40 protein-coding genes are annotated in these 44,932 nt (G+C 29.9%); 17 read left to right on the forward strand and 23 right to left on the reverse strand.

The window, feature by feature from the left end; translation table 11 throughout:
* Positions 1-293 precede the first annotated feature (293 nt).
* The 4 genes from EGM88_RS10380 (at position 294) to EGM88_RS10395 (ending at position 6,036) form a co-directional block, all read left to right on the forward strand.
* Positions 294-1,865, forward strand: coding sequence for an alginate lyase family protein (locus EGM88_RS10380; RefSeq protein ID WP_123898223.1), 1,572 nt, complete (start codon positions 294-296; stop codon positions 1,863-1,865).
* Complete coding sequence (locus EGM88_RS10385; protein WP_123898224.1) at positions 1,865-3,061, forward strand: glycosyltransferase family 4 protein; 1,197 nt, start codon at positions 1,865-1,867, stop codon at positions 3,059-3,061. Before EGM88_RS10380 ends, EGM88_RS10385 begins: the two co-directional genes overlap by 1 nt.
* On the forward strand, positions 3,039-4,028 hold the full coding sequence (locus tag EGM88_RS10390; RefSeq protein WP_123898225.1) for an MraY family glycosyltransferase: 990 nt from the start codon (positions 3,039-3,041) through the stop codon (positions 4,026-4,028). The genes EGM88_RS10385 and EGM88_RS10390 overlap by 23 nt, the downstream gene beginning before the upstream one ends.
* 118 nt (positions 4,029-4,146) lie before the next feature.
* The gene (locus EGM88_RS10395; RefSeq protein ID WP_123898226.1) at positions 4,147-6,036 is read left to right on the forward strand and encodes a nucleoside-diphosphate sugar epimerase/dehydratase; all 1,890 of its coding nucleotides are present in this window, start codon (positions 4,147-4,149) and stop codon (positions 6,034-6,036) included.
* 8 nt (positions 6,037-6,044) lie between these two features.
* Here EGM88_RS10395 and EGM88_RS10400 read toward each other — a convergent pair whose 3' ends face one another.
* From EGM88_RS10400 to EGM88_RS10410, 3 genes are all read right to left on the reverse strand, one after another.
* Positions 6,045-7,223: a lipoprotein N-acyltransferase Lnb domain-containing protein gene (locus tag EGM88_RS10400; protein WP_123898227.1), complete on the reverse strand. Its 1,179-nt coding sequence runs from the start codon at positions 7,221-7,223 to the stop codon at positions 6,045-6,047.
* Positions 7,224-7,271: 48 nt separating this feature from the next.
* Positions 7,272-8,387: a putative type IX sorting system protein PorV2 gene (locus tag EGM88_RS10405; protein WP_123898228.1), complete on the reverse strand. Its 1,116-nt coding sequence runs from the start codon at positions 8,385-8,387 to the stop codon at positions 7,272-7,274.
* Between the two features lie 123 nt (positions 8,388-8,510).
* Positions 8,511-9,200 carry an ABC transporter ATP-binding protein gene (locus EGM88_RS10410; RefSeq protein ID WP_123898229.1) on the reverse strand — a complete coding sequence of 230 codons (690 nt, stop codon included), beginning with the start codon at positions 9,198-9,200 and terminating at the stop codon, positions 8,511-8,513.
* 390 nt (positions 9,201-9,590) lie between these two features.
* Here EGM88_RS10410 and sucC point away from each other — a divergent pair, with 390 nt between their 5' ends.
* Positions 9,591-10,787 carry an ADP-forming succinate--CoA ligase subunit beta gene (gene sucC / locus EGM88_RS10415; protein ID WP_123898230.1) on the forward strand — a complete coding sequence of 399 codons (1,197 nt, stop codon included), beginning with the start codon at positions 9,591-9,593 and terminating at the stop codon, positions 10,785-10,787.
* 141 nt (positions 10,788-10,928) lie between these two features.
* Positions 10,929-12,203, forward strand: a complete 1,275-nt coding sequence (locus EGM88_RS10420; protein WP_238988423.1) for a serine hydrolase domain-containing protein — start codon at positions 10,929-10,931, stop codon at positions 12,201-12,203.
* 17 nt (positions 12,204-12,220) lie between these two features.
* On the opposite strand, the gene EGM88_RS10425 is transcribed toward EGM88_RS10420, so the two are convergent.
* The 7 genes from EGM88_RS10425 to EGM88_RS10455 form a co-directional block, all read right to left on the reverse strand.
* Complete coding sequence (locus tag EGM88_RS10425; RefSeq protein ID WP_123898232.1) at positions 12,221-15,034, reverse strand: TonB-dependent receptor; 2,814 nt, start codon at positions 15,032-15,034, stop codon at positions 12,221-12,223.
* A gap of 23 nt (positions 15,035-15,057) precedes the next feature.
* Entirely contained in the window at positions 15,058-15,432 is a 375-nt protein-coding gene (locus EGM88_RS10430) for a DUF4258 domain-containing protein (RefSeq protein ID WP_123898233.1), read from the reverse strand.
* A 14-nt stretch (positions 15,433-15,446) separates the two neighbouring features.
* Complete coding sequence (locus tag EGM88_RS10435) at positions 15,447-16,646, reverse strand: alanine dehydrogenase (RefSeq protein ID WP_123898234.1); 1,200 nt, start codon at positions 16,644-16,646, stop codon at positions 15,447-15,449.
* A 16-nt stretch (positions 16,647-16,662) separates the two neighbouring features.
* Positions 16,663-17,073 (reverse strand): tRNA (adenosine(37)-N6)-threonylcarbamoyltransferase complex ATPase subunit type 1 TsaE, encoded by a 411-nt coding sequence (gene tsaE / locus EGM88_RS10440; RefSeq protein ID WP_123898235.1) that lies wholly within the window; start codon positions 17,071-17,073, stop codon positions 16,663-16,665.
* Positions 17,074-17,832, reverse strand: coding sequence for a hypothetical protein (locus tag EGM88_RS10445; RefSeq protein ID WP_123898236.1), 759 nt, complete (start codon positions 17,830-17,832; stop codon positions 17,074-17,076).
* A 102-nt stretch (positions 17,833-17,934) separates the two neighbouring features.
* Positions 17,935-18,651 carry a YebC/PmpR family DNA-binding transcriptional regulator gene (locus tag EGM88_RS10450; protein WP_123898237.1) on the reverse strand — a complete coding sequence of 239 codons (717 nt, stop codon included), beginning with the start codon at positions 18,649-18,651 and terminating at the stop codon, positions 17,935-17,937.
* Between the two features lie 156 nt (positions 18,652-18,807).
* Positions 18,808-20,436 (reverse strand): acyl-CoA carboxylase subunit beta, encoded by a 1,629-nt coding sequence (locus EGM88_RS10455; RefSeq protein ID WP_123898238.1) that lies wholly within the window; start codon positions 20,434-20,436, stop codon positions 18,808-18,810.
* A gap of 167 nt (positions 20,437-20,603) precedes the next feature.
* On the opposite strand from EGM88_RS10455, the gene EGM88_RS10460 reads away from it, so the two are divergent.
* The 4 genes from EGM88_RS10460 to ettA all read left to right on the forward strand — a co-directional run bounded on the left by EGM88_RS10460 (position 20,604) and on the right by ettA (position 23,564).
* On the forward strand, positions 20,604-21,149 hold the full coding sequence (locus EGM88_RS10460) for an NADPH-dependent FMN reductase (RefSeq protein WP_123898239.1): 546 nt from the start codon (positions 20,604-20,606) through the stop codon (positions 21,147-21,149).
* 74 nt (positions 21,150-21,223) lie between these two features.
* Positions 21,224-21,472 (forward strand): thioredoxin domain-containing protein, encoded by a 249-nt coding sequence (locus EGM88_RS10465; RefSeq protein ID WP_123898240.1) that lies wholly within the window; start codon positions 21,224-21,226, stop codon positions 21,470-21,472.
* A 93-nt stretch (positions 21,473-21,565) separates the two neighbouring features.
* Positions 21,566-21,748: a CAL67264 family membrane protein gene (locus EGM88_RS10470; RefSeq protein ID WP_123898241.1), complete on the forward strand. Its 183-nt coding sequence runs from the start codon at positions 21,566-21,568 to the stop codon at positions 21,746-21,748.
* Between the two features lie 124 nt (positions 21,749-21,872).
* Complete coding sequence (gene ettA, locus EGM88_RS10475) at positions 21,873-23,564, forward strand: energy-dependent translational throttle protein EttA (protein ID WP_123898242.1); 1,692 nt, start codon at positions 21,873-21,875, stop codon at positions 23,562-23,564.
* A gap of 74 nt (positions 23,565-23,638) precedes the next feature.
* On the opposite strand, the gene EGM88_RS10480 is transcribed toward ettA, so the two are convergent.
* The 3 genes from EGM88_RS10480 to EGM88_RS10490 all read right to left on the reverse strand — a co-directional run bounded on the left by EGM88_RS10480 (position 23,639) and on the right by EGM88_RS10490 (position 25,902).
* On the reverse strand, positions 23,639-24,337 hold the full coding sequence (locus tag EGM88_RS10480) for a VIT1/CCC1 transporter family protein (RefSeq protein WP_123898243.1): 699 nt from the start codon (positions 24,335-24,337) through the stop codon (positions 23,639-23,641).
* A 282-nt stretch (positions 24,338-24,619) separates the two neighbouring features.
* Entirely contained in the window at positions 24,620-25,381 is a 762-nt protein-coding gene (locus tag EGM88_RS10485) for an MBL fold metallo-hydrolase (protein ID WP_123898244.1), read from the reverse strand.
* Positions 25,381-25,902, reverse strand: coding sequence for a DUF7935 family protein (locus EGM88_RS10490; protein WP_123898245.1), 522 nt, complete (start codon positions 25,900-25,902; stop codon positions 25,381-25,383). The genes EGM88_RS10485 and EGM88_RS10490 overlap by 1 nt, the downstream gene beginning before the upstream one ends.
* A gap of 210 nt (positions 25,903-26,112) precedes the next feature.
* Here EGM88_RS10490 and EGM88_RS10495 point away from each other — a divergent pair, with 210 nt between their 5' ends.
* Both EGM88_RS10495 and EGM88_RS10500 read left to right on the forward strand, forming a co-directional pair.
* Positions 26,113-27,726, forward strand: coding sequence for a hypothetical protein (locus EGM88_RS10495; RefSeq protein WP_123898246.1), 1,614 nt, complete (start codon positions 26,113-26,115; stop codon positions 27,724-27,726).
* 28 nt (positions 27,727-27,754) lie between these two features.
* Positions 27,755-28,579, forward strand: coding sequence for a T9SS type A sorting domain-containing protein (locus tag EGM88_RS10500; RefSeq protein ID WP_162497570.1), 825 nt, complete (start codon positions 27,755-27,757; stop codon positions 28,577-28,579).
* Between the two features lie 69 nt (positions 28,580-28,648).
* Here EGM88_RS10500 and EGM88_RS10505 read toward each other — a convergent pair whose 3' ends face one another.
* The 5 genes from EGM88_RS10505 to EGM88_RS10525 form a co-directional block, all read right to left on the reverse strand.
* Positions 28,649-30,235, reverse strand: a complete 1,587-nt coding sequence (locus tag EGM88_RS10505; protein ID WP_123898248.1) for a peptide chain release factor 3 — start codon at positions 30,233-30,235, stop codon at positions 28,649-28,651.
* Positions 30,236-30,555: 320 nt separating this feature from the next.
* Positions 30,556-31,569, reverse strand: coding sequence for a cytochrome-c peroxidase (locus EGM88_RS10510; protein WP_123898249.1), 1,014 nt, complete (start codon positions 31,567-31,569; stop codon positions 30,556-30,558).
* A gap of 130 nt (positions 31,570-31,699) precedes the next feature.
* The gene (locus tag EGM88_RS10515; protein ID WP_123898250.1) at positions 31,700-32,323 is read right to left on the reverse strand and encodes a hypothetical protein; all 624 of its coding nucleotides are present in this window, start codon (positions 32,321-32,323) and stop codon (positions 31,700-31,702) included.
* 216 nt (positions 32,324-32,539) lie between these two features.
* Positions 32,540-33,742, reverse strand: coding sequence for an Lcl C-terminal domain-containing protein (locus EGM88_RS10520; protein ID WP_123898251.1), 1,203 nt, complete (start codon positions 33,740-33,742; stop codon positions 32,540-32,542).
* A gap of 171 nt (positions 33,743-33,913) precedes the next feature.
* Positions 33,914-34,429, reverse strand: coding sequence for a GNAT family N-acetyltransferase (locus tag EGM88_RS10525; protein ID WP_238988424.1), 516 nt, complete (start codon positions 34,427-34,429; stop codon positions 33,914-33,916).
* A gap of 610 nt (positions 34,430-35,039) precedes the next feature.
* Here EGM88_RS10525 and EGM88_RS10530 point away from each other — a divergent pair.
* From EGM88_RS10530 to EGM88_RS10540, 3 genes are read left to right on the forward strand one after another with little or no spacing between them, the layout of a single operon-like run.
* On the forward strand, positions 35,040-36,011 hold the full coding sequence (locus tag EGM88_RS10530; RefSeq protein ID WP_123898252.1) for a fatty acid desaturase family protein: 972 nt from the start codon (positions 35,040-35,042) through the stop codon (positions 36,009-36,011).
* 9 nt (positions 36,012-36,020) lie between these two features.
* On the forward strand, positions 36,021-37,175 hold the full coding sequence (locus tag EGM88_RS10535; RefSeq protein WP_123898253.1) for a DEAD/DEAH box helicase: 1,155 nt from the start codon (positions 36,021-36,023) through the stop codon (positions 37,173-37,175).
* Positions 37,176-37,208: 33 nt separating this feature from the next.
* Positions 37,209-37,403 (forward strand): cold-shock protein, encoded by a 195-nt coding sequence (locus EGM88_RS10540; protein ID WP_123898254.1) that lies wholly within the window; start codon positions 37,209-37,211, stop codon positions 37,401-37,403.
* 476 nt (positions 37,404-37,879) lie between these two features.
* On the opposite strand, the gene EGM88_RS10545 is transcribed toward EGM88_RS10540, so the two are convergent.
* Positions 37,880-38,692, reverse strand: coding sequence for an alpha/beta hydrolase (locus EGM88_RS10545; protein WP_123898255.1), 813 nt, complete (start codon positions 38,690-38,692; stop codon positions 37,880-37,882).
* A gap of 337 nt (positions 38,693-39,029) precedes the next feature.
* Here EGM88_RS10545 and EGM88_RS10550 point away from each other — a divergent pair, with 337 nt between their 5' ends.
* Both EGM88_RS10550 and EGM88_RS10555 read left to right on the forward strand, forming a co-directional pair.
* The gene (locus tag EGM88_RS10550) at positions 39,030-39,512 is read left to right on the forward strand and encodes a hypothetical protein (RefSeq protein ID WP_123898256.1); all 483 of its coding nucleotides are present in this window, start codon (positions 39,030-39,032) and stop codon (positions 39,510-39,512) included.
* Positions 39,502-39,708 carry a helix-turn-helix transcriptional regulator gene (locus EGM88_RS10555; protein WP_123898257.1) on the forward strand — a complete coding sequence of 69 codons (207 nt, stop codon included), beginning with the start codon at positions 39,502-39,504 and terminating at the stop codon, positions 39,706-39,708. The genes EGM88_RS10550 and EGM88_RS10555 overlap by 11 nt, the downstream gene beginning before the upstream one ends.
* 194 nt (positions 39,709-39,902) lie before the next feature.
* Here EGM88_RS10555 and EGM88_RS10560 read toward each other — a convergent pair whose 3' ends face one another.
* From EGM88_RS10560 to EGM88_RS10575, 4 genes are all read right to left on the reverse strand, one after another.
* Positions 39,903-40,616 (reverse strand): hypothetical protein, encoded by a 714-nt coding sequence (locus EGM88_RS10560; RefSeq protein WP_123898258.1) that lies wholly within the window; start codon positions 40,614-40,616, stop codon positions 39,903-39,905.
* 203 nt (positions 40,617-40,819) lie between these two features.
* A complete protein-coding gene (locus EGM88_RS10565) occupies positions 40,820-42,550 on the reverse strand; it encodes a hypothetical protein (protein ID WP_123898259.1) in 1,731 nt (576 codons plus the stop codon).
* Positions 42,547-43,635, reverse strand: a complete 1,089-nt coding sequence (locus EGM88_RS10570; RefSeq protein ID WP_123898260.1) for a dsDNA nuclease domain-containing protein — start codon at positions 43,633-43,635, stop codon at positions 42,547-42,549. The genes EGM88_RS10565 and EGM88_RS10570 overlap by 4 nt, the downstream gene beginning before the upstream one ends.
* A 168-nt stretch (positions 43,636-43,803) precedes the next feature.
* Positions 43,804-44,577 carry a hypothetical protein gene (locus EGM88_RS10575; RefSeq protein WP_123898261.1) on the reverse strand — a complete coding sequence of 258 codons (774 nt, stop codon included), beginning with the start codon at positions 44,575-44,577 and terminating at the stop codon, positions 43,804-43,806.
* Positions 44,578-44,932: the final 355 nt, after the last annotated feature.

Genomic DNA, 44,932 nt, shown 5'->3' on the forward strand with positions numbered 1-44,932 from the left:
GTTCACTAGGAATATGGTAATAATATTTCTCTATGCTCGTTGTGAAAAGCTTAGTGCTCCTTGTGGTGAAAACCTAACCACTAAGAACACAACGGCTCGCACGGAGTTCACTAGGAATATGAAAGTAAACATTTCCCTGTGCTCGTTGTGGACTACCTTAGTGCCCTTTGTGGTAAAAAAACAGCCTCCTCTTTTATACCTTATTCCTTTAACTAATTTTATACAAGACTATCATCTAACTACTATAAACTGCAAACTTTTCCTTAATTTTGCAGCTAAATCGAAATTGCTAAGTGAACTTCTCCAAACTCAAATTAATATATCATACAGTTAAACACCTACGTTTTAAACAGGTTTATTATCGAATCTATTATACACTTAGAAATAAGTTTTTTAAAAAAGAATATTCTAAGATTTTAAATAAAGAAATTCAGCCCTTAGTATGGGAAAATACAATTGAATATAATACCTCGTATTTGGGAGATAATAGGTTTAAATTTCTAAATATTGAGCATGATTTTAAATCTCAAATTGATTGGAATTATAATGCCTATGGTAAACTTTGGACCTATAATCTAAATTATTTTGATTTTTTAAATCAAGAATCATTTTCAGTAGAAAATGGTCTAAAACTAATTAAAAATTATAGTAAACAAGATGTTCAATTAAAAGATGGTAAAGAGCCTTATCCTATATCATTACGTGTAATAAATTGGATTAAATTTTTATCGAAAAATCAAATTTTAGATTCGGATATAAATCAAACAATATACAATCATTTTCAAGTTTTACTTCATAATTTAGAATATCATTTATTAGGCAATCATTTATTAGAAAATGCATTTGCTTTATTTTTTGGTGGTATATATTTTAATGATAAAATTTTAGCGGATAAGGCAGAAAAACTTTTGTATTCAGAATTAGAAGAACAACTTTTTGAAGATGGAGCACATTTTGAATTATCACCAATGTACCATCAAATTTTATTACATCGCTTGTTAGATTGTATCAGTTTAGCACAACAAAACTCAGGAAAAGTAAATGCAAATCTTGAACGTTTTTTACAAGAAAAAGCGGTAAAAATGTTGTCTTGGTTGCAAACTATAGTCTTTACAAATGGAGATATTCCTATGGTAAATGACAGTGCATACGGCATTTCACTTCATGCCACACAACTTTTTGAGTATGCAAATAAATTACAACTAATATGGAATAAAGTAAGATTAAAATCTTCAGGATATCGTAAGTATAGTGATGAGAATTTAGAGGCATTTGTGGATGTTGGTCCGTTAGCCATCGATTATCAACCAGGTCATGCCCATGCAGATACGTTTAACTTTATTCTTTATGCAAATGGAAAACCAGTACTAGTAGATCCTGCCGTTTCAACGTATGAAATTAATGATACGCGTAAAAGAGAAAGAGCTACAAGTTCACATAATACTGTAACCATTGATGATAAAAACTCATCACAAGTTTGGTCAGGTTTTAGAGTTGCTAAAAGAGCGGAAGTAACTATTTTACAAGATGAATTAACAAAAGTAGTAGCAGCTCACAACGGATTTAGAGATTGTAAACACAAAAGGTTATTTAGTCTAGAGAATAACACTTTTATAATAGAAGATGAAGTGGCAGGAGGTAATGAATTAAAAGCTCATTTTCATTTTGCTCCCAATTGCGAAATAGAAGTAATAGACAATAAAAAATTATTAGTTGATGCTGTTGAAATTCAGTTTTTTGAACATCAAAAGCTAGAGATACAAGAGTATTATTTTGCAAAAGGATATAATACTACCATTATTGCAAAAAAAGTTGTTGTTTTGTTTACTGAAAAATTAAGAACTGAAATTAAAGTAATTGCATAATGCGAATCGTTTATTTTTATCAATATTTTACTACACCAAAAGGCTCTTACGGAACACGTGTATATGAGTTTACCAAACAATGGGTAGAGCAGGGGCATGAGGTTATCGTAGTGACTAGTGTCTATGCAAAATCTGATTTAAAAGCAACGAAGTTTATTGAAAATCAGACTATTGATGGAATTAAATTAAAAATTATTAATGTAAAAATTGACAATAAACAATCTTTTTTAAAGCGGATTTATACATTTTTAATATATAGCTTTTTCTCCATTTATTATGCCTTTGCTTTAAAATGTGATATTGTAATTGCAAGTTCAGGACCTATAACCGTTGGTGTTCCAGGATTAATTGCTAATATTTTTAGAAGAAAAAAGTTTGTTTTTGAAGTTCGTGATTTATGGCCAGAAGGTCCTATTGAATTAGGAGTTTTAAAAAATAAGTTGATTCAAAAGTTATCCTATGCTTTTGAAAAATGGTGTTATAAAAGGTCTAGCTTAGTTGTAGCATTATCTCCAGGAATGAAACAAAATATTTTAGATAGATTTCCAGATACTAATGTTATTTCTGTTACCAATTCAGCAAATATAGACTTGTTTTCTTCACCTAAGCAAGAAATTACGCATCCTGATTTAAAGGATAAAAAATATGCCATTTATACAGGTAATATTGGTATGGTAAATAATTCAGAATTATTGTATAGAGCAGCTCTAAGATTAATTGATTTAGGTAGACCTGATATACATATTGTATTGATTGGTGATGGTCAATTAAAAGAGGCTTTACAAGAAAAATCTAAAGACATTTCTAACATTCATTTTTTAGATTTAATGCCTAAAAAGGATTTGGTAAATTTTGTGAAAAATGCTTTTGTTTCATTAATTCCTTTAAATGATACTCCGATGTTAGCGACGTCATCGCCAAATAAACTTTTTGAAAGTATGGCGGCTTCAGTTCCTGTTATTCAATCCACTTTTGGGTGGATTAAAGAAATGTTAGAAGATACAGCCTCTGGATTTACAGTAAGTGCTACTGATGAAGATGAGCTTGTAAGAAAATTAATTTTATTGGCAGATGATGAAAAACTGGTGTCAGAAATGGGACAAAGAGCTCACAACTATGCCAAAGCTAATTTTGATAAAAACATTTTGGCTCAAAGAATGTTAGATGGGATAGTTGAAGTTTATAATAGAAAGTAGTCAAATTATGGTTTATACAGTGGTTTTTTGTTCGCTTATAGCACTAGCTTTTATTTATTTAAAGGTAGCAGACCATTTTAATATTATTGATAAACCAAATCAAAGAAGTTCGCATGTAGAACCTACAATTAGAGGAGGCGGAATTATTTTTTACTTAGCTATTGTATTGTTTTATATACTTTCTGATTTTAAATACACTCCTTTTTTCTTAGCGGTTACACTTATTGCTTTGGTAAGTTTTATTGACGATTTAATTATGTTAAGTCCTAAAGTGAGATTGATTGCTCATTTTACAACAGCTTTTCTATTAATTTGGCAACTCGGATTATTGGAAAGTCCCATTTGGTTGTTACTGTTAATTCCTATTATAATTGTTGGTTTTTTTAACCTTTACAATTTTATGGATGGATTAAATGCAATGACAGGTTTATATTCTATCGTTGTATTATCTGGATTCTTATGGATAAATACTATAGAGCATGTGATGGATAGTAATTTGATAATATATGTATTACTTTCTCTAGTAGTTTTTGGATATTTTAATTTTAGAAAGAAAGCGAAGTGTTTTGCCGGAGATATAGGCAGTATGACATTAGCAACATTACTGTTTTTTTTAGGAGCCAAATTTATAATTACATTACAAGCCCCCATATTCATACTAATAATTGTAGTTTATGGAATTGATGCCTGTTTAACTATATTTTTAAGAATGTCTAGAAAGGAAAAAATTTCTGAAGCTCATAGACATCATCTTTATCAAAAGCTTGTTGATGTTAGCAAATGGAGTCATTTAAAGGTTTCAGGGGTTTATGCTTTTATCCAATTGTTAATTGTAATTTTAATTTACTACTTTTATAAGGAAAATTGGACCATACAATTTTCACTAATATTTTCTGTAATTGCCCTACTTGCAGTTGTTTATTTTTATGCAATAAGATATTATAAAAGAATAGAAAGTAAAATTTAAGAATTTTCATAAAGTTTTACGACCTTTGCATAAAAGAAAAAGTATTATCAGGTTGGTGGTGTTGAAGCAATTGTATTTTTAATATTGCTATGCACGCTACTGATTTAATTAGTTCAAAATGTTAAAGTCATTTTTTTTAAAAGGTGCTAATGCCCGAGTGTCTAGATGGGTAGTATTATTAATAGATGTTTCCTTTGTATTACAAACTTTTTTTCTTGCCTATTTAATTCGATTTAATTTTGTTTTAAGTTTTCAAAGCTATGGGTTTTTATCTCAAATGGCTTTGGTTTCTGTACTTGCAATTCTTAGCTTTTTGCTTGTAGGTTCTCATAAAGGAACCGTTAGATATACAGGAATAAAAGATGCTGTAAATGTTTTTTATGGTGCTTTTATATTGTTTATAGCAATGGTATTTATTGTATTGGTGCACAGAGAATTTGGGTTGTTAGATCGGTTTGCAGCACCGTTATCAGTAATTATTATTCATTTTTTACTGAATGTTATAGTATTAATTGCAAGTCGTTTTATATTTAAACAACTTATTCAACGTATAATTACAGAATATAAACCACCTAAAAATACCTTAATTTACGGTGCTGGTGATTCAGGCATGTTAACTTATGCAGCTATTAGCAACGATTTAAATAACAATGCCAATATTGTTGGTTTTATTGATGATGACAAAAAGAAAAAGGGAAAAAAATACAACAGAATAAAAGTTTATCCTTCAGAAAAAATTACCAATGAGTTTATAAAAGAGAATAATATTAAAGAGATTATTGTTTCTATTCATAATATTAAGCCTTTTGAACTTTTTGAAATTGTTGACAAACTAGTTCCTCTTCCAGCTAAAGTAAAAGTGGTTCCTCCTGTTGATCAATGGATAGATGGTGATTTGAATGTGGGTCAATTGGCAGAAGTTAAAATTGAAGATTTATTAAATCGTACTCCAATAAAAATTAACAATCCAATTTTACAAAAGGAGTTAAATGATAAAGTAATTTTAATTACTGGTGCTGCCGGTTCTATTGGTAGTGAAATTGCTCATCAAATAGGAGGTTACAGTTATAAGCATTTAGTTTTATTAGATCAGGCAGAATCAGATCTTTATAATGTTCAACAAAGCTTTTCTAGAAAAAAATATAAAAACTTTTCTGTTGAAGTTGCAGATATAAGTAATCAAAAAAGAATGCAATCCATTTTCGAAAAATACAATATCGAAATGGTATTTCATGCGGCTGCCTACAAACATGTGCCTTTAATGGAAGACAATCCTTATGAAGCCGTTCGGGTTAATGTTTTTGGTACACGTACCGTAATGGATTTAGCATTAAAACATAATGTAGATAAATTTGTAATGGTTTCTACAGATAAAGCTGTTAATCCTACAAATGTAATGGGGGCTACAAAACGTGTTGCTGAAGTGTATGCGAACTGTTTAAACAATGAAGGTAAAACCAAATTTATAACTACACGTTTTGGAAATGTATTAGGGTCAAATGGCTCTGTTATTCCTTTATTCAAAAAGCAAATTGCAGAAGGTGGACCTATTCAAGTAACCCATAAAGAAATTACAAGATATTTTATGACCATTAGTGAAGCATGTAGTTTGGTATTAGAAGCTGGTGTAATGGGCAAAGGAGGTGAGATTTATGTGTTTGATATGGGGGAATCTGTTAAAATATTTGATTTAGCTAAAAAAATGATTCATCTGTCAGGATTAAGATATCCAGAAGATATTGATATTAAAATTATAGGATTACGTCCTGGTGAAAAACTATATGAAGAGTTACTAACTAATGAAGAAAATACTATACCTACGTACAATGATAAAATTATGATTGCTAAAGTAGATCCTGTAGATTATGACGTAGTAAAGAAGAAGATTATTGAATTGTCTAATTTAGAGAATATGGATAAATTTGAAATTGTTTCTAAAATGAAAGACATTGTTTCTGAATATATTTCAAATAATTCTGAGTATGAGACTTTAGATAAAAGAAATTAATGTAAAATTTAGTCAGTTTTCAAATCAATTGTTTTTAATAAAAACAAATACCTCACGCCTAATACAATTAACAACGGAATTATTCCTACAGCAAACACTTGAATTTTGAATATCCATAAAATTATGGTTACTATTAATAAAATTAGAACTAAAAACAAGTAATTTTTAATCCAAAGTGGTAGATTGTTTTTCACTACTATAAAAGCCACAATTAGGTTTGGCATAAAAGCCCATAATGCATTGTAATTGTCTTTTGTTGCTGTATGATCTGTAGCAAACCATAATAATAGTACAACAACACCAATTAATCCCGTACATAAAAATAATATAAAATCAACCCATTTGCTGCGTTTTTGTTTTTTATAATCACGATAAGTAATCCATAAAAAAAGCAACGCGAATAATGAGAATATAATAGTTGGTGAAAAAAGAGCTACAGGTATTTTTTGCTCTTTTGGGGTAAATAAAGTATTTGTTTTTTTTACAATGGGCTTGCCATTGATAGTACTTTCTGCATAAGCATTAAAGATGTTATCGGGTAAAAATAGATAATCTTTTGTAGTAGCTTTTTTGTCAATAATAGCACCCAAAGCTAAGTCAATACCAAAAGTACCCCAAGGGTGTTTTTGTTTTGAATATTGATGAATTAAACTTCGTAATGTTTCATTTTTACCTTCAATAAAAGAAGTATTAAATTCAACATTTTGTTCTAAAACATTTTCAGCAACTTCTTTTAGTTTTGTAGCACAATTATCATAAAAGAAATCATATAAATAAGATTTATTCTCAGGCTTAGCATTGTTTTGAAGAAAATTAAAGAAAGCTTGTTTTTCTTCTTGAGTTAAATCTAATACTTGTTCTCTAATACGTCTATTTTCTTGAGCATAACTTCTATAAAATGCAGAAAAAGGATATGCTGCCAATTCGTATAAAAGTTTTCCTTGTGCAAATTTTGTATAAAAATTGGGAGTATTAAAATCAAAGATACCGTAATTGTATGCCAAATCCATACGCAGAATGTCATCTTTAACTCTAAAAGCACTATGCCCAAAAGTGTCATAAAGTTGCTCAGTGCCCGGATCAACAGTAATTACACTAATTTCAGCACGATTTGACAAGGTTATTTGTTGAGAAAACCCATTACTTATAAATAATAGCAATAAAATTAAAACGAATTTTTTTTTCACGTTATTTGTTTTTTTATTGATTGTAAAAGTTATACTTTTTTACGAATTTCATCTAAAATAACTGATGTCTACCTTTAATGAAAATACATTAGAAAACAGGGTACCGCTTGCTCCTCCAATATTAGTTAAAGCATAATCAATTGAAATGCCTTTATAGTTAAAACCAACTCCAAAATTAGGTTCTAAAGTTAATGAGTTATTATTTTCAAAATCGACCTGATTTTGAAAATTATTAATACCACCTCTTACATATACTCTATTAATATAATCTACCTGAAATCCAAAAGCGGGACTTATACTTACAACTGAACTAGAAATAACATCATTAGTTTTTGCAAAACGCATATTCAAATCTAGAGCTGTTAAGAGGTTAAAGTCTCTTGAAATATTAAATTTTCTAGCAATACCTAATTGAGCTTTGGGTTTTGTGAGTTCTATTTTATCTGGAGTAACTGTAGGTATAATTTCATCATCATTATCGGGATTGTCATCGTTTAAAATACTTTCATTCAAATTGTCATAAATAGCGATAATATTGTCAAGTTCATCATCATTAAAAGACCAAGCATTAAAAGTAGTAGTTATATCACGTAACATTAGTCCAAACTCCCATTGATTGCGTTTAAATTGAAGTCCAGCATCCAATCCAAAACCAATAGACGAAGCAAAATCACCAATTTTTCTTCTTACAATTTTAGCATTGACACCAATATTTAAATCTTTTAAAATTAATTTTTTAGCATAGGCTACATTCACCGCCCAATCTGCAGCAGAAAATAGGCTTACGCGATCATAATTTATTTGTCCATCTTGAATAAGCTGTGTAGTATTTAAAATGTCATCAACGCCAAATCGCATAACTGCAACTGCCACTGTACTTTCATTATTAATAGGTTTAGCAAAACCAACATAATCATAATTGGCAATACCTTGAAAATATTCAGCATGCATTAAAGAACCTTGGTAATCTTTTAATCCTACCAACCCTGCTGGATTCCAATAAATAGAATTTACATCATTACTAAAAGCGGTAACTGCTTTTCCCATTCCAAAAGAAGCGGCGTCAACACCAATATTTAAAAACTCATTAGAAAAATTTCTAATTGTTTGCCCACTTGATATTTGTGCTGTGGTAAATAGTACTATTAATAATAATTGTTTCAAATTAAAAATTTCAGATTCATAGTTAGGTTTTGAAAGTAGCCGTATTCTTTTAAACAAGCATTATAAATTAAAATTACATTACTAATTTTATTAATAAATAGAATGCTAATTATACGTTAGGCATTATTGCAAAGAATTACTGTTTTTAATTACTATTTTACCATCTAACATTTCTAATTTACGATCGGCCATTTCAGCCAATTCTGTATTGTGAGTTACAATGACAAAAGTTTGGTTAAATTCATCACGTAAACTAAAAAATAATTCATGTAAATTTTTTGCAGAAGCAGTATCTAAATTTCCACTAGGCTCATCAGCAAAAATAACTTTAGGATGGTTAATTAGAGATCTGGCAACAGCAACACGTTGCTGCTCACCACCAGAAAGTTCATTTGGCTTATGCTCAATCCGATCTGCTAAACCCAAAAAGTTCAATATTTTTTTAGCTTCTATTTCTACTTGTTTTTTAGGTTTATTAGCTATAAATCCAGGAATACAAACATTTTCTAATGCTGTAAATTCTGGTAATAATTGGTGGAATTGAAAAATAAAACCAATATGTTCATTTCTGAATTTAGACAATCCTTTATCATTTAAATTTAATACATCTTGTCCATTTATAGAAAGTTCAGTTGTAGTATTTTCTACTAAAGTAGGCTTATCTAAGGTGCCTAAAATCTGTAATAATGTGGTTTTACCAGCACCAGAAGGACCTACAATTGCTACTATTTCACCTTCTTTTATATGAAGGTCAACACCTTTAAGAACTTCTAATTCTCCGTAATATTTATGAATGTTTTTTGCAATTATCATAGTCAAAAATTCTAAGCGTAAAACTACATAAATATTATTTATTTCTAATTGTTATTAATTATGAATAGAGAGAATTGAATTATAACCATAAAGCCTATTTTATTTTAGCAATTAGAATTGAGCATATAAAAATTACTTTAATTGTAGAGTTGTTTAAAAATCAACGGAATACAACACGGTTTAATTTTATAAAAGTATAGGTTTTTATATTTAATGTCAAGTGTTTTTTATTGGTAATACATAAATGAACAGTTCTTAAATAAAAAATGAACAGAGATAACGTTCTTAAAAATGTATGTGTTTATAGTGAATTTGCAATTTTTTATAAAAGTTAAGTTTATTCCCAAATGGTTTGTTATTTTTGTGGTACTTATTTACAAATTACATAAAATGAACTTACACGAATATCAAGGAAAAGAAATTTTAAATAGTTTTGGAGTTAGAATCCAAAGAGGCATTGTTGCTCACAATCATAAAGAAGCTGTAGATGTTGCAAAACAATTAGCAACAGAAACTGGTACTGGTTGGTGGGTAATTAAAGCCCAAATACATGCAGGTGGTAGAGGTAAAGGCGGTGGTGTAAAATTGGCCAAGAGCCTTGCTGAAGTTGAGTCAATATCTCAAGATATAATTGGAATGATGCTTAAAACCCCTCAAACTCCAGCTGAGGGTAAAAAAGTAAATCAAGTATTGATTGCTGAAGATGTTTATTATCCTGGAGATAGTGAGCCAGAAGAATATTACATGTCTGTTTTACTAAATAGAGAAAGTGGTAGAAACATGATTATGTACTCTACTGAAGGAGGTATGGATATTGAAACTGTTGCAGAAGAAACTCCACACTTAATTTTTACAGAAGAAATTGATCCTGCAGTAGGTTTATTACCTTTTCAAGCTCGTAAAATTGCTTTTAATTTAGGGTTGTCAGGTGCAGCATTAAAAGAAATGGTAAAATTCGTTTCTTCATTATATACTGCTTATGTAAAATCTGACTCTTCATTGTTTGAAATAAACCCTGTGTTAAAAACTTCTGATGACAAAATTTTAGCTGTAGATGCTAAAGTATCTTTAGATGATAATGCTTTATACAGACATAAAGATTATGCTGAAATGCGTGATTTACGTGAAGAAAATGCTATTGAAGTAGAAGCAAGAGCTGCAGGCTTAAACTATGTAGATCTTGATGGAAACGTTGGATGTATGGTTAACGGAGCAGGATTGGCAATGGGTACTATGGATTTAATTAAACAAGCAGGAGGAGAGCCAGCCAACTTTTTAGATGTGGGAGGTACAGCAGATGCAAAACGTGTAGAAACTGCATTTAGAATTATTTTAAAAGACCCTAATGTAAAAGCAATCTTAGTAAATATTTTTGGTGGTATTGTACGTTGTGATAGAGTAGCACAAGGTGTTGTTGATGCTTATACTAATATGGGAGATGCTATTAATGTTCCAATTATTGTACGTTTACAAGGAACAAATGCCAAAGAAGCTAAAGAACTTATAGACAATAGCGGAATGGAAATTATTTCGGCTACTGAGTTTAAAGAAGCTGCTGATAAAGTTCAGGAAGTTTTAGCTAAATAATAATCTAATATATCTCTTTTAGAATTGAATTTTATTCTTTTCTAAAAGAGATTAACAAATTTATATTAATCGTGGTCACACGTTATGATGACAAAACCTTTTCTAAAACCGATATATCATTTAAAAACAATTGTTTTTTTTATGTTTTTATCGGTTTTTTTAGTTCAAGCACAAGATAGTAAACTTACTTATGCCAACCCTTCTGATGTGGGTCTAGATTCTTTATATATCCATAAAAATGTAGATTCAATAATGACATTGGCAATTCAAAATGAGGCTTTTCCTGGTGCTCAGGTATTGGTAGCAAAAGACAGTAAAATTATTTTTCATAAGGCTTATGGATTCCATACTTATGATTCTATTCAACCCGTAGGATTGAATGATATTTATGATTTAGCATCCGTTTCAAAAATTACTTCAGCATTACCTGCGTTAATGAAATTAGTAGATGAAGGAAAAATTGATTTAGACAAACCTTTTAGTTCTTATTGGAAACAATGGAGACATGTAAAAGATAAAAAAGACTTAACCTTACGTGAAATTTTAGCTCATCAAGCAGGATTACAACCTTACATCGTTTATTTAAATCAAGTTTTTAAGAAAAACGGAAAAATTAAAAAACGTTATATAAAAAATAAACCTTCTAAAAGATTTAATAAACAGGTATATAAAGGTATATATATAAAGAATAGGTTTAATAAAAAAATGTATCGTATTGCAAAACGATCAAAGGTTTCAGCAACTAAGAAATACAAATATTCAGGATTATCATTTTTGATATTTCCAGAGCTTATTAGTCAAATGACAGGTCAACCTTACGAAAAATATCTTCAGGATAATTTTTATACACCTTTAGGTGCAACAACAATGGGTTTTACTCCTAAAACCAAAAATTATGCAAATAAAATTGTTCCTACTGAATACGATTCAATTTTTAGAAAAGACTTGACTCAAGGTTGGGTTCATGATGAAAATGCATCATTATTAGGAGGAATATCTGGTAATGCAGGACTTTTTGCGACCGCAACTGATTTGGCAAAAATAATGCAGATGTATCAAAATTATGGTATTTACAATGGTAAACGTTACTTTTCAGAAGATACAGTAAAAGAATTTATAAAAATTCAATATCCAGAAAATGATAATAGACGTGGACTTGGTTTTGATAAACCATCTATTGGTAACGATACACTTTCTTTAAAAAACTCTTATCCTGCACCAGAAGTGAGTACAGAAAGTTTTGGACACTCTGGTTTTACAGGTACTTTTGTATGGGCTGACCCTAAAGAAAAGTTAGTTTATATCTTTTTGTCAAATAGAGTTTATCCGAATAGAAATCATAGAAATATTTATCGTTTAAACGTTAGACCAGCCATTCAGCAAGTATTTTATAAGGCAAAATTAGAAGATAATTAATTCTTAAATTAATTTGCTTAAAAGTTGTAAATTAATTTTAATAAAGCTTTACGTTGTAATACTGGAAACACGATAAAACTATCATCGGGGTTTGCTTCAATATATGTACGTGTAGCACCATTTGCATTGGCTCCAAAACTATTAGCTCCATAAAAATTTGCCAAACCTTTAGAATTGAATAAGTTTGTTACTATAAAGTTGGCAGACAAATGTTTATTTATCAAATACTTTGTACCTAAGCTAAAAGTACTGTATGACGGCAATTTAAATCCGTTAGCTACATTAGCATCACGTTTGCCCATATAATGCCAATTAAAAAATATTGAAATTTTATTTTTATGATATTCATTACCTAAATTGAACATTAAATTAGGGGTAAACGGTAATGTATTACCAGAGTAATCCATGACCTGATCATCATCCGTAATAGCTGTACCTCCAGCATCGTAGATTCTCCATTTTGTAGCTTTAGCGTTTTGTACAACACCATTAAAACGAAACGTAAAGTGTTGAATGGGTGTATATGTACTTTCCCATTCTAATCCAACTGTAGTTGATGTGTTCAATTGAATAGGAGTGTAGAAAATAGTATTGGACTCTTGCTCAAATTCAAAATTAGCGATTCCTATATCTTTCAACTGACTCCAAAAAGCTGTACTTGTGAATGAAAAGTTATTTCCACTGTATTTTATACCTAATTCGGCTTGTTTTATTTTTTGAATGGCCCCCTTTTTTAGAATAGGAACATTAGAAAAGTTATTAAAATAATAATTCAATTCAGGAGCCTTATTTCCATGAGAAAATCGTGCAAATAATGCGGAACTATTATTTAATTTATAAGTACTTCCGGCAGAATAAGAAATATAATTATAAGTAAAATTAAACATATCTTTTTCTCCTGTAGGAGTTAACATACCATTGTCATAAGCTGTATTTGTATTTCCATCCAGACCTCCATCTTGTTGAAAAGGAGCATAACGATCTTTGTTTCCTTTATGATGAATGCTTTCGTATCGGAGTCCTAAATCTACAGTTAATCTATCCGTAATTTTAAAATGGTCATTTATAAACGTAGCAATTTGACTCACTTTAGCATTTGCATTTGTATAAAAAAGGCCTCCATAATTACTAATTCCATGGGTATCAGATAGCATTATTATTGGAGCATCAGGGTTTTTTAATGTTACTTGAAGCATTCTTGGATTAGGCTCGTAGGTGGCATAGCCATAACTGCCTTGAGTAAATAATGAAGAATCAGAAAAACCCATTGACATACCTGTTGTAATGGAATGATTGTTTATGTCTTTTTCTAAAATAAACTGATTTATTAATTCATTAGCTTCATTATCTATATACCAAGCAGAAGTGCCCATAATAGCATCATTAGGCAAGCTATCGCCACTCAAGTATTGAAAGGATTCTCCAACTAAAATTCCACTATTGTTAATTCGGGCAAGTTCTAATCCTGATTTAGCATCTTTAAAAACTACTTGCCCAATGGGAAAATCGGCTCCACTTATAAAATAAGCAAGTGGATTGTTTAAAGAAACAAAAGCATTACTTATTGAAGTTTGCCAATTGGCAATTTTTTTAGAAAATTTAAAATTATTCCTAAGTAACCAATGATTACCTAAATGTTGAGAAATGGCAACTCCCAAAGTAAAATCTTTGGCATGTACACCTTTACTAGGATTAAAACTGTTGAAATTGTTTTGGTTTAAGTTTCTACGATCAGGAATGGAAGCATTAAAACCAGGCATTAATAATGAGGTAGAACTAAAACTTTGTCCAAAGGCCGGCGTTGGATTGTCCCAATTTACTGCCGCAACCCCAGTATATCTGTTTGTATAATCATTAAGGTATTTAGCATAAAATTTTAAATGTCCTTGATTGTGATATTTAATAACATTGAATTTAAATTGACCACCTTTACTAAATGTAAAATCTGTATCTCTAGAACCATCATCAATTCGATAATGTCCTCCTGCATTTATAAACCAGTTTTTACCGATTGGGCTTCCAATAGCAAAATCAATTTTATGAAGAAAGTTGTTATTTCCTTGAAAGCCATTTGTTAAATGAACTTCTCCATTTAGTTCATTTTCAGTAATTTTAGATCTAAAATTATAAATTCCGCCAGGAGCATTCATTGCTGTAATTGCTGCACTCCCACCTTTTATAGCTTCAACTTTTTCTGTCATTAAATCGATTCGATGAAAAAGATCAGGACTATAATAAGCATATTGCGATAGCGTAACAGGAAGACCATCTTCTTGAAGAGAAACATAATACCAGCCCATATCATCTTCAGCAGAGGCAGAAATGCCACGTGTATACACTTTATTAAAAACTTCACCAGCAGAGGCATCTACAAAAGTTCCAGGAATGTTTTGAAGCAAATCTGCAGTACCTTGTGGATATACTTGTTGAAGCATATTCGTTTTAAGTACACTTACAGAAGTACTAGACATTAATTGAATTCTAGGTTCAAAAGTTCCAGTTACAACAACATCTTGTAAGTTCATTAAATCATCTTCAAGTACAAAAGATAAGGACAATTTTTTTTGAGAAACCACAATTTCTTGTGTTATCATTTTATAACCGATGTGTGATAGCGTAATTTTATAAGTTCCTTTAGTTACATTTTGAAATTTAAATTTACCATAGCCATCAGTAGTAGTACCAAAATTTATTGGCTGAATTGTAATGTTAACACCTTCTAATACATTTCCTTCAACATCTTTTACTTCACCATTAATAAGTTGTTGAGCAGTACTAAAATTGTAAAAGAATATAACGATTACATATAGTAATGCTTTGTTAACACTCATTATTTAAACTGTTTTATAAAATTTTATTCGTGAAGGGTTAGTTTTTGTATGGTTACTAGGGTATCGCAATTTTCTACATAAATGGTAGTTTCTTTTTCTTTGATATATCCATCAATCCAATAATAACGACAAGGTTCTTGGCGGACTTTACTTTTAGAAAAATCGATATCTCCATAAAGTAATAGATTTGCTACTTCGCTAGAATCAATGTTTTTTTCAGTCATTAATTGTATAACATCAGCATCATAAACTCTTTGTTTACTTCTTAAAATTTCTAGCATTCTAGCATTAGGAAAGTAATTACAAGAAGCATTTTTTCCATTTAAAAAGAAAAGTAATATAATAATGCCCATAGAAAAACCGAATCCAAAAAATACAAATCGACGTTTAATATCCATTTATGGTGTTGGTATTAAAAAATAAGTAAGTTAATATCATTATAAGGCAAACTAAACCAATCTGCTACAGCTTTATTAGTTAAAATGCCATGATAAAAATACATGCCTCTTTGCAGACTTTTATCAAAACGAGCAGCATTTTCAATTCCTCCTTCATCGCCAATTTCTAAAAGGTAAGGTGTAAAAATATTACTAATAGATAAAGATGCTGTTCTGGAGTAGCGAGAAGGAATATTGGGAACAGCATAGTGGATGACACCATATTTTATAAATGTAGGATTATCATGAGTGGTGACCTCAGAAGTTTCAAAACATCCACCGCTATCAATACTTACATCTACAACTATAGCTCCATCTTTCATGGTCTGAACCATTTCTTCAGTTACTAAAATAGGAGTTCGTGTTCTACCTCTAACAGCACCAATAGCAACATCGCAACGCATTAATGCCTTTTGCAAGGTTTTAGGTTGAATAGTAGAAGTGTAGATAGGAATACCTAAATTATGTTGTAACCGTCTTAACTTGGTAACAGAATTATCAAAAACTTTTACTTGAGCACCTAAACCAATAGCAGATCTTGCTGCAAATTCGCCAACGGTGCCTGCTCCTAAAATAACAACATCTGGCGGAGAAACACCACCAATATTTCCTAGGAGCAATCCATTTCCAACACTACTATTGTTCATTAATTCTGCAGCAATTAAAATAGAAGAGACTCCCGCAATTTCACTTAATGATTTTACAACAGGAAAAATACCATGCTCATCAGAAATAAAATCAAAAGCAATAGCTGTAATTCGCTTTTTAGCTAAAGCTTCGAAATATTTTTTATGCTGTGTTTTTAATTGTAATGCAGAAAATATTACACTTTGTGGATTAATATATTCAATTTCTTTAAGCGAAGGAGGTTCAACTTTTAAAATAAGATTACATCCAAAAACTTCTTCAACATCATAGGAAATTTTTGCACCCGCCTCAGAATATTCTGTATCTGAATAATTAGCACCTTCACCAGCGGTAGATTCAATAATAATACGATGTCCTTGGCTAGTTAATGCAGCAACAGCATCAGGTGTCAAACAGATTCGTTTTTCTTGTAAATGTGTTTCTTTAGGAATTCCTATAAATAATTCGCCTTTTTGCTTTTTAATTTCAAGCATTTCAGGTTTTGGCAATAATTGTTCCTTACTAAATGGCGAAAATTGTTTACCCATTTTTTGAGTTCTAAAATTAGTAGTTAAGTATTAAGTTTCTTTCGCCATTCTCATTTCTAGTTATAGAAATTTTAACAGCATTTAAAGGTAATAAATTTTTAATATTCTCTGGCCATTCTATCAAACACCAATTATTACTATCAAAATATTCATCTACTCCCATATCTAGAGCTTCTTCTTCATCATTAATTCTATAAAAATCAAAATGATAAATAGGTTCACCTTGATTAGATTGATATTCATTTACCAAAGAAAATGTAGGTGAACTTACTACATCATCAACATCTAATTGTTTTACTATTTCTTTAATTAAGGTAGTTTTACCCACGCCCATTTCCCCGTAAAACAAAAGTACTTTTGCTGATGCATTATTAATAATTTGATGAGCAATTTCTTGTAAATTTTCCAAAGTGTATTGTTTTTCCATCTAATCAACTTCTTTATATTCATATTCGGTGGTATTCTCAACATCTCCATCTACATATTCAATCATTTTTATCGGGTAGCCTTTGTCGTTGTATTCGTATTCGAACGTAATAATACTTTTATTATTAGTTGGATAAGATGAAACTCTAGTTTTTTTTATTACATTATTTTCTGAAATAGGTTCAATTGTTATTAAACCTAAAGGGTAACTTAGATAATGCGGATTTTTTTTATTATCGTATTCGAAATCTTCTTGAAAAGTGTAACCATCATTATATTCAAATATTTCTTGAGCTAAATTTCCATTTGAATAGTATTTAAATTTTCTTTCATTGCTAAGTTTTCCTTCATTAAAAGCTAACTTGTTAATTATTTGATTGTTATCATTATATGTAAATTTGTAAACTAAGTTGTCTCCATCTAAATTTGAAGTATATGAAGAAATTATATTATTTTCATAAATAAAGTCTATACGTTGATTTCCAGTATAGACAATTGATGATATTTTGTTATCAATATAATTTAAGTTCGAAACCAAAATATCATTCCCACTTTGTTCGACTGCTTTAATTAAATATCCATTCTCATTATAGGAATAAGTTAAGATATCCTCTATTGTGCCATCTGAATTATATTCTGTTTCCTTTACTAATCTATAATACTTTTTAGGAGTTTTATCATTAATATCAGAATCAGAACTTGTGCAATTTGTGAGAATGAGAACAGAAATAATAATTGTTAGAATGTAATATTTTTTCATGCTTTTTAACTTCATAATTTATCTAGATATAAATTATAATCAATTTGTTATCGAATCTTGATTGAGGTGTATGTACTTCCTAATGCCACTGCATACTAATTTTCATTCCCCCATCGAATGATAAACATTTTGCACATCATCTTCTTCTTCTAACTTTTCTAATAACTTTTCAACGTCTGCTCTTTCTTCTTCAGACAATTTTTTAGTAGTTGTAGGAATACGTTCAAAGTCTGATGATAAAATTTCTATGTTATTTTCATCTAAATAGGCTTGAATGGCTCCAAATTTTTCAAAAGGAGCATAAATCATTAAACCATCTTCATCTTCAAAAATTTCTTCAACTTCAAAATCGATTAATTCAAGTTCTAGTTCTTCTAAATCCATTTTTAAGTCTTCGGTAGATATTCTGAAATTACAAGTGTGGTCAAACATAAATGCTACAGAACCTGAAGTTCCTAAACTGCCGTTATATTTGGTAAATACGGCACGTACATTGGCTACTGTTCTATTATTATTATCGGTTGCAGTTTCTACTAAAACAGCAATTCCATGCGGAGCATAACCTTCAAAAAGTACCTCTTTATAATTGGCTGTATTTTTATCAGAAGCTTTTTTTATGGCACGTTCAATATTATCTTTGGGCATGTTGGCAGCCTTTGCATTCTGAATAACTACACGTAAGCGTGAGTTAGATTCAGGGTTAGGACCACCTTCTTTTACTGCCATTACGATGTCTTTACCAATACGTGTAAAAGTTTTGGCCATGGCTGACCAACGTTTAAGTTTTCTTGCTTTTCTAAATTCAAATGCTCTTCCCATTTCTTTCTAAAATGTTTAATCGTTTTATAGTAATCTGTTTATTTGTTATTATTCCTAAAAATGCAGGAATCTAATTTTTTTATTTCTTCATAATTAATGTCGTCTTTTTTTAGCCATTGGTGAAAATAAAAAATGGCTAGAAATTCATTAACTGCATTATACTTGTATCACTCCTAAATTAAACTTCTTTTCAATAGGAGCATGGTTGGCTGCTTCAATACCCATACTAATCCATGTTCTTGTATCTAGCGGGTCAATAACCGCATCTGTCCAAATTCTAGAAGCTGCATAATATGGAGAAACCTGATTATCATACCTACTTTTTATGTTATTAAATAGTTTTTCCTCTTTTTCTTTAGTAATCTTTTCTCCTTTTTTTTCTAACGATGCTTTTTCAATTTGTAACAATACTTTTGCAGCGGAGTTACCACTCATAACAGCTAATTCTGCACTTGGCCATGCAAAAATAAGTCGTGGATCATAAGCTTTTCCACACATTGCATAGTTACCAGCACCATAGCTGTTTCCTATAATTACTGTAAATTTTGGCACTACAGAATTACTAACTGCATTTACCATTTTAGCTCCATCTTTAATAATACCCCCGTGTTCTGATTTACTACCTACCATAAATCCAGTAACATCCTGTAAAAAAACTAACGGTATTTTCTTTTGATTGCAATTGGCAATAAAACGAGTGGCTTTATCAGCACTGTCAGAATAAATTACGCCGCCGAATTGCATTTCTCCTTTAGTTGTTTTTACTACTTTACGTTGGTTGGCAACAATACCAACAGCCCATCCATCAATACGTGCATAAGCAGTAATTAATGTTTTACCGTAACCCGCTTTGTATTCATCAAATACAGAATTATCAACGATACGTTTTATAATCTCATACATATCATATTGCTCAGTCCTTGATTTTGGTATTAACCCATATATATCTTCAGGATTTTTAGCAGGTGGATGAGCCTTTATACGGTTAAAACCAGCTTTATCAAAGTCACCTATTTTATCAACTATATTTTTAATAGTATCCAACGCATCTTTATCATCTTTAGCTTTGTAATCTGTTACACCAGATATTTCGCAATGTGTAGTGGCACCACCTAAGGTTTCATTATCAATACGTTCTCCTATAGCCGCTTTTACTAAATAACTCCCAGCCAAAAATATACTTCCTGTTTTATCAACAATTAGGGCTTCATCACTCATAATTGGTAAATAAGCTCCACCAGCGACACAACTCCCCATAACAGCCGCTATTTGGGTAATACCCATACTACTCATTATGGCATTGTTTCTAAAAATACGACCAAAATGTTCTTTGTCAGGAAAAATTTCATCTTGCATAGGTAAATAAACACCAGCAGAGTCTACCAAATAAATAATAGGAAGCCTATTTTCGATAGCAATTTCTTGGGCCCTTAAATTCTTTTTACCTGTAATAGGAAACCAAGCACCAGCTTTTACGGTAGCATCATTAGCCACCACAATACATTGTTTTCCTTTTACGTAACCTATTTTAACAACTACACCGCCAGAAGGGCATCCACCATGTTCTTTATACATACCTTCACCAGCAAAAGCAGCAATTTCTATACGTTCAGTATTGTCATCTAATAAGTAATCAATCCGTTCTCTCGCAGTTAATTTTCCTTTAGCATGAAGTTTTTCAATTCGTTTTTTTCCACCACCATTATAAACATTTCGTAATTTATCTTTTAAATTGACAACTTGAAGTTTATTGAAGTCTTCGTTTATATTGAAATTTATATCCATAGAACTAATTTCGGTTATAATGGTTAAAATACAAAAGTAGACAATTTTTCTCCATAGAAAAATCAAAAAATAAGGAGATTAAAAATCAATATAAAAAGTGATTCTTAACAATAGAATGTGCATTCGTATTTACTCTTAATTTGTTGTATCTTTGATAAAATTTATGTATGAAAGTGACTAAAAAAATTATTGCTTTTGCAGGAAGTAATAGCAAAAATTCTATTAATAAAAAATTAGTTGTTTTAGCCACCAAACAATTAAAAAATGTAGAAATAGAACTGTTAGATTTAAATGATTTTAACTTGCCTATTTATGGGATTGACGAAGAAAATAAAAATGGATTTCCTAGAGATGCAAAGAAATTTAATGAATTGTTAAATACAACTAATGGTGTTATTGTTTCTTTGGCAGAACATAATGGAGCTTACACTGTAGCCTTTAAAAATATATTGGATTGGGTATCTAGAATTGATAAAATGGTATGGAAAAATAAGCCAATGTTATTAATGTCTACCTCTCCAGGATCTAGAGGTGGTGCTTCTGTTATGGAAATTGCCTTAGGTAAATTTCCAAGAATGGGAGCTCAAATAAGTGCGAATTTTTCGTTGCCATTTTTTACTAATAATTTTAGTGAAACTAGAATTGTAGACGAAAAATTACATACTCAATTTTTAAAATGTATAAGTGATTTTAAAAAAGATTTAGAAGTCTAGTAAACCGTAATTATCAATAAAATTTAAAATTGTTTTTATCCTCTGCTATAGAAAATGTCATTAAAAATAAAATTATGAAAATAACTATTTATGGTAAAACTGGTGATGCTCATACGGTTGCCTTTAAAAATTTTTTAAGAATGGCTGATATAGCTTTTACTTATAAAAATTTAGCAATAGATGAAGAAGCAAAAACACACACAAAACAATTATATGATGGTGCAATTAAATACCCAACATTAATAGTTGATGGTGAAGTTCATTTAACTCCAACTTCAGATACTTTTAATAAAATTATGAAAGAGCTAAAATTAAGAGGTTAAAATTGTACTTTTTATAATTCTAAATTCTAAATTATTTGGAATTTTAGATTATTTGTAACGATATTTGCTCTTCTAACTAAAACTTCGAAAATTATGTCAATGAACAAGAATACCGTATTAGGTTATGCCACGTTAATAATGATAATTGTAGGATTAGTGTTAATAGCATTAGGTGCTTTTAGATATGACGATGTTGCTGGATGGGGATTTGCTTCTGTAGGAATTGGTTTTTTTGCCAATGCATGGGTGTTTAATGCATTAAAAGGAAGGGTGTAGTAAAACCATCAACAATATTGTTTTTAGAGAAGATGATTTATAACTTATAAAGTTGAATATAGTATAGTCTTCTACTTGGAATTGTTATTTCAACCATTAATACTTAATAACTAATAAATATATAATGAGTGACGATAAAAAAGTCATCTTTTCGATGAATAAGGTTTCTAAAACCTATCAAAGTACAAACAAACAAGTTTTAAAGGACATTTATTTAAGCTTCTTTTATGGAGCTAAAATTGGAATCTTGGGTCTTAATGGATCTGGTAAATCTACTTTACTTAAAATAATTGCTGGTGTTGAAAAAAATTACCAAGGTGATGTGGTATTTTCTCCTGGTTATAAAGTTGGGTATTTAGAACAAGAACCTAAATTAGATGAAAGCAAAACTGTAATTGATGTGGTTAAAGAAGGTGTAGCAGAGACAGTTGCTATTTTAGATGAATACAATAAGATAAACGATATGTTTGGTCTTGAAGAAGTGTATTCTGATGCTGATAAAATGGAAAAATTGATGGCACAGCAAGCCGAACTTCAAGATAAAATAGATGCTTCTAATGCTTGGGAACTAGATACAAAATTGGAAATAGCAATGGATGCCTTGCGTACTCCAGAAGGAGATACTCCAATAAAGAATTTATCTGGTGGAGAAAGACGTAGAGTTGCATTGTGTCGTTTATTACTTCAAGAACCTGAAATATTATTATTGGATGAGCCTACCAACCATTTAGATGCTGAATCTGTACACTGGTTAGAGCATCATTTAGCTCAATACAAAGGCACAGTAATAGCAGTAACGCATGATAGATACTTTTTGGATAATGTAGCTGGATGGATTTTGGAGCTTGATAGAGGAGAGGGTATCCCTTGGAAGGGAAATTATTCTTCTTGGTTAGATCAAAAATCAAAACGATTACAGCAAGAAAGTAAAGCAGCTTCAAAACGTCAAAAAACTTTAGAACGTGAATTAGAATGGGTAAGACAAGGAGCTAAAGGTAGACAAACCAAGCAAAAAGCCAGATTAAAAAATTACGACAAACTATTAAGTCAAGATCAAAAACAGCTTGATGAAAAATTAGAAATTTACATTCCTAATGGACCTCGTTTGGGCACCAATGTTATTGAGGCTAAGGGAGTTAGTAAAGCTTTCGGAGATAAGCTATTATATGAAAATTTAAACTTTAAATTGCCTCAAGCCGGTATTGTTGGAGTTATTGGTCCTAATGGTGCTGGTAAAACTACCATTTTTAAAATGATAATGGGTGAAGAAAAGCCAGATAAAGGAGAGTTTATTGTAGGTGATACTGCAAAAATTGCCTATGTAGATCAAACACATTCAAACATAGATTCCAATAAAACCATTTGGCAGAATTTTTCTGATGAGCAAGAATTGGTGTTAATGGGTGGTAAGCAAGTAAATTCTAGAGCTTATTTAAGTCGTTTTAATTTTTCAGGAAGTGAGCAGAATAAAAAAGTTAGTACGCTTTCTGGAGGTGAACGAAATCGCTTGCATTTAGCAATGACACTAAAAGAAGAAGGTAATGTATTACTTTTAGATGAGCCTACTAATGATTTGGATGTTAATACATTACGTGCTTTGGAAGAAGGGCTAGAAAATTTTGCAGGTTGTGCTGTAGTTATTAGTCACGACAGATGGTTTTTAGATAGAATCTGTACGCATATTTTAGCTTTTGAAGGCAATAGTGAAGTTTATTTTTTTGAAGGTGGTTTTAGTGATTATGAAGAAAACAAAAAGAAACGCTTAGGCGGTGATTTAATGCCAAAACGTATTAAATATAAAAAGTTAATTCGTTAAATAGTTATTATTAAAAATAAAAAAAGTTGTGTAATCCTGTTTGGGATTATATAACTTTTTTTTTTGATAGAAATTTAATTGACATTTACGTTAAACATATAACCGACTAGTGCGGTTAAACCCATTGCAATTGTACCCCAAAAGGTAATTCGCATTACGGCTTTAACTACATTTGAACCTCCTGTTTTGGCTGCGATTATTCCTAAAATAATTAAAAAAACAATCGCGAATAAATACTGCCATAGTACCATTTGTTTTAAGGGGATAAACAAAGAAACTAATACTGGGAGCAATGCCCCAAAAATAAAAGAAGCTCCTGAAGCTAAAGCTGCTTCTAAAGGTTTTGCCTGAGTTATATCGTTAATGCCCAATTCATCTCTAGCATGGGCTCCTAAGGCATCATGTGCTGTTAGTTGTTTAGCCACCTCTATTGCAGTTTTTTCATCTAAACCACGCTCAATATAAATTTTTGAAAGTTCATGTAATTCCATTTCTGGCATAGTAATCAATTCTTGCTTTTCTCTTTCTAAATCAGCCTTTTCAATATCCGATTGAGAACTTACAGAAACATACTCTCCAGCTGCCATTGAAAGTGCTCCTGCAACCAAACCTGCAACTGATGCTAATACTATCGGTTCTCTATTAATGCTTGCAGCCGCAACACCAATGGCAATACTAGCGGTAGATAAAATACCATCGTTAGCTCCTAGAACTGCTGCTCTAAGCCAATTACTTCTATTTATATAGTGGTTCTCCATTTTTATTCTTAGCATAAAGCTAATCAAAAATAATCAACTTCTAATACTTTTTAGAAATTGAAATTAAATCGATAAATTTCAAATAGGTATTTTTTGTGTATGCTAATAATACAAATAGTGGAGAGGTGAAAATCTATTTTATGTAGCTAAATACTTTAAGTTATTTATAAATTAAAGTTATATTGTTAGCTGATAATAAAGTGAAATAATGGTTTATTTTAAATTGTTTTGATTAGCTAAAGTATTCTTAAACTTTGAATGCTAATGTAAAGTGATTATTCTAATAAACAAGTTGATTTACTTTTTATACCAATCTCTTAGTCTAACTTCAATCTTTTTATTTTTGTTATTTACTAACTTTTTAAAGGCCTTAGTATCACTAACATCAGGGTTTCCTCTATAATGATAAGGGTATACTATTTTTGGTTCAAAATCCAAAACAGCATCTGCAGCTTGATTAATATCCATAGTGTAAGGTAAATTCATACAAACAAAAGCGATATCAATGTTGTTTAAAGCACGCATTTCTTTAATACCTTCCGTATCTCCACTAATGTAAATAGTTTTTCCGTCAATAGATAAAAGATAGCCATTTCCACGACCTTTAGGATGTCTCGTTTCTTTATCTTCAGGCAAATTATACATCGGAATTGCAGTAATTTTAATTCCACTAAAATCGGTTACTTCATCATTTTTAATTACTTTTAATTGATTAGCGTAATCTGTTTGCAGAATTTTAGCTACTGCAGTAGGTACGATAAAGGTTGCATTTTTTGTAGACAATCCTTTTAAGGTCTTTAAACTGGTATGGTCACCGTGAATATCTGTAATTAAAATAAGGTCAGGAGGTGTAATTCCTGTAAAAAGTTCTGCACCACCGTAAGGATCTACATAAATGGTAGTTTTATTCCATGAAAGTACCAACGTACCATGTGTCATTGGCTGAATAATAATTTCATGTTCAATTCCTTTAATGGTGTCAGCCTTTACACGTTGTGCATAGACTGAACTAAATATAAATAAAGAAACTACCAGAAATATAGAAAAATATTTAATCATTAAAATATCTTTTTGACTTCCATTTTTAAATAATCGATAGCTACTTTAGTTGGAGCTTCTTGATCCATTAATTTTTGTAAAATAGCTTCTCTCATAGCATTAGCAGTTTTTACTTCGCCTTCTAACATAGTTTCCTTTAAAATATTTAAAGTACTATTTTTTGCCGTAACAATAGCATTCCAACAGTCGCTACTCATATAAATTTGTTGAGCTAGATTATGCTCAAATTCTTGTTCTACATTACTAAGTAATTTTTTAAAATAAGCAGGTTTATCATCCCCTGTAGGTTCAACTCTAACAAGAAGACTGTTAGGAGAAATCCTTTCTAAAAAAAGTATCATTCGTTCATAAGCTTGTAAACGTAAAGGCAAAGCTGTTTTTTGATTTTCTTTTAAAATGTGATAAGTTCTTCTATTTGACTCATTTTTACTCACTTGTTTAAAGAAAAATAAAGCAACTAAACCTGTAATAATTGCGGGTAATGTATAACTTAATAATTCAATAATTTTTGTTGTATCCATTATAACGATTAAAATTGAGTTTCAAATTTATATAAATTTTATCTTATACGTGTAAAAATATGCATTTATAGAATTGAAAAAATTTATTTAATAAAAAAATTAAAAAAAATTTAACAATTGGGGTAGGAATATTAGGTCATGAGTTGTTTAATAATAAAATAGGAGTATAAAAAAGCGATTTTTTCGCTATTCTAATTAAAGCTAAACATCATGAAAAACAATTATTTAACAAAAGGTTTTGTGTTAGTATTTTTACTTTCACAACTTGTGGCTTATTCGGGGGAACAGCCAAAACCAACTTTAAAAAAGATTCCAATTGAATCCAATTCTTTTACTAGTAATACAGATCCAGGATGGTCATATACCTGTGATGATGGAATTGAAGTTGAATTATTAAGTCTAGGATTAAAAAATAATGTACCAACTACATTAACAATTGGAGATACAAAAAACGTACAACGTGTTGTTGTTGAAATTGTCTATAAAGGCAATAATCCAGGAAGTACTATTGAAGTTAGTGACGATTCTGGAAATACCTATACGGCAACAAGAGTTGTACCAACAGGAGGAAGTTCAAATGTATGGTATTACAGAACTGAATTGCCAGCAACTTCAACTGTTAGTTACAACAATTCATCAAAATCAAGTTATGCTCAATCTATATTAGCATATGTGTTTAGAAAGAAAAATAACGGAACTGCTAGTTCTGGAGTATTTACTGCATTAAGTGGATATAATAATATTGAAACAACTACCATTCCTATCCAAACAGATTCAGGACCAAGAACGGTTACTGTAGAATTACCGATTTCAGAATTAACACCAGATGGTAGATACATTCATATTGAAGTTTCTGCTGCTGACGGAAGTTTTGCTGAATTAACGGAAACTATTGATAGCTTTCCTACTGGGCAATGTTGTATTAAAGTTTTTGAATTAACAATGAAAGATGTTGCAGGTTCAGTAGATGAAATTGAAATAAAAATTGATACCAGAGCCAAAAAAAATGGACAATCAGTATTTGGCCAATCATGGGTAATGGGGGGAGCTATTAAAACTAATGTAAGATGTAGTTGTGTTGAATCTGACACTGAATTGCCTACTGCTGATAATTTTGTCGATTATATTTTATTAGAAGATATTTCGCAAATGCCAAATGTTACTTTTTCTGATAATTGTTCTGAAGTAACAATAGAGTATAGAGAATATTTAAGTAGAGAATCTTGTGATATAGACTTTAACACTAACGCAACCGATTCTAATGTGATATTTAACGGAATTACTTCTAATAATGAGTATTCTTGGAAAAAAGGACATTATGTTCAAGTAGATGATGGTACGGCTAAAATTTTTGGTCAATTAACTAATAATGCAGACCCAAATTCAGGATACAGTACCAATTTATACTTTGAAAAAGTAATGGGATATGCTTTATGGATAAAAGCTGGGAATGAAGTAGGAACGGCTGCTGATGCTGATAGACATAAATATGCAAATGTAGATTTTACAAAAGAAAATAGTTTTAAAGGTTTTGGTGTAGATAAAGAAAATAATATTGCTTTAGCGAATACAAATTCACATTATTTAGATATTGGACCTAGAGATCAATTTGGTTATCCTAATGTTGCTTTTAAATTAGCATATACTGGTACCGTTGGTGGACAAGCCATACCAAGTGGACAACACATTGAAATGGATGCAGCCTTTACAAGATGTGTAAGAGCTCGAGATGGTGCAGAATTATGGGTAAGAGAATGGACTGTAACTGATGCAGCTGGAAATACTGCTGTATTTGTGCAACGTGCAGAAGTAGAGATATACTAAGTCAATGTTAATTCAAAAAGTTAAAAAAATGAAAAAATTAAGTTTTATATATATGTTAGTTTGTGTTGGTTTTATGGCGAATGCCCAATTACAACATGAAGACTTTAATGCAGCAAGTATTCCTGAAGGATGGTCAACCACTAATTCAGCTAGTGGACATTCATGGACTTTTGGTTATAAAAACGATTTGAGAGGTAGTGGAATTAATAACCCAGCATCGTTTCAATCCGGTGGAGTAGTGTTTAACGACTATTCTTCAGGTTATTTTAATCACAATGTACTTACCTTAACCAGCCCTTCTATCAATTTAGAAGAAAAAAATATTGTAGAAGCATTTGTAGAAGTAACTTATAATTTAAGATCTTTTGCTAGCGATGGTGTTTTCAAAATTAATGTTTGGGATGGTACTGCTTGGCAAAATGTTTTAACTACTTCAGAAAATTCAGGAGCTAAAGATAGTGGAGAACATACAGATGCAGTTTTTGATGTTACTGAATTTATTAATAGTGATTTTAAAGTACAATTTGTTTATGATGATGAAAACTCTTTAACTTGGGGTGTTGGTATTGATAATTACAAATTAACTGGTGTAGAAGGTTCAAAAGTTGCAGGTTTAGAAAATATTGGTTTTAAATATTATCCAAATCCTGTTGTTGATGGAGAATTAACATTACAATCTAGTGAAGAAATTTCTTCAGTAAATGTGTATAATAGTATAGGACAACGAATTATGTATAAAGAATCTTTGAATTTAGAATCAAAATTAAACATGTCTCATTTAGCTTCAGGAGCTTACGTAGTAAAGGTAAATATTGGAGACAATGTTGGGGTTTTTAAAGTAATAAAACAGTAAATAAAAATAGGTTATTAAAAAAAAGGCTCTGTAATGGAGCCTTTTTTTGTTTATATATATAAGAATTTTTTAAAACTCACTAGTAAAATGTAACTTCACACTAGGATATTTACTTTGCGTCATTTGAATGGTAAAAGCAGAATCTGCCAAAAAAACCAATTGACCTTGTTTATCTTTTGCTAAATAACGTTGTTTAACACGTTTAAAATCTGCAAATTCCTCATTTTTAGGATCCGATGGTTCTACCCAACAAGCTTTGTGCACGTTAAGATTTTCATACGTACATTTGGCCCCATACTCATGTTCTAAACGGTATTGAATTACTTCGTATTGTAAGGCTCCAACAGTTCCTATAACTTTTCTACCATTAATTTCTAAGGTAAATAATTGAGCAACACCTTCATCCATTAATTGATCTAAACCTTTGTGTAATTGTTTAGATTTCATTGGATCAGCATTATTTACATAACGGAAATGTTCAGGTGAAAAACTTGGTATACCTTTAAAATTTAACAATTCACCTTCGGTTAGCGTATCTCCAATTTTAAAATTTCCAGTATCGTGTAATCCTACAATATCACCAGGAAAAGATTCTTCTACAATTTCCTTTTTTTCTGCAAAAAAAGCATTAGGACTAGAAAATTTTAGTTTTTTATTATGTCTTACATGTAAATATGGCTGGTTCCGTTTAAATACTCCAGAAACAATTTTTACAAAGGCCAACCGATCTCTGTGTTTAGGATCCATATTTGCATGAATTTTAAAAACAAAACCTGTCAATTGCTTCTCATCAGCATTTACAAGACGTTCTTCAGCTTTTTTAGGTTGTGGTGAAGGAGCAATTTCAATAAAACAGTCTAATAGTTCTTTTACTCCAAAATTATTTAATGCCGAACCAAAAAATACAGGTTGTTGCTTTCCATTTTTATAGGCTTGTAAATCAAATTCTGGATAAACTTCTAAAGCTAACTCTAACTCTTCACGCAATTGATTGGCTGAGTTCTCGCCAATCATTTTATCCAAATCAGGATTATTAACATCAGTAAACTCAACACCTTCAGAAATTACTTGTTTTTTATCTCCAGAAAAAAGATTTATTTTTTTCTCCCATATATTATAAATGCCTTTAAAATCATATCCCATTCCTATAGGAAAACTCATTGGAGTTACAGTTAATCCTAATTTTTGTTCAACTTCATCTAATAAATCAAATGCATCTTTCCCTTCACGGTCTAATTTATTAATAAATACAATCATTGGAATGTTACGCATTCTACAAACTTCTACTAACTTTTCCGTTTGCTCCTCTACACCTTTTGCAACATCAATAACTACAATTACACTATCAACTGCAGTTAATGTTCTAAATGTATCCTCTGCAAAATCTTTATGGCCAGGTGTATCTAAAATATTGATTTTCTTATCTTTATAAATAAAAGCCAGCACAGAAGTTGCTACAGAAATACCACGTTGACGTTCAATTTCCATAAAGTCAGACGTAGCTCCTTTTTTAATTTTGTTATTTTTTACAGCTCCTGCCTCTTGTATAGCTCCACCAAAGAGTAATAATTTTTCTGTTAATGTTGTTTTACCAGCATCGGGATGCGATATAATTCCGAAAGTTCTTCTACGTTGTATTTCTTTTAAAAAGGACATTAATTAATTTTTATGGGTGGCAAAGATAAAACAATTCGAAGATTAAACGATTTAGTAATAAAAAGATTCAAAAATTATAACTTAAATTGTAGTGAGGCACTATTTTACAATGGTCTAATTTAAGATATTTGTCATATAGATTGGAAGAATTAATATATAAAAACCCCAAAAAACATTTTAATGCATTTGTAAAATAGGACATATTACAGTTAATGCCTTTACGTTTTTTGGGGCGGAAGCTAGATAAAATGAATAAATGTCAATTCTTAATATCTGATTAGTTATAGTTTATTTTATACTGTTTAGTTATTAAAATTATATTATAAATTCTTTTGAATGTCTTCTGGCAATTCGCCAGTTAAAGAGTTTAAAAAAGCAACCATTGCATCTAGTTCTTCTGATGTAAATTTTTTATTCAATTGAACTTTACCCATAATAGAAACTGCTTCGTCTAATTTATGAACACTACCATCATGAAAATAAGGATAGGTTTTTGCTATATTTCTTAAGGATGGTGATTTAAACATATATTTATCACTTTCTTTATGAGTTATTTCAAATTTACCTTTATCAATATTTTTACTTTTTGTGTGTTTCCAATATTCATCAAACAAACCAAATTTTTGATGAACATTTCCGCCTAAAGCGTTTCCTGAATGACAAGCAGTACAGCCATTGTCTATAAAAAGTTGCAAGCCTTTTAATTCTTTTTCATTTAAACTTTCTAAATCTCCAGCAATAAAATCATCAAATCTTGATGGCGTTATTAGTTTACGTTCAAAAGCACCAATTGCTTTTTGAATATTTTTATAAGTAATAGGCTTTTCGTCATTAGGGAAAGCAGCTTCAAACATTTCTAAATAATTATCATCTTCTAAAAGTCGTTTTACAACAACTTCTTCACTTGGCATAGCCATTTCAACAGGATTTAGAATAGGACCACCCGCTTGTGCTTCCACATCAGGTTCTCTACCATCCCAAAATTGATCTTTATGCAATGCAGCATTTAAAACAGTAGGGGAGTTTCTAGTTCCTAACGTTCCATCATTACCAGGAGAAGTACTTAAATTATCTACACCGTAGTTATTTAAATCATGGCAGGTATTACAGCTTTGTGTATTATCTTTAGACAACCTTTTATCAAAATACAATTTTTGTCCAAGGATGACCTTTTCTTCAGTGATTACATTTTTAGGATTTTCTACTTGTGTTGGAAGTGTACCAAAAATTGTTGATGCTTTTTTTTGTAATTCTACGTATTCAGAATTTTTTGTTGATTTGTTACAACTCAACATAAAAATAAACAAGGCTACAACGTATATATATTTGTTCATAATTAATAAGTTTAGTTGAACCAAACTTAATAATTGAACACTTTAAAAAAAATGACTTTTATCATCTTTTCTTGTATTTATATAGGTTTTTGAAGGATTTTATATAAAAAAGTAAACTATTTATTTAGTTTTATGGGTTGCGTGTTAAAGTATTGTCTTTTAGTTTTAAAATTGTTTTATCTAAATTGTCTTTTAAAACTTTTTCAGTCATTAATACATCATTGGTTAGAAGTTCTAAAATACCTACAATATCTAAAATTTTAGTATCAGAGTTTATTCCAATAAACTTAGTTGTTAGGCTTCTTCCTAATTCAGTATTTGTGTGTAATTTTTTATAAGCATTCGATATCAACTTTATTTCTTCAATATCTAATTCTTGAAAAATGCCACCAATTTTAGCACTTTCAAAGGCAATATCTTCAACAACAGGAATCCCTAGTCCGTTCCAATTAGGAATAGAATTATGTTTAAATACCTTATTTGAAAAATAGGGTAAATAGGCATTATCTATTGATATAGTATTTATAATACTATCAAATCCTTTTTTAATAGTTTCGTGATAACGAATAGATTTTTCTAATGTTAATAAATTAGATTCTAATTCTTTTGTTATTAACTCTAAAGATTCACTAACGTTCTCTCTCATGTTTTTATCAGCTCTGTATTCACTGACTTCAATTCCTAAAAAAACGCCAAAAGCTATCATTAACAACTCTAAAATATATTTTAGGATAGACTTTTTTGTTACTTTCATTTTACTTTTTTTAATACCGCAATACAATTTTGATGTACAAGATATTAATTTTTACCCATATTGCTAAAAAGTATCTGTATAACTATTGCTAATTTATTGTTACCAATACACTTAACCTATTCTATAAGTGAAAATTATTATATTAAAGTAAGACAAAATATTCTAGAGATAGAGCTAATGAATTAAATTATTACTTAAAAGACGATTTTTAGTCAATTAATCAATTGTTCTAACAGCTCTAACATAATTATAAACATAACGAATATCTCCTTGAGGACCAAAATATTGAGGATAATCACTACTATTACCACTCTTAGGATCACTTCTCTGACAACCAGCTCCATGTACATCTAATAGAACACCATTCATTTCTCCCAATCCTTCACCAAATGCTATATAAACAGCTCCACTGTAGGGATTTACACCATCTAAATGCGTAGTGCTGGTCCAAAAGAAAGGGTAATGTCCAGAACTACCATCTGGATAATTTATTTCAGTAATTTCAAAAATAGGATCTATAGCAGCTGAATTTGTAGTCTGTGGCGATCTAGTATAATCTACAATACTTTGCAATTCTTTAGCATTGGGTAATCTCCAATCAGAATAGGAAGCTAACGTTAGATTTTCTGCATAACTTAAAGCTTCCTCCCAATCTTTACCAATACCATCATCAGCTTTTTGCCACATTAATCCTGTAGCTAAGTCACTAATTGTACCATCTCCATTATCAATAAAATTATTTTTGCCATAATCAGTATTGCCTCGTACCATTCTAAAATACATTTTATTTTCTATTTGAGTTCCAGGATTGTATTTTGGATATCCTTTTATTCTACCATCTACAAAGTTTACTCCAAAAACAGTTTGATCTCCTCCCATTGTTAGTCCAACATATTCTGTACTAGACCATGTTTGGGCATCAATTTCTCTTTCACCAATGCTTGTGTCTCCTAAGGGTTGATTAAAATACTCGGTATCTATAAACATATCTATTGAAGTTTCTCCCATGACTCTACCTGTAAAATTTATCAGTGAATAAAGCTCTTTTAATGTAGGCACTCTCCAATCTGTATATCCACCAAGAGTTGAATTTTCTGCTTTACTAAAAGCTTCTTCAAAAGTTATTTTTGTTCCCATATCTTGTTCCCACATTAACCCCGTTATATTATCTGTAATAGTACCATCTCCATTATCTGTGTAAGATGGTGCATTACCTTTATAGGTAGCATCTTGACCATAAAAAGCTTCGCCTTCAGTTGGTGAAGACATAATTGTTGAATTATTGTAAAAATTTTCTACACCAGTATCAACTATATTAAACGTAGTAGTGGGAGTAGGAAGGTTTTCAATAAGTTGTGAATCACTATTACTACATCCATAAACTATAATGATTAATAACAATAGATTTAAGAAGGTCATTTTCATATTTTATAAGAATTTTAATACTTTGACATTACTGGATAATAAAGGTTTAATTTATATCCCTATTCTTTTTAGAATAAAACACAAGTCTAGTAAAATTACTACAGTAATAAGCAAGCCAAATGTTTTAGTACTTGTATCGTAAGAACTTTTATTTGCCAAATGGTATTAGTATTTAAAAAACATAATATGGTTTGGATTTGAATGCGTTTCAGATATTTTAAAATTATAGTTACCTACAATCTTAAATCCTATTTTAGTATAAAAATTTAGAGCTCTTTTATTTTCTACCCAAACGGCTAACCAAATACCTTTTTGATTTTGTTTTTTTGATAATTTAATATTAAAATCGAATAGTTGAGAACCTAAACCTTGTCCATAAAATTCTTTTAGAAGATAGAGCCTGTCAAGTTTTGTTATATTTAATGCATTTATGTATTTATTAGAAGTATTTAATTCAATTTTTGAAAATCCAGCGGCTTTATCATTAAAATAGATAATATGATATTGAATTTTTGTATTTTCAAACTCTTTAGAGATACTCTTTTGGTTGTAAGTTTTCGAAATAAAACTATTAATATCCTCGACAGACGCACTGTTTCCGTGAGATTCTAAAAAAGATTTTTTTCCTATTTCAGCTATTACATCAGAATGTTCAATGCTTGCTTTTATTATTTTAATCATTCATTTACTCTTTCAGTAGTTTTAACGGTAAAATTAATATTTTTACTCGGCTTATATAATATTAAGTAGTAGTAATAAGAAATTATAGTGGTGATATATCAAGTTCTTTTCGGTTAGCCAATAGTCAGTATTAGAATTTGAGTTTGTCGTATTTTATGGTGTGTATATCAGCAACAGGTGCAATACTCACTTTTTTTATCTATGCAAAACAATAAAAACAATCAACAAAAAATTATTCGCTAAATTTCTAATAAGTGTTCATTCACTAGAATCATTTAGATAAATTAAGTAGTAAAGATTAGGTGGACTAGGATATTTCAACTACATTTGCAACGTTCTTTAAATAGAGAACAATCAAAATAGTAATAATTCTACTGCTTGTTAGCAGTTCTTCGTTAAGCAATTCAATAAGATTTCACTTCACGTTTTTTTTACCCATTTTGAAGTAAATATTGTTTAACTAAATTCTTTTCTCATTAAAAAATTATCTTTTTCAAAATCAGTAGGCTCTGATTTTTCTGCTACACTTAAGTTTCGTGTTTCAGAATATTTCAAAAGCAATCAATTAAGTAGATATGGCAATGGAAGAATGGTTTTTAAAACCATTTTTATGCTTCTATTATTTTTCACGCCTTTAGGCATAATTATTTTCTCTCCCATTACTAGTATTCCATTATTTTTTGCACTCTATATTCTTAGTGGATTAGGTATGGCAGGAATAGGTATGGGCATTATGCATGATGCTATTCACGGTTCATATTCAAAGAATAAGACCATTAACAAGTTAATGGGTTATACTATTAATTTAATTGGTGCAAATGATAAAGTTTGGAGGTTACAACATAATGTACTTCATCATAGTTTTACCAATATAGACGAGCATGATGATGATATTAATGCTCCTTTTTTCCTGAGATTTTCACCTCATGCTAAAAAGAATAAACTCCATAAGTATCAACATTATTATGCTTGGTTCTTTTATGGACTGTCTACAATTTCTTGGGTAACTTCTAAAGACTTTGTGAGATATACCAGATACTATAAAATGGGACTTGTTAAAAATAGAAAGACATATAGAAAAGGAATATTGAAAATAATTGGATGGAAAGCACTTTATTATTCTTTCGCCTTAGTATTACCCATTCTTTTAACACCTTTTTCACCATGGTTAGTGGTAGTAGCCTTTTTAGCTATGCATTTTGTAACAGGATTAAGTATCTCTTTGGTTTTTCAAACAGCACATGTAACACCAGATGCGTCTTTTCCATTGCCTGATAAAGATGGAAATTTAGATTCTGCACGATTGGTACATCAGTTACAAACCACAAGTAATTTTGCCTCTAAAAGTCCTGTATTATCATGGATGGTAGGAGGGTTAACAAATCAAATAGAACATCATCTGTTTCCTAATATTTCACATGTGCATTATCGAAAAATTGCACCAATTGTAAAGCAAACAGCAGAAGAGTTTGGTTTGCCTTACTACACAAATGGTTCATTTATAACAGCCATTTTTAAACACTTTAAAATGCTCCGCGATTTGGGGCGAATGGAATTGGAACCAATTCCTATAAATCAATAATAAAACAACATGAATAAACATAAAAATAACAGGGCGAAACCGTCCAAAAGAAGACCTGTGTCTCAGCTAAACCCTGAGTTGCTTGTCAAAAAATCAAAATCTATTACCACAGCACCTTATGTATCAACAAGAACATTCGAACAATTAAATTTACATAAAGATTTACTGAGCAATATCGCGAATAAAGGTTATTTATCGCCTTCAGAAATTCAGGATAAATGTATCGATAAACTTATAGCAAGAGAAAACCTAGTAGGTATTGCAGCAACAGGAACTGGTAAAACAGGAGCATTTTTAATACCCATCATTCAGCAAATGCTTACAGCAGCTAATGTTATTAGCTTAGTGGTAGTTCCAACACGTGAATTAGCACAACAAGTACAAGCCGAGTTTAAATCCTTAACCCAAAATACCAAGCTTAACTCCGCTTGTTTTATTGGCGGAACAAGTGTGGGCAAAGACCTGTCTTTAGCAAAAAGAAAAACAAATTTAATTGTGGGTACGCCAGGAAGATTAAATGACCTTATAGACCGAAAAGCTTTAAGAATAGAAAACATATCGGTTTTGGTTTTAGATGAATTTGACAGGATGCTTGATATGGGATTTGTAAAACCTATCCAAAAGATTGTTTCTGGAATGCATAACCGACAACAAACCTTGTTGTTTTCTGCAACCCTAGATTCGTCTCAGGAAAAGCTAATTACACAAATAGCAGGTAATGCCACTAGGGTAAATGTAACCAATGGATTAAAATCGAGTGATAATGTAGATCAAAACATTATTAGGGTGAAAAACCGCGAAAATAAGTTTGATGTCTTGGTCAATTTGGTAAAAGAATCCTCATTTGAAAAAGTGTTACTATTTTCAGAAACCAAAAGAGGCGTTGACAAGCTAAGTAAACAGTTAAAAAATTCTGGAATGAAATCTGACGTAATACACGGAAATAAATCTCAAAATTACCGAACAAAAGCCATTGCCTTATTTAAAGCTGGAAAAATAAAAATATTGGTAGCTACAGATGTTGCTGCCAGAGGAATTGATATAAAAGGGGTTACCCATGTAATTAACTACCAATTACCTCAAACCATGGATAGTTATATCCACCGAATAGGTAGAACCGGAAGGGCAGAAGCCACCGGTGTAGCTTACACATTCGTTAATTAATAAATAAAACAAATAATTTAAAACAAAACAATTATGCAACAAGGAACAGTAAAGTTTTTTAACACACAAAAAGGATTCGGATTTATTAAACCTAGTAACTCCAACGAAGATATATTCGTTCACGTTAATGGATTAATTGACGAAATCAGAGAAAACGATGAAGTACAATTTGAAACCGAGCAAGGACGTAAAGGTCTTAATGCTATTAATGTAAAGGTTTTTAGCTAAACATAAAACTTCTATATTATTAAAAAAAGACCGTTATAATAACGGTCTTTTTTTTACATTTTTAGAAGTGACCAGCTTAAGTCTTTTTATGGTCTAGTTCATTTTTTAACAATAAAAAACAATGTATTTTTTTATCACTTCGGAAAGAGTATTAAAAAGCATGTCAAAATCTATAATTTCAAATTCTTGAGGAAATCTTCTTTAAAATAATTTTTTCGAATTTTACCTGTAATTATTTAATAGTTTTATATTACAATAACTTAGGTTAGTTTTATTTTACTTCATTATTACGTCCTTTTGTTACTCTTTTCAAAGTTTAAAAATATGTTTGTCAATGGTACAAATTCATTTTTTTATTATCCTTTAAATTTTCTAGATATTGAACATTTTGTTTTCTAAGTGTTTTGTCCTGAAATATGGCCACAAGTTAAAATTAGGTTACTAATTTTTATAGGAACTATTGTTGGTACAATTTTTTATTCAGTCAAAGTCCAGATCAGAGCATTTTCTTTAGTTGCTCTGAAAATTGTATTGTGTTTTTCATTTGGTTTATCAGAATATTTCCAAGTCAATTTTGGTGGAGCACTGGTTTTTAAAGTTTTTTCAACGCTTTTGGTAAATTTTGAAATATCTTCTGCACTTGAACCTGTAAACCATAGCTTTAAATTTTTGTCAGGAAATTTAGACAATAACGAATCTGCATTTTTAGCCAAATAGTGATTATTCCACCAGAGCGAAGGATCCATTGCAATATAGAAATCAAATGTATTAGGCTTTGTAAAAAATGTTTCCATAACAAAAAGCCCTGCTAGTGATTCTCCAATAATTCCTTTTCTACTATTTGTTCGGTATTTTCTATTAATTTCAGGAATTAATTCTTCCGAAATAAATGCTCTAAAGTTTTTAGCACCATCTGTTACTGGACAAAATTGCTTATCATATTCAGCTTCTGAAAATCCTGTTAAATCACGTCCTCTTTCGGTATTTTCAATTCCAACTAATACCATTGGAGGAATTTTACTTTCAGATAATAATTTATTCAATGTATTGGCGATGTGAGGAAAATCTTCCTTTATTCCACCGTCTGGCATGTAAAGTACAGGGAAACTGTCAGTCGAATTATTATAGTTTGGTGGTGTCCAAATGTTAATTACTCGTTCTTCGTTTACAAATTTTGATAAAATTGTTAAACTATCGTGCTGTGGAATAGGGTCATTATATACCACTCCTTTGACTTTACAACTAATTATCAAAATTACAATTAGTAGAAAAAATAATATTTTTTTCATATTTGATTGTTTTTAAATGAATGCCAACGGCATTACAAATAACCATCAATTACAAGTACTATCCCTTAGTTTTTAGTGTAACACAAACGCTAACAATTACAAGTAGATTCTGATGTAACCGAATCCACTGCCCCAAACGAAGCTACTTACGGTTATAAACTTAAGTTAGTAAGATAATAAAAAAATTAGATTTAATAAAAATAAACAAAATAGAGGTGTTACTTGATTTTTTACTCAATTTCTATTTTTTTAGTAGTATTTGTTTTACTAAATGTAAAGTTTATTTGTCTATTAGTTATATTTATTTTACATTTGCTTAAAATTAAATCAGAATACTATGAAAATAAACTATTTATTTCCGTATAAGTTCAAGAAAATCGGTTGGTTTATACTTATTCCCTCGGCAATTTTGGGTTTTGTTACTCTTATTTTTGATTATGAACCAAGTTTTTTAGATTTTAATCTTCCAGCAATTTTTATTAATGACCTTAATCTTTTTAGTGATAAACGATTATTTGGAATGGTCAACAATAACATTTTTAATGAAATTCTTGGAATTTTTATTATTATCAGTTCATTATTTGTTGCCTTTTCTAAAGAAAAATCAGAGGACGAATATATTTCTAAAATCAGATTAGAATCTTTGGTTTGGGCAGTTTATATTAATTATGCAATTCTGTTATTTTCCTTTATGTTCATTTTTGACTTTTCCTTTTTATATGTTATGATATTCAATATGTTTACGGTCTTATTGTTTTTCATAATCAGATTTAATTGGCAAATTTCCAAACTTAAAAAAACAGCTAATTATGAAGAATAGTATAAAAGTTGAAAGAGCAAAAAAAAATATTACTCAAGCTGAATTAGCTAAATTGGCAAAAGTTAGTAGACAAACAATTAATGCAATGGAATTAGGTAAATATGTACCATCTACAGTTTTGGCTTTGAGATTAGCTCAAATTTTTGAAGTTGAAGTTAGTGAAATTTTTACGTTGGAAGATTCTGATTGGGTTTAAGCCTATAATACAGGAAACGTTTATGTGTAAGTTTTCGTTGTAAACCTTTTTTTATAAATTTTTACAAGTAAGGTATGCAATTTATGGGTTATGGAGGGGTAAAATATACCATTGTTTTTGTCTAATACACTAATGGGAGACTAGTGTTTTTGATAAAATCTATTGTTGCACAACGCTTTTATTTAATTTTTTTTTTAAGGAATCAGTTGTTTCTTCACTTTTATATTATTGATTATTGATTTTTTGAAATCTTCAAAATTTTCATAATTATTCGGTGAATCTTTAATTTGTTCGTAAAAGAAGGATTTGTCTGTTTGGGGATAAATTATGATAGTTTCTCCAAATCTCAAATCAAAAAGTTTCATATTAATAAGCAAAGTAGAAAATCCATCTGGACTTGCAGAAAATACCCAATCAAATTCATTGTTTAGTACTTTAAATATGCCTTGTGCTGTTAAATAAGGATAATTTCGAGAATCAACCAATGTTGTTTGTTTCGCATCCTTGTCATTTGATAAAATCAGTAAAGTTAGTTTATCGATTATTTTTTCGCTTTCGGGGTTTTCATATTCTCCAATTCTAACACCTTTAAAAAAAGAAGAGTCCATTTTAATTGAAAATGGAATACTGGATACAGCATAGTCATATTCCGCAACTGGAAAAGGTGATTTATTCAAAGGATAACTCTGAAAAATTTCAGAATACTTATTATATGTTTCAATATCTTGATTAAATAACTTTATGTCCCATTTAGTAGTATCAAGGTGTTGAGCAGCTCTATTGTTTAGTTTTTCAAAATCCCATTTTTGTTCATCATATGTTTTAGCAATTGTGTTCAATTTTTCTCTGTCTTGACATGAATTAAAGAGAAAACCTAAAACTATTATTATCAGTATTTTTTTTGTCATTGTATAATTTTCTAATGTTGTAAAAGGTTAGTATTATTGTCAGTTATGGCTTGTTACAGACGTTTGCAACAAGTTATTAAAACAAGCATTTTCTACAGTAAAAAATGGAATTCCTTACGATGATAATTACAAAAGTATTTTGGTAAAAAATTAATTGATTTTTATTTGTTTTTTACCACAGTACTTTGTTGGCATTAGTACTTTTATATTGTCTCTAATATTTCAAAACTATTTTCAATCAATTCCTTTTGAGAATCATCATTATCTTTTAGAAGCGCTTTTTCTTCCGTTCCATTTCCAATGCAAATTATATGAGCATTATCTTTAAATATCTCATTCTTATATTCTTCAATTTTAGAATCAACATTTTTATCATCAGCTATTGATAAAATAGTTTGAGTATCTTTTGGGAAGTTTTCATTGATAAATCTCAAAATTTTATTTTTATTCCCTTGTTCAATGTCTTCTTTAAATACACTATCCAATATAAAGGGTAATCTATGAATATCACTAGTTTTGGTTAATAAATAATTGAAAGCAAAATGATAACTTAAAACCGCAAGATGTAATTGTACACCTTGAAGTGGAAAGGATGATATTTCATATAATTGATAAAATCTTTCTTCATCTAATGATGGTAAACCTAGACTTGCATTATAAGTAAAGTACTTATCCTTAAATATTTTACTCTTTTTACCTCTTTCAATAAGTATTTCTTCGTCTGTTTTATACTCCTTTAATTTTTCTTTTTCGCTTTCTAAATCAATTGTTAATTGACCTATTTGTTTAGTTAAAATCTCAAATAGCTGAATGTTTGCTTTACTGTCGAGATACCTTTCAAGTGTTAGTCCATTTTCAGAGTATTTATTAAATGTTAGATATGAAGATTTTATGTCAAAACGATGTGATTCAATCTTTTTGTTTAAAGAATTTAACCTTGATTGTAATTTTTTGATTTTATCTTTTAAATCTCTCTGTAAATTAATTGTATCATTTTCTTCTTGAAAAAATGAATAAACATCTTCGATTTTCGAAGGTAAAATTTGAGTACAAGTAGGACAGTGATCTTTTCCTGGTTCCTGATTTTTATGGTTTCGTTTAACTTTAGAAACTACTGATAAACGTTGATTTAGGAAAGTCAATTTATTTGAGTCTGAAACATACGTATTTTCTAAATCAAGTAGTTTGTTTTTTTTCTCCGAGATGTTAGATATTAGTTCATTAGCTTTACCTTCAAGCGTTTGGTCGATTACATTAGCAAGTTTTAAGTCTTGGTTTTCTTTTTTGACATCAGTGTAGAACCTAATCTGTTGCTGAAGTCTATTTATTTCTTTTTCAATTTTTCGTTTTTCTTCCCTATCAATAATATTCTCTATACCTAAATAATAATCAAGAAAGTCTTCTTTGAAATTTTTGTAAAAATTGAGGTTGCTAAAGGATTTACGCAAGTAAACCCAACCAACTTCTTGAGAGACATAATAGGGTAAGAAAATGGACTCTATTGGTGCTTCTGATATTCCACTATTTGATTCTAATAATAAATTGAAATTGAATAAATTATTAAAGTATTTTTTTAGTTTGACGTGTTCAGCAGAATTATCACTACTGATCCCATTAAATCTTAAAACTTTTTCATTTTCATCTTTTATTAAAAGTGTTTCATCTTGTCTTATAAAAACGTATTTTTTTTCTTCTTGTTCTTTTTTAATTGTACAATCAAGTCTAACAAAAATCTGTTCAGCTAGAATTTCGGTAAGTTTAATTTTATTATCATTTATCCCAAATGCAAAAAGAATTAGTTGAATTAGAGTACTTTTTCCTGCTGTATTTTTACCGTAAATAACGTTTAGCTTGTCTTTAAATTCGGTTTGAAAAAATTTATTGTTCTCTTCGCTGTAAACAAGAATACTATTTATATCTAATGTTGTTTTCATAAAGTATTTTTAACTTCAATATATGCTGCCGCAATTGCAGCTTTAAGCTGTAATTCGGATAATGTTGTGGATTTTTCTTTGTTAAATTTGGAATGATAACTTGCAATACAAGCTCTATCTGTGAAGTGTGATTTAAAGATAGCTTTATTATCCACTACAAAATCAAAAATTTTATTATGCTCACTTTCATTAATGTCTTTGAACTTATCAAAGCTATTTTCATAATGAAGTTCAAATATTTTTACATCAAATAGATTGATATTAAGTTCTTCACATAATTCGTCTTTTTTTTGTCTCCAAAAATCGAATGCTTTTTTCTTATTTGTTAGTATATTGATTATTGAATCGATTTGGTTAGAGTCAATCCTTTTTTTATTATCGCTTAATTTAGCGACGTTCCCTTGATTAAACTCTCTTTCAATTTCCACCAAAGCAAAGTAAAATGTGTGCAATGCAGCTTTATGGTCAGCTATGTCATTTCCAAATACAGATACAAATTTTCCATTGAGTTGCTCTAATTGTGCTTTTGGTGTTCTACCTAAATCGATAAATCTAAAATTAAGAGTATCGAAATTGGATATGTTTTCTGATGTAAAACATACATCTTTAGAACCTTTTTCAATTTTATTTTTAATGTTTTGGTCTAAATCAGAATACTTATAATGTTCAGTAGCTTCATTTACAAGGCAAGAATATTGTTTTTTGTTAACCTTACATTTAAGTTCTATTGTATTATTTGTCGCAAAAAAGTTGTCTTGACTAAAATCTGATGTTTTTGGGTGTGGGTCGTTCAACACTGATTGACTGGTTTCCGTGATTTTTTTAATAATTTTTAATAAACCGCTATTTGTCCATTTTGAGGTTGATTTTTTAGCTTGATAAGTCTCAATTTTTGAAAGTTCAGTTTGATTATCAAGGTATCCAAAAATTATATCCTCTAAATGTTCTAATATTATAAAATACTTTTGGTTTTGTAATTGATTGTATTTTTCGAGAAACAAGTAAATAGTACAGTTCTTTTGAAAATCCATACCAATATTCGTATGGACTCCAGCATTTACTTCCGAATTGTAATTATTTGTCATTTAGTTTTTCTCGTATTAAGGCCAACGGTAAATTGTATGAGTAGTGGCAGATTGTGGGCTTCTTTCCTGTCAAACCGCTGTGCAGTTTGAGCGGGCTATAAACCTTCATATTTAGAACTTTGCCTGCCATTACTTATACAAAATGTTAGCCACCGTTATTCTATTTCGCTAACTAAAGAGTGTTTTTCTAAATTCTTTTACATACTTGCCTTTATGGAATTTCCATTTCGAATCTTCATCAAAAATTTGTTCAAATAAGTCTTTTGACATTGAGTGACCAAAACTGTGAAAAACCATAACTAAAATCATATCATACGCTCGGAACACCATTTTATTAATTTCCGTAAACATTTTAGCAGATTCAAATCCGATTGTGTTACCCCGTTTATAATCATTCATCTGTTCATCAATCTGTTTTTTTGATGGGTGAACATATGCACAAGATTTATAAAAAAAGTCTTTTATTTCGCTTCTAAATTGATTTTTCAAATCTCCTGAAAATGGTGTTGAATAATCTTCTACAACTTCAATTGATGAGTTAGGAACATTGTCTCTTAAATATTCTGTTTTGGTGCTAAAGCTTTCTCCCATTTTTTCATAATCTACTAACACGTATTTAGTTGTCATTTCGATTAAATATCTTAGTTCTCTCCTAACAGTATTGTGAATACCATTTTCTATCATTGTTTTAATTCCAATGGCGGATTGAATTAAATCGTCTATTGTTCTTATACATAAAAAATTAGTATAAATATCGCCACCTCTAGTTGAATAGATTGATATTGTTCTAATGGTATTTACAAAATCCATCGATATCGTTTCAAGGGCTTTAATTTCCTGTTGATACTGTTGAGAACTATAAACATTTTCTTTCCAATCAGAAGTTTTAGCAGTCAAAGACTCCATAACTTTCTTTCTTAATTCTTCAATTGGGTCTTCCATATTTTAGGTTCGAAGTTTATTTTTTAATGTATAAACGCAATAGTAGAATTTATACTTAATTATTTGTATGAAATTTAATTAAAAAGAATAAAATTTGCAAAAACACTAACTTGCTTGTAATTAGTATTTTAGTTTTTCAACAATCGCGTACAAACGACTGTAAGCGACTACAACCGAAAGTAATTGATTAATAACCGAATAGCATTTGATAGTGGTTCTATGTTTGCAGTGTCGAAATAAAAAATAACATATTTCACAAATAATAATAAAAGCCTTAGAACGAGTCTGAGGATATATCTTAACTGTTTAACCATTAAATTACATATTATGAACGCACTAAAAAACAAAGTACAGT

The sequence above is a fragment of the Aureibaculum marinum genome (assembly GCF_003813905.1).
GTDB lineage: Bacteria > Bacteroidota > Bacteroidia > Flavobacteriales > Flavobacteriaceae > Aureibaculum > Aureibaculum marinum.

What these genes read in the sequence shown, in the direction of transcription:
- EGM88_RS10385 (WP_123898224.1), top strand. Translation starts at nt 1,865, where the DNA reads ATGCGAATCGTTTATTTTTATCAATATTTTACTACACCAAAAGGCTCT.
- EGM88_RS10395 (WP_123898226.1), top strand. Translation starts at nt 4,147, where the DNA reads ATGTTAAAGTCATTTTTTTTAAAAGGTGCTAATGCCCGAGTGTCTAGA.
- EGM88_RS10410 (WP_123898229.1), bottom strand. Translation starts at nt 9,200, where the DNA reads ATGATAATTGCAAAAAACATTCATAAATATTACGGAGAATTAGAAGTT.
- sucC (WP_123898230.1), top strand. Translation starts at nt 9,591, where the DNA reads ATGAACTTACACGAATATCAAGGAAAAGAAATTTTAAATAGTTTTGGA.
- EGM88_RS10420 (WP_238988423.1), top strand. Translation starts at nt 10,929, where the DNA reads ATGTTTTTATCGGTTTTTTTAGTTCAAGCACAAGATAGTAAACTTACT.
- EGM88_RS10425 (WP_123898232.1), bottom strand. Translation starts at nt 15,034, where the DNA reads ATGAGTGTTAACAAAGCATTACTATATGTAATCGTTATATTCTTTTAC.
- EGM88_RS10430 (WP_123898233.1), bottom strand. Translation starts at nt 15,432, where the DNA reads ATGGATATTAAACGTCGATTTGTATTTTTTGGATTCGGTTTTTCTATG.
- EGM88_RS10435 (WP_123898234.1), bottom strand. Translation starts at nt 16,646, where the DNA reads ATGGGTAAACAATTTTCGCCATTTAGTAAGGAACAATTATTGCCAAAA.
- tsaE (WP_123898235.1), bottom strand. Translation starts at nt 17,073, where the DNA reads ATGGAAAAACAATACACTTTGGAAAATTTACAAGAAATTGCTCATCAA.
- EGM88_RS10445 (WP_123898236.1), bottom strand. Translation starts at nt 17,832, where the DNA reads ATGAAAAAATATTACATTCTAACAATTATTATTTCTGTTCTCATTCTC.
- EGM88_RS10450 (WP_123898237.1), bottom strand. Translation starts at nt 18,651, where the DNA reads ATGGGAAGAGCATTTGAATTTAGAAAAGCAAGAAAACTTAAACGTTGG.
- EGM88_RS10455 (WP_123898238.1), bottom strand. Translation starts at nt 20,436, where the DNA reads ATGGATATAAATTTCAATATAAACGAAGACTTCAATAAACTTCAAGTT.
- EGM88_RS10460 (WP_123898239.1), top strand. Translation starts at nt 20,604, where the DNA reads ATGAAAGTGACTAAAAAAATTATTGCTTTTGCAGGAAGTAATAGCAAA.
- EGM88_RS10465 (WP_123898240.1), top strand. Translation starts at nt 21,224, where the DNA reads ATGAAAATAACTATTTATGGTAAAACTGGTGATGCTCATACGGTTGCC.
- EGM88_RS10470 (WP_123898241.1), top strand. Translation starts at nt 21,566, where the DNA reads ATGTCAATGAACAAGAATACCGTATTAGGTTATGCCACGTTAATAATG.
- ettA (WP_123898242.1), top strand. Translation starts at nt 21,873, where the DNA reads ATGAGTGACGATAAAAAAGTCATCTTTTCGATGAATAAGGTTTCTAAA.
- EGM88_RS10480 (WP_123898243.1), bottom strand. Translation starts at nt 24,337, where the DNA reads ATGCTAAGAATAAAAATGGAGAACCACTATATAAATAGAAGTAATTGG.
- EGM88_RS10485 (WP_123898244.1), bottom strand. Translation starts at nt 25,381, where the DNA reads ATGATTAAATATTTTTCTATATTTCTGGTAGTTTCTTTATTTATATTT.
- EGM88_RS10490 (WP_123898245.1), bottom strand. Translation starts at nt 25,902, where the DNA reads ATGGATACAACAAAAATTATTGAATTATTAAGTTATACATTACCCGCA.
- EGM88_RS10495 (WP_123898246.1), top strand. Translation starts at nt 26,113, where the DNA reads ATGAAAAACAATTATTTAACAAAAGGTTTTGTGTTAGTATTTTTACTT.
- EGM88_RS10500 (WP_162497570.1), top strand. Translation starts at nt 27,755, where the DNA reads ATGAAAAAATTAAGTTTTATATATATGTTAGTTTGTGTTGGTTTTATG.
- EGM88_RS10505 (WP_123898248.1), bottom strand. Translation starts at nt 30,235, where the DNA reads ATGTCCTTTTTAAAAGAAATACAACGTAGAAGAACTTTCGGAATTATA.
- EGM88_RS10510 (WP_123898249.1), bottom strand. Translation starts at nt 31,569, where the DNA reads ATGAACAAATATATATACGTTGTAGCCTTGTTTATTTTTATGTTGAGT.
- EGM88_RS10515 (WP_123898250.1), bottom strand. Translation starts at nt 32,323, where the DNA reads ATGAAAGTAACAAAAAAGTCTATCCTAAAATATATTTTAGAGTTGTTA.
- EGM88_RS10520 (WP_123898251.1), bottom strand. Translation starts at nt 33,742, where the DNA reads ATGACCTTCTTAAATCTATTGTTATTAATCATTATAGTTTATGGATGT.
- EGM88_RS10525 (WP_238988424.1), bottom strand. Translation starts at nt 34,429, where the DNA reads ATGATTAAAATAATAAAAGCAAGCATTGAACATTCTGATGTAATAGCT.
- EGM88_RS10530 (WP_123898252.1), top strand. Translation starts at nt 35,040, where the DNA reads ATGCTTCTATTATTTTTCACGCCTTTAGGCATAATTATTTTCTCTCCC.
- EGM88_RS10535 (WP_123898253.1), top strand. Translation starts at nt 36,021, where the DNA reads ATGAATAAACATAAAAATAACAGGGCGAAACCGTCCAAAAGAAGACCT.
- EGM88_RS10540 (WP_123898254.1), top strand. Translation starts at nt 37,209, where the DNA reads ATGCAACAAGGAACAGTAAAGTTTTTTAACACACAAAAAGGATTCGGA.
- EGM88_RS10545 (WP_123898255.1), bottom strand. Translation starts at nt 38,692, where the DNA reads ATGAAAAAAATATTATTTTTTCTACTAATTGTAATTTTGATAATTAGT.
- EGM88_RS10550 (WP_123898256.1), top strand. Translation starts at nt 39,030, where the DNA reads ATGAAAATAAACTATTTATTTCCGTATAAGTTCAAGAAAATCGGTTGG.
- EGM88_RS10555 (WP_123898257.1), top strand. Translation starts at nt 39,502, where the DNA reads ATGAAGAATAGTATAAAAGTTGAAAGAGCAAAAAAAAATATTACTCAA.
- EGM88_RS10560 (WP_123898258.1), bottom strand. Translation starts at nt 40,616, where the DNA reads ATGACAAAAAAAATACTGATAATAATAGTTTTAGGTTTTCTCTTTAAT.
- EGM88_RS10565 (WP_123898259.1), bottom strand. Translation starts at nt 42,550, where the DNA reads ATGAAAACAACATTAGATATAAATAGTATTCTTGTTTACAGCGAAGAG.
- EGM88_RS10570 (WP_123898260.1), bottom strand. Translation starts at nt 43,635, where the DNA reads ATGACAAATAATTACAATTCGGAAGTAAATGCTGGAGTCCATACGAAT.
- EGM88_RS10575 (WP_123898261.1), bottom strand. Translation starts at nt 44,577, where the DNA reads ATGGAAGACCCAATTGAAGAATTAAGAAAGAAAGTTATGGAGTCTTTG.